We start from the raw sequence: 55915 nt of genomic DNA, 5'->3' as shown, positions 1-55915 counted from the left end.
GTGGTCAGTGGTGGTGAGGTGACATTGGACAATGTGCGCTTTGGTTATGATGCGGACCGCGAGATCCTCAAAGGTGTGTCGCTGACGGTACCTGCTGGCCAGACTGTTGCAATTGTCGGTGCCACAGGTTCGGGTAAGTCGACAATCGGCCGTTTGCTGTTCCGGTTCTATGATGTCACCGGAGGCGCATTGAAGATCGACGGGCAGGATGTGCGCGACGTAACACAAGGAAGCCTGCACGCAGCCATCGGCGTGGTACCGCAGGACACTGTGCTGTTCAATGATACCATCCGGTACAACATTGCCTATGGCCGGGACGGGGCCACGCAGGAAGAAGTCGAAGCAGCTGCTAAAGCTGCGCAGATCCATGATTTTATCGTGACGTTGCCAGAAGGCTATGACACCAAGGTAGGCGAACGGGGGCTGAAACTGTCGGGTGGTGAGAAACAACGGGTGGGCATTGCGCGTACCCTTCTGAAGAATCCGCCGATCCTGCTGTTGGATGAGGCGACCTCGGCGCTGGACACAGATACCGAACAGGACATCAAGGATGCCTTGGCGCGGGCGGGCGAGGGACGGACCGTTTTGACGATCGCGCACCGCCTTAGCACGATTGCCGAAGCGGACCGCATTGTCGTTCTGGAACGCGGTGAAATCCTTGAACAAGGCACCCATGACCAGCTTTTGAAGCGCGAGGGCCGTTACGCGCAGCTCTGGAGTCGACAACAAGCGGACGCGGCCTGATCCGGTCAAAGGGGTATTTTAAGAGTCCAGGCAGAACAGCACAGCACAGCACAGCAAAAATACGTTCATTCCTCCAAGTTTAATTTGACGTTCATTTTCCTTGGTGACAATTCACCTAAAGTCACGGTGCCAGGTTCTTTGGCCGGACCTTAATCATAGGAATATCTAATGAAAATGCGTGCAGCAGCAGCCTTGGCCGCGACTGTTTTTACGGCGACTTCGGCATTTGCCGAGGATCTTGAATTTCTGGTTGTGAATGAACTCAGCGCGGATCTGGTTGAGTTCAATGTCTCGCCTGCGTCTTCCGGCAGCTGGGAGGGGAACCTGCTAAGCGGTGGCTATGTCGCGCCCGATTACGAAATCGATGTTGTCATCTCGGATGGCCTGACCACATGTGTCTACGATATTCGGGGGGCGTTCGACGATGGGTCGTCGGCTGAAGACTTCGGTCTGAACCTGTGTGATTTGGGTGAATATGTATTCACCGACTAGGTCTTAGAGACTAAGTCCTGGAGAAGAAAAATGGCGAACCTTGCTGTTCGCCATTTGCATTACTCGGCCGCCTTTAGGGGTGACGTTGGCGGGTGATTGGGACGCTCATCCTTGTCTGCATCCGGTGCGGGCGCAGTCGGCGTCTCATCCCCCCAGACAACCTCGGTGGCCTGTACCTGTCGGGCAGCGTAACCAACCGCCATATCCTGGGCGATTTGGCTGGAACGACCTGCGGTGGCCCGTGCCACCGCCTTGGCCAGCCATACCGCATAGGTGGTGACCCACACCCGCAGGGCCAGGAACGATGGCGTCACGATCAGGGTCAGCACCGTTGCAATACCCAGGCCAAACACAACCGCCGTCGCCAGCTGTTTCCACCACAGCGCAGTTGGGCTGTCGATGGAATAGCCGCCATTGATGAAATCCAGCGACAATCCGAACATCATCGGCGTCAGACCGGCCATCGTGGTCAGGGTGGTCAGCAGAACCGGGCGGATACGCGCCTCAGCCGTGCGGATGATCGCCTCGATCCGGGGCATATATCTGCTATATTCCTGATATGTATCGATCAGAACAATGTTGTTGTTCACCACAATCCCTGCCAAGGCCACAATCCCTGTACCGGTCATGATGATCGAGAACGGTTGCTGCATGACCATCATCCCGATCAGAACACCGGTGGTCGAAAGCACAACGGCCAGCAGAACAAGCACCGAGTTGTAGAACGAGTTGAACTGCGCCAGCAGGATCACAAACATCAGGCCTAATGCAGCCAAGAAAGCGCTGGACAGGAAAGCCTGGCTTTCTGCCTGATCTTCCTGATCGCCGGTCCATTCCCAACTGACGGTGCTGCCGAAGGGATTAGTTTCAAGCCACTCGGTCAGCACTGCAATGCGTTCGTTGGGATTGATCAGGCTAATCCGGGCGTTTCCAGATTCCAGATCGGCCCGCACCGCATCGACATCTTCCGCACCTGTCAACATGACAAGCTCGAAATTGCTGCCGGTCGGTCCAGTGAAGATCGCACCTGTGGGTTCTGTACCTTCCACGACGCCGCGCACGACCGCCAGCCGCTGTTCCGTGCCGTCTGCGTTATCTATCACAACTTTGCTCAGACCCGGCTCAACGTCGGCCTTCACGTCATAGTAACGCTGCTGGTTGATCCGGTTGATCTCGGCCAGTTTGGTCACTGGCTTGCGCGTGACAAAGTTCGACAAAGGCACCAGCCCATCCGGCGTACGCACCTTGAGCGTATCCAGTGTCGACAAAACCCGATCTTCGTCGGGAAGGCGAACGCGGATTTCGATTTCCTCGTCCACGCTGTCGGGGCGCATTTCGCCCAGCAGCAGCCCGCGCGTGACCAGTTGCACCATCGCGCCGACGGTTGCCACATCCGCGCCGAAACGACCCGCTTTGGCAACATCCACGTCGATCTGCCAGTCGATGCCGGGCAAGGGCAGGGTGTCTTCGATCTTGATCAGGCCGGGTGTTTCATCGAACATTTTACGGGCCGCAACAGTGGCTGAGGTCAGTTCTTCCCAGCCATCCGCCTTGATGCGCAAATGAACGGGCTTGGCCGAGGCCGGGCCTTGTTCCAGCGGTAGGATTTCCACGATGAAGCCCGGAATTTTCGCAAGTTCGGCGTTCAACTGATCGAGCACGAAGTCACCGTCATATTCCGGGGCAACCGTTTCACGGTCGATCAACCCGCCGAAGATCGGTTCGGACACGTTGGGTCGATCTTCCCACGGGATGATTTCGAACTGGACGCGACCGACAGTGTCTGCCGGTGCTTGCGCACCTCCATTGTTTTGGTTCAGCCCGCCTTCTCCGGCAAAGGAAAACACGTTCACGACTGCGGGATGTGCGCTGATAATTTCTTCGGCCGCCAGTACCATCTGGTCCTTTTCGACCAGTGATATGTTGCCACGTGCACGAACATAGGCCGTGGCTTGCTCGGGTTCGCTTTCGACGAAGAACTCTACGCCCCGATTGTTGTTCCCAAATGCGGTCATGACTGACATCACAGCGAAGCCAATGACGACAATCGAAACAATCGGCATGATCGGGTTGCCGACCAGGAACTTGATGACATAGCCAAAGGGGGTGTGTTCGCGCGCTGTATGTACATGCTGATCTGGTGCGCGTTCTATTTTGGCGGCACTCAACGTAACAGAACCAGCAAATGCTCCAAAAATGAACAGGAAGGCACCAAGCAGAACTGCTCCGAATGCGCCTTCGGGCAACAGATAGGTCGGATTCAGCAGTTGCATCGCACCAAGGAAGATCAGGTACAGCGATGGCGGCACCATAACCGCACGAACCCACCACCGGGTGCGCGCGCGCAGCCAGTCGGAGGTGCGGTCAAAGACGCGGCTCAGGCGGCCCGAAACACCGCCCATGACAGGCAGATAGATCAGTGCAACGATCAACGAAGCGGACAGAACGAAGATCAGCGTGACAGGCAGCATGCCCATGAATTCACCCGGGACACCCGGCCAAAACAGCATGGGCAGGAAGGCACATAGGGTTGTGGCCGTGGATGACACGATAGGCCAGAACATACGCTGCGCAGCCTCGACATAGGCGTGCATCGGGCCGACGCCCTCTTTAATGCGCCGGTCAGCGTATTCCACGACAACAATGGCCCCGTCGACGAGCATACCCACCGCAAGGATCAGACCGAACATCACGATGTTCGAGATGCTGATGCCCATGACTGCGAGGAACGCAAAACACAGCAGGAATGAGGTCGGGATCGCAAAACCCACCAGCAATGCCGCGCGTGTGCCCAAAGAGGCCAGAACAACGATCATTACCAGTGCGATGGCCGTCAGAACCGAGCCTTCCAACTGGCTGACCATCGAACCGACGATGCGGCTTTGGTCGTTCGAGGTGCCCAGCTGGATTGCGGCCTGCATCTCGGGTGGCCATTTGGCCTGCGCAGCGGCGATGGTTTGTTTCACACCCTCGACTGTGTCGATCAGGTTGTAGCCCTTGCGCTTGACCACCTGCAGCGCGACGGTTTGTTCGCCGTTGAAACGGGCGGTGCCTTCGCGGTCCTCAAAGGTATAGTTGATCTGCGCCAATTCCCCCAGGGTGACGACCCGGTCGCCATTCACTTTGACCGGCAGGCCATAAACATCCTGCGCAGTTTTGAAGGAAGAGGGGATCTTGACCGAGAATGTGCCCTGTGCGGTTTCGACCTCACCGGCAGCGATCAGCTGATTGTTGTTGCGCACTACATCGATAAGCTCGGCGGCGGTGACGTTGTATGCCTCAAGCCGAAGAGGGTCGATGATGACCTCAAGCAATTCGTCGCGGTTGCCCGCGATACCGGCTTCGAGCACAGAATCCATCGCCTCAAGGTCGTCCTGTAAAGCCTTGGCAACCCGCGCCATAGTGCGCTCGGGGACTGCACCCGTCAGGTTGACGATAACGATGGGGAATTCTGAGAAATTGATCTCGGTCAGCGAGTATTGCTCAGCTCCGTCGGGGAATTCGGCTTGCGCACTGTTCATCGCGTCGCGCACATCGGCCATGATCGCGGTCTTGTCCCAGCCGAAATCGAACTCCAGCGCGACGCCCGCATACCCTTCGGCGGCGGTCGAGGTCATCTCTTTCAGCCCATCAAGGTCCGCAAGTTCGGTCTCCATTGGTTTGACCAACAGGTTTTCGGAATCCTCGGCTGAGATGCCCGGAAACTGAACCGAGACAAACAGGGCAGGGATTTCAATGTCGGGCTCGCCTTCTTTCGGCAGGCTGACATAGGCAAAGCCGCCAATCACCAATGAGATGGCGATAAAGGCCAGAACCATTCTGGCCCGGCCAGCGGCCCAACTGACGATTCCGGTCATTTCGAAGCTTCCCGATATGTAGGTTCAACTGTGACGCCGCGGGTTACGAACTCTTGCCCGATGACGATGATGTCCACAGTTTCCGGCAGGCCACCGACCCAAACGCCTTCGGCAGTATCACGCAGAAGAACGACGGGCTGGAAATCGACCACGTTGCTCTGGCCAATGGTGCGGACACCGAGTTGACCGTTATTGCTCAGGGTCAGTGCCGATTGCGGCAGGAAATGCGCCTTGGCCCCGGCGGCCGAAATGCGGATGTCGGCGGTTTGGCCGTCCCGAATGGCCAGTTCCGGGTTCGGAACAGTAATTTCGACTTCGAACGTGCGGGTTGTTTCATCGGCCGAGCGGCTCAGGAATGTCACACGACCAGAAACCTGCAGGCCAGTGACCAACTGCGCTGTGGCTTCGGTTCCGACAATGATGCGGTTAACCTCGGTTTCCGGCACAAAACCCACCAGCTTGATCGGGTCCAGTTGGATAACGGTCGCGCATAGCGCACCGGGCTGCATCAGGCTGCCCAATTCTGCGGTATCGCTTTCCAACAATCCCTTGAAGGGTGCTGTGATCGTCTGGCGATCGATTTCGCGTTCCGCGGCTTTGACCTCGGCGGTTGCGGCTTCGATCCCGGCGCGGGTGGCCTCAAGACCGGCTTCGGCGGTCTTGATACCGGCCTCGGCGGTTCTCATCGCCGCCTCGCTTGAGATTCTGCGCGTCTCAGATCCAAACCCGGAGTCAGACAGTTTATTCGCAGCCGTCAGGTTGATCTCGGCCTCGGCGACACGCGCATGTGCTTCTTCCAGGCGGGCTTCGGCTTCCGGAATGCGGCTTTGGGCTTCTAGCTTGGCAGCCTTCGCTTCGGCCAAACTGGCGGGGCGGGTGCCCGGGTCAAGCTCGCAAAGAAGATCGCCGGCTTCGACGAACGTGCCTTTGCGCTTAGGCTCTGAGATGACCGTCGATGTGGTTTCGGCCAGAACTTCGACCTGACGATTGGCCTTGGTCTGGCCCCGCAACAACACGGCGCTGTCAATTTCACGTGCAGTTGACCTAACGGCAACGACGCCAATCGTCGCCTGATCCACGTCCACGACTTCGCCAGATTCGCTGGCAACCTCAGGGCTGGCCTCGGCTTCCGCGCGCCCGGCGAAAGAGAACAGGCTATCCCGTTCGAAAACCAAAAAAAACAAAACAACAATAACCAAAGCGGCGTTTACTAATGAAATCAATCGCATGCAGGACAACTCCCAGAATTCTGCGCCACATTTTTTTTGCGGTCATGCTAGAAAGTGGGGACGATTATGTATCGTTTCCACACTAAACTGAATAGTTCGGTTTATTTTTTTCTACAAGAGGGCAGGCCACCGGCGAGATTGTAAAAAATCGGGCTCTTGGCTTGGCGATTGCGCCGGGGTATGACATGGCGCCATACACCAAGGATGCAGCCCCGGAGGGCAGGGATGAGCGACGTCGACAGTTTTATTGATGAGGTGACCGAAGAGGTACGCCGGGACCGCCTGTTCTTGCTATTGCGCAGATGGGGTTGGGTCGGTGTACTTGTGGTTGTCCTGATCGTGGGCGGTGCTGCGTTCAATGAAGTCCGCAAGTCGCGCGCAACCAGTCAGGCGCAGGATTTAGGTGATTCAATCCTGGCAGCGCTGGCACAGAATCAGTCGGAAGACCGTGCAGCCAGTCTTGCCGCCGTCGAAACACAATCACCGGGTGGGGATGCGGTTCTTAACATGCTGTTGTCGGCCTCTCAGTTTGAGGCCGGATCGGAACAGGATGCGGTCGTCAGCCTGAACGCCATTGCGTCCCAAGGGGATCTGCCGGAAATCTACCGCGCGATCGCGGCTTTCAAGGCGCTGCTGCTGCAGAGCGACACTCTGCCTGCAGCCGATCGCCGTCTTCAGTTCGAGGCGCTGGCCGCACCGGGTGCTCCGCTGCGGTTGCTGGCCGAAGAACAGTTGGCCCTGATTGATGTGTCCGAGGGCAATGTTGACGCGGCCATCACGCGGCTTCAGGCCTTACGTCAGGACGCAGAAGTTGGCGTGGATCTGCAACAGCGTGCGGCTCAGTTGATTGTAGCGCTGGGTGGCGAACCAGAGCCGCTGATCGCCCAACAGGGCTGATCCGGTGGCGGCAGGAAAACTTACAGGCGAGTTCGGAACATCATGGTAGCAAGTCTATTCTCCCGTATTGGATTGCCGATGGCAGCCCTTTCATTGACCCTGGTCGCCGCCTGCCGGGAACCCGAGGTTATCTTGCCGGGGCCGCGAGAAGATATCCGGCCCACTGCCGATACCGAAACGGTGGAAACTCGGGGCTCAAAATCGATCAGCCTTCCGGCGCAAAGAGCCAACGCAAGTTGGCCGCAAAGCCCGGGTACGGCTGCTTTCCGGACGACCAATGCACAGTTGCGGACAACGCCGCAGCGCATCTGGTCCGCTTCAATCGGTCAGGGTGACTCGCGCAAGCAGCGGATCACGGCTGATCCCGTTGTTGCGGGTGGGTTGATCTATACGCTTGATGCCGGCGCAACGGTGTCTGCAGTGTCGCCGCAAGGGCAGGTTGTTTGGAACACCGATCTTATTCCGCCAAGTGATGGCGACTCGGATGCCACGGGTGGTGGCATGGCCTATGACAACGGTGTGCTTTATGTGTCTTCCGGTTATGGCCGCCTGACAGCATTGAATGCCAAGACCGGTGCAGTTCGTTGGCAAAAAAGGTTGAACGCGACCGGCAGCGGCGCGCCTTTGGTCAGTAACGGTCTGCTGTATCTGGTGGCGGGTGACGAAACCGGTTGGGCGGTCAACACCAAGGACGGCCGCATTGCCTGGCAAATTCAGGGCACCCCAAGCGTTGGAAACGTTCTGGGTGCACCGGCGCCAGTCATTGCATCCGATTTTTCCGTGTTCGCCTTTGGCTCGGGTGATGTCGCAGCGACGTTCCGTCGGGGGGGTATTCGCCGCTGGAACGCGTCAGTAGCCGGGGGACGTCGCGGACGTGCGGCGGCGCAGATCGTCGATGTAACCGGTGGACCAATGGTTGCGGGAGATAAGATCTATATCGGCAACCATTCTGGGCGCACAGTTGCGTTTGACGCCAATTCCGGCGAACGGATATGGACCGCAGACGAAGGGGCCGTCGATACGGTCTGGGCCGCTGGCAACAGTATTTTCCTGATCAGTGACCGCAGCCAACTGGTGCGGCTGGACGCTGCGACCGGAGCGATTGTTTGGGCGCAGGACCTGCCGGGTTTTGTCAAGGATAAGCCGGGACGCCGGGGGGCGGTCTACGCGCATTATGGTCCGATCATCGCGGGTGGGCGCATCGTCATCGCCTCGAACGATGGCTATGTTCGGTTCTTCAGCCCTGTTGACGGAGCACTGGTGAACCGTGTCGAAGTGCCAGGTGGCGCGACCACGGCACCGGTTGTGGCGGGTCAAACACTGTACGTCGTGTCGACCAAAGGTGATTTGCACGCTTTCCGTTGACCACAAGATGCGCTAAAGGGCGCGTCTGAGTCTTGAAAGTTGAGTATCATGTCGCTGACCCTCGCCATCGTGGGGCGCCCGAATGTGGGCAAATCCACCCTGTTCAATCGCCTTGTGGGCAAACGTCTGGCTTTGGTCGACGACCAGCCCGGCGTGACGCGCGACCTGCGCGAAGGCCAAGGGCGTCTGGGGGATCTGCGCTTTACCGTGATCGACACTGCTGGGCTTGAGGACGCAACCGACGACAGCCTTGAGGGCCGCATGCGCCGCCTGACTGAGCGTGCGGTGGACATGGCAGATGTCTGTCTGTTCATGATTGACGCGCGCGTCGGAGTCACGCCGACCGACGAATTGTTTGCCGAGATTCTGCGCAAACGTTCCAAACATGTGATCCTTGCGGCCAACAAGGCTGAAGGAAACGCAGCGGATGCGGGTGTGCTTGAAGCCTATAACCTTGGTCTGGGTGAGCCGGTGCGCCTGTCGGGCGAACATGGCGAAGGGATGACTGATCTTTATTCCCAGCTTATGCCATTGGCCGATGCCGCCGAGGAAAAGGCGGTCGAGGATGCACCGGAAACCGATATTGAACTGGATGAGGACGGCGAGGGCGAGACGCCCCTGATCAGCGCTGAAAAGCCGTTGCAGGTGGCAGTTGTTGGCCGCCCTAATGCCGGTAAATCCACATTGATCAACAAGATCATTGGCGAAGACCGCCTGCTGACCGGGCCAGAGGCTGGTATTACGCGCGATGCCATCAGTCTGCGGATCGATTGGGCCGACCAGGACGGAGACAGCACACCGATGCGTATCTTTGATACCGCCGGTATGCGCAAAAAAGCCAAGGTGCAGGAAAAACTTGAAAAGCTTTCAGTCTCGGATGGCCTGCGCGCCGTGAAATTTGCTGAAGTGGTGGTGGTTCTGCTGGACGCTGCCATCCCCTTCGAACAGCAGGACCTGCGTATTGCCGATCTGGCCGAGCGCGAGGGTCGCGCCGTTGTTGTCGCAATCAACAAATGGGACATCGAAGAAGATAAACAGGAAAAGCTGCGGGATTTGAAAGAGTCCTTCGAACGTTTGCTGCCGCAATTGCGTGGCGCTCCTCTGGTGACGGTGTCGGCAAAGACGGGCCGGGGGCTAGAGCGCCTGCGCGCCGCGATTCTGCGGGCCCATGACATCTGGAACCGCCGTGTGCCGACGGCCGCGCTGAACCGCTGGCTGACGGCCATGTTGGAACAGCACCCGCCGCCAGCCCCGCAAGGTCGCCGGATCAAGCTGCGTTACATGACACAGGCCAAAACCCGCCCGCCGGGCTTTGTTGTCATGTGCTCGCACCCTGACAAAATGCCAGCCAGTTACACCCGGTATCTGGTCAACGGTCTGCGCGAATCTTTTGACATGCCCGGTACTCCGATCCGCCTGACTTTGCGCGGACAGGGGGACAAGAACCCGTACAAGGGACGCCGTAAGAAAAACGCGGGCGCCTTGGCCAAACATCTCAAGGGCCGCGCGTAACTGCGCCAATTTTCAGCATTTTCGGCTGAGGGGCGTGACAGCCCCAATTCCCCACGCTAGCATTCACTGGCGTGCATCTGTTTTGTGCGCGCGTAATTTCACGCGGAGCTTCCGCACCAGTTTTTGACAACCATTGGACCTGACCAACGTGAGGAGCGGCTGGATGGATCTGAGGGAATACACTCGGCAATACGCGGTTCAGGACAACAGATTGGCCGCGCTAAGCTATTTTGGAACCTTCGCGATGTATTTCACATCGCTGGCGCTGGCGATTGCCTATGTGGATCGCTGGTATGTCATGATCCCGGCTGGGGTCGTCTTTGCCTTTTCGGCGGTGCGCCTTTACGTGCTACAGCACGATTGCGGACATCACTCGCTGTTTGAGACACGTCGCCAAAACGAGTGGGCGGGGCACGGGCTTTCGCCGTTCACCTTTGCGCCCTTCGAGGTGATGAAACAGAATCACAACCTGCACCACGCCGGTATCGGCAATCTTGAGCACCGCGAGACGGGCGAAATCCATACGATGACCGTGCGGGAATGGAACAAGGCGGATTGGAAAGCACGCCTGTTTTACAGGCTCTACCGGAATCCCTTCATCCTGGTTCCGGCCGGAGCGCTGTTCACGTATTTCATTCGCTATCGATGGCCCAAGAACACGGTTAGGTTTGGCGTGAGGGGTGTATTGCTGCACAACTTATCGATCATCGTCTTTCTTGGCCTTCTTTACCTGATAGCTGGCACCACGGGTATTCTGGTGTGGTTGGTGTTTTCGCTTTTAGGCGGGATGCTGGGTGTGTTTTTGGTCTATCTGCAGCACAATTTCGAAGACACATACTGGGACCGTCGTCCGGATCTGGACCCGCAACTAGCGGCGCTGCAGGGATCATCGGCGCTGGATTTCGGGTGGTGGTTCGACAATGCGGTTGCGTGCATCACGCTGCACGACATCCATCATTTCAATGCGCGCATTCCGTCTTATCGGCTGCGTGCATGCCACTACAACCTTCCGCCCGAATTCACGCCCCGCCGGATCAAATTCCCCGAGGCTGTTGCCGCTTTAAACCTGAAACTGTGGGACGAAGACGCCAAGCGGCTTGTTCCGTTTCCCGGAAAGGATCAATCCGGTAACCTCGCACGCAGTAGCTGACACAAATGACCTGCATCTCTGGGCACTGGCTTGTGAGAACGTGTATCTGGTATACATAAGATAACGCAGGGAAAATCGGAAAGGACAAAGAATGACCGCAGTGACCGCAATAAAAGGCGTTGGAGAGGGGCTAGGAAAGTCACTTACAGCCAACGGTTTCAAAACCGCTGAAGCCGTTGCCAAAGCAAGCCCCGCTGCACTGGTCAAAGTTCCTCGTATCGGCAAAGCCCGCGCAGCCGTCTTGATTGCCGCCGCGAAAGAGGCGATTGCAGAGAAACCGCCAGCCGCCAAACCCGCCGCGGCGAAACCAGCCGCCAAACGCCCTGCGGCGAAAACAAGTACGCGCCGCGCGCCTGCCAAAAAGCCTGCAGCGCTCCGAACAGCGCCCCGCAAAACGATCGCTGCCGCCGCTGCCGAGAAGCGGGCGGAAGAGGCTGCGCGCAAAGCGGCTGAGGAAAAGGCCGTGGCCGAACTGGCAGAAGCCAAGGCAAAAAAGAAGGCCAAGGCCAAAGCCAAGGCTGAAAAGGCCGCTAAAAAGCTTCAGGAGATGGAAGCTGTCTTCTCGAAAGCCAAGGACAAGGTGAAGGCCAAGACAAAGAAGGATAAGAAGAAAGATAAAAAGAAAAAGGCCGACAAGACGGACAAGAAGAAAGATAAGAAAAAAGACAAGAAGAAGGATAAGAAAAAGGCGAAGAAGTAAGCCTTCTCCGCCTTGCAGCTTCTTGAACCGGCGCCCTGTTGGTCGCCGGTTTTCTTATGCCAGCGTGCCGTCCAGTTGCAGCGTCAGCTTACCACCCAGATAGGGGGCCAGAACCTCGGGCAGGGTGACGGTGCCGTCTGCGTTCTGGCCGTTTTCCAGCACGGCGATCAGGCAGCGCCCAACAGCCAGACCGGATCCGTTCAGCGTGTGAACGTATTCCGGTTTGCCTCCAGCCTCGGGACGGAATCGCGCGTTCATCCGGCGGGCCTGAAAATCACCACAAGTCGAGACTGAGCTGATCTCGCGATACGTATCCTGACCCGGCAGCCAGGCTTCGATGTCAAAGGTTCGGCGCGCGCCAAAGCCCATGTCACCTGTGCACAGGATCACTGTGCGATAGGGGATGCCCAGCTTTTCCAGAATACCCTCGGCACAACGCAGCATGCGTTTTTGCTCATCATCCGACTTGTCGGGATGGGCGACCGAAACCATCTCGACCTTTTCGAACTGGTGCTGGCGCAACATGCCGCGCGTGTCCCGGCCAGCCGATCCGGCCTCGGACCGGAAGCACAAGGAATGCGCGGTGTAACGGCGGGGCAGATAGCTTTCTTCAATCATCGTGTCGTTGACGATATTGGTCAGGGACACCTCGGACGTCGGGATCAGCCACCAGCCTTCGCGGGTCTGATAGCTGTCTTCGCCGAATTTCGGCAACTGGCCTGTGCCCTGCATCATCTCGGACAGAACCAAAACCGGGCCGTTCACTTCGGTCAGTTCGTTTTCGTTGATGTGCGTGTCCAGCATGAACTGCGCCAGTGCGCGGTGAACACGGGCGACGCCGCCGGACAACAGGACAAAGCGCGAGCCGGACAGCTTTGCCGCCGTTTCAAAATCCATGCCGTTCTGAACGGCCTCGATTTCAAAATGCTCTTTCGGTGCAAAATCCAACTCACGCGGAGTGCCCCAGCGGTTGACCTCGACATTGTCGTTCTCGTCCGCACCTTCTGGCGCGTCCTCGGCTGGCAGGTTCGGGATGCGGATCAGCTGATCAGTCAGCAGCGCATCCAGATCCTTGGCCTCGGTCTGCATCCGGGCAATTTCGGCCTTTTTCTCGGCGACCAGCGCGCGCAGGCGTTGAAATTCAGCCTCGTCGCCGCGTGCCTTGGCGGCACCGACCTCTTTGCTGGCCTTGTTCTGTTCGGCTTGTGCCGTTTCTGCGGACTGAATCTTGGCCCGGCGGCTTTCGTCCAGTCTCAGCAAATCTGACGACACCGGCGCGTCCCCACGGCGCGCAAGTGCGGCGTCGAAGGCGGCGGGGTTTTCGCGAATGGCGCGGATGTCGTGCATGGTTCAGATCCTTAAATGCGTGAATCACTGAAACCGCTTATGCACCATCTGAAAGGCGGGGTGTAGCGCCGGTTACGACTTATCGGCATCCTCGTGTGTTTCATGCGCCAGATGGCCATCCCAATGTTCGGTTGGGATCTTGGGATCAGGCGGATCAGCCATGTAAGAGGGCGTCATGATCTGCACACTGTTTTCATTGAACACGGCCACGATGTTGCGATGCAGGTCCGATTTTATCTTTGGAATAATACTGCCGCGTGTCGAATACCCGTTGATCTGATAATTGATCGCGTAATCGGCCAATGCTGTCCACAAAACAAACGGTTCCGGCTTGGACTTGATCCCCTTGGTGCGGTTGGCGGCCTCGATCAGCATCGCCTCGACCTTCTCGGGCGGCTCTTCATAGCCGATGCCAACCGTGGTATGCAGAAGCAGTCCGCTGCCGTCTGTTTTCTTCGAGAAGTTCACCACATCCGAATTCATCAGTTGCGCATTAGGGATCGAGATCAGTTCGTTCTTAATGGATTTCAGATGCGTCTCCATCAGTTTGATCTGAACTACATCGCCGATGTGGTCGCCGATCTGAATTCGGTCCCCGATCGAGGTCGAGCGACGATAGATCACAAACAGGCCAGCCAGCATGTTTGAGACGACAGAATTTGCACCCAGCGACAGCATGGCACCCACCAGGATCGTCAACCCCTGGAACGCCGCCGAATCCGATCCGGGGATGTAGGGAACGGCAAAGACCAAGGCGATCATGATCACCACAACACGGGCAATGTTGAAGGTTGGGCTGACCCAGTGCTTTTCGAAATCGCCCATGTCGAAGGAACCCGCCTCGACCGCGTCGAAGAACACTCGCATCCCCTTGATGATGTACAGCGCCACCCAAGAAATCAGGCCCAGCATGATCAAATTGGGGATGTAACTAATAATGCCTTTGAAGATCAGCAGTACCGGCTCGGTCAGATAGGTCAGCAATAGCTGCGCAAAATAGCGGGTTTCGGCGAAAGCCAGCAGAACAAACGAGAGGTAGTAATAAAAGCCGAGAAAGAAGATGATAAGCAAAACGAAGTTCAGCCCATATCGTACCAGCGCGGCGATCGCTTCGGCCTGAACGCTTTTGGCTGTGGCAGTTTCCACGTCCTTGAGGTGAAGTGAGACAAACTTTAATGTCTTCCGTCGAATCCGACGGTGCACCCACAGGATTGCCACCACAAACGCCACAAAACCAATGGTCCACGCCACTGCCTCAATTGCACCGGACACGCGCGCCCGATCGGTGCGGTTGGCGCGGTAGTCTTCGATAGATTGTTTGATCGCGTTCCCGTGCAAAACGCTTAGAACGCTAAGCTCCATCTGATCCAACTCGGCATCGGCTTCGGTGACGATCGAGACTCTCTCGCCGTCGGCCAGAGTCCAAATGCCGAACTCGGTCTCTTCGTATGTCACCTCAACCGTTGGCGCATCCGAGGCTTCGGCGATTTCGATGATCTTGTCCTGAACGTCTTCCGCCCGCTCTGGCGCGGGCAGGGCACTGGATCCCCGGACCTGGAACAATACGTCCCCGTCCACAATGACCGGCGCCACGAAACTGTCCGAGTCCGCCCCGTCAGAAGCAGGGGGCTCTGTCGGTGTTTCCTGTGCCAGTACGACGTCCGAAAACCACAGGCTGGACGCCAGGGCCGTCAGAAAATAAACCAGCAAAAGGAAGGGCTTGAATTGCCTTGCCATATGTCCCCCTTAACCCGAACTATACCCGGTTTCAGCGAGGTGCCTAGGACATATCTGCAACGACTGGCTTGTTCTTTGTGCACTGTGGCCGGGTCAGGGAGGTGTACAGCGTTGCCATCGCTTGCAAAGGCGCAATTCAGAGCATAGGTTCCCGCCAAATTTGCGGAGCATTTCCGCAGCACCAAAACAAAGGAATATCCCATGGAAGGTGGCGCAATCGCCCAGTTTCTCCCGCTGATCCTGATTTTCGCGATCATGTATTTTCTGCTGATCCGTCCGCAGCAAAAAAAGATGAAGCAACATCAGGCCATGGTCGAAGCCGTGCGTCGCGGCGATCAGGTCGTCACCCAAGGTGGAATGATCGGCAAGGTGTCCAAGGTCAAGGAAGGCGACAACGAGATCGAAGTTGAAATCGCCGAGGGTGTGAAGGTTCGTGTGGTCAAGTCGACCATTGCGCAGGTTCTGAACAAGACTGAACCAGCGAAGTAACTTCGCGCGACAATTCCTTGAAAAGGCAGGGTAATGCTGCAAATTGATACCTGGAAGCGGGTTCTGATCTGGCTGGTCTGTGTGATCGGTCTGATCCTTGCCCTGCCGAATGCGTTTTATACGCGCGTCGAGCAATCCAACGATGCTAAGGCCGCAATCGAGCTTGGCATCGACACTCCCGAAATGCAGGCCGAGGCGGCGCAATGGCCGAACTGGCTGCCGTCATCGCTGGTCAATCTGGGCCTCGATCTGCGCGGTGGTGCGCATCTGCTGGCCGAAGTTCAGGTCGGCGATGTGTACGAATCCCGGATGGAGGCCATGTGGCCCGAAATTCGCGATGCGCTGCGGGATGAGCGCGCCACTGTAGGCACCATCCGCAAGCAAGAGTCGGCCCCGGACGAGATTCGGGTGCGCATCAGCCAGCCCGAAGGCACGTCCCGCGCGCTTGAAGTGGTGCGCGGCCTGGCCCGTCAGGTGCAAACCCTGACCGGTGTAGGGGCAACCGATATCGAGGCGCGGGCTGAAGGCGACACAATCGTTGTTCAACTGTCCGAGGCGGAAAAACTTGCCACAGACGACCGCACTGTGCGCCAATCGCTTGAGATTGTGCGCCGTCGTATTGACGAGGTCGGAACGCGTGAACCCACGATCCAACGTCAGGGTGCGGATCGTATCCTTATTCAGGTGCCGGGTATCGGCAGTGCTGGTGAACTGAAAGAGATCATCGGCACCACCGCTCAGCTGACATTCAATCCCGTTGTGGGGCGGGGCACCAACCCGGACGCAGTCCCGGGGATTGGCGAACAGGTCCTCCCCTCCATCGACGAAACCGGTTTGTTTTACACAGTCGAGGCGGCCCCAGTCGTCACCGGTGAAGAGCTGGTGGACGCGCAGCCAGCCTTCGACCAGAACGGTCGCCCAGCGGTCAGCTTCCGGTTCAACACATCTGGGGCGCGCAAGTTCGGCGACTATACGCTGGAAAATATCGGCCAGCCGTTCGCAATCATTCTTGATGATGAGGTCATCTCGGCCCCTGTCATTCAAAGCCACATTCCCGGCGGCTCGGGCATCATCACTGGTAACTTCACCGTTGAGGAAAGCACCAATCTGGCTGTTCTGTTGCGCGCAGGCGCGTTGCCTGCCGGGCTGGAATTCCTCGAAGAGCGTACCATCGGCCCCGAACTGGGGCAGGACAGCATCGACGCGGGCAAGGTCGCAACCATCGTGGCCTTTGTCGCGGTGTTGGCCTTTATGGCGCTCAGCTATGGTTTGTTTGGTCTCTTTGCCAACATCGCCCTGATCATCAACGTCGGCTTGCTGTTTGGTCTGTTGTCCCTGATCGGAGCCACTCTGACACTGCCTGGTATCGCCGGTATCGTGTTGACGGTCGGTATGGCGGTGGATGCCAACGTGTTGATCTTTGAGCGTATCCGCGAAGAACTGAAATCCGCCAGAGGCCCGGCGCGCGCAATCGAGCTGGGTTATGAAAAGGCGTTGTCAGCCATTCTGGACGCAAACGTGACCACATTCATCACCGCTGTTATCCTGTTTGCCATGGGCAGCGGTCCGGTGCGTGGTTTTGCCATCACGCTGGGTTTGGGCATTCTGACCTCGGTCTTCACCGCGATCTTCGTGACGCGCCTGATGATCGTGATCTGGTTTGAACGCCGCCGCCCGAAAACGATCGAGGTTTGACATGAGACTGAAACTCGTACCCCAGAATACCTCGTTCGATTTCTTCAGCCGATGGAAAATCTGGCTGGGTATCTCGGCCTTGATGATGATCGTGGCGTTCACGTCCTTCATGCTTCAGGGGCTGAACTTCGGCATCGACTTCCGCGGTGGCACAACGATCCGGACGCAAAGCACCCAAGAGATTGATGTCGGAGTCTATCGTGACGCCCTTGCCCCGTTGGAATTGGGGGATGTGACAATCACAGAGATCTTTGATCCAAACTTTGGACCGGATGAGAATGTAGCGATGATCCGTATCCAGGCTCAAGAAGACGCCGAGGCTGTTACATCCGACGTGATCACTCAGGTCGGCGAGGTGCTTGCTGCTGCTGATCCGGGCCTCAAATTGCCATTTGAAAGCGTTGAATCCGTCGGTCCTAAAGTCTCGGGTGAGCTGATCCAAACTGCGGTTATCGCGGTGGTGTTGGCGATCGGGGCGGTGCTGGTATATATCTGGCTGCGTTTCGAATGGCAGTTCGCCTTGGGCGCGGTGGCCGCATTGGTTCACGACGTAATCCTCACGATCGGCATATTCTCGGAACTGCAAATCCGGTTCGATCTGGCCATCATCGCCGCATTGCTGACCATCGTGGGGTATTCGCTGAACGACACCGTGGTCGTCTTTGACCGTGTTCGCGAGAACCTGCGGAAATACAAGAAAAAGGACCTGAAAGAGGTTCTGAACATCTCGATCAACGAAACGCTCAGCCGGACGGTGATGACCTCCGTTACCACCCTGTTAGCGCTGATCTCGCTTTACGTGCTGGGCGGGGACGTGATCCGCGGCTTTGTCTTCGCGATGATCTGGGGCGTGATCGTGGGGACGTATTCCTCGGTCTTTGTCGCCTCGACGATCCTGCTGTGGCTGGGCGTCAAGCGCGACTGGTCGAAGCCTTCCAACAACGCGGGCAACCAGTTCGCAAATGTGGATGCCTGATCTTCTCGGCCAGTCCCCAACGGGGCTGGCCGTTATCTTTTTTGCAGCGACACTAGGCGGCATCGTACGCGGGTTTTCCGGTTTTGGCACCGCGCTGATTTTTCTGCCTCTGGCCACGCCGTTCCTCGGCCCGTTTGGGGCGCTGATCGGACTGACGATCATGGATATCTTTGGGCCCCTGCCTAACCTGCGACGGGCGTGGCGCGCCGTAGACCGCGGAGACCTGGCACGGCTGCTGCTTGGCTGCGCTTTGATCCTGCCTGTTGGCTTGTGGGTCCTCACGCAGGTCGAGCCCGAGGTTTTCCGATACGCGGTCAGCTTCCTGGCCTTGTTCATGCTCGCAATCCTGATCCTTGGATTACGCTACCAAGGCCGCGTGCGGCGCGCGATGGTGACAGCCATCGGTGGCGCTGCGGGTTTTCTCGGCGGCGTCGCTGGGTTGCCTGGACCGGCGGTGATCCTGTTCTACATGTCCCGTCCGCTGCCGGTAGAAGTCATTCGGGCCACGATCCTGCTTTTCCTTTTCGGCTTCGACTTTCTTATTTTCGGCTCTCTGTCTGTCATGGGGCGTGTGACCTTCGACAGTGTTGTTCTGGGGCTGGCTCTGTCGGTCCCGAACCTTTTGGGCAATTGGCTGGGCGGCTGGCTATTCAACCCGGAAAAGGAAAAGCTCTACCGCACCGCCGCCTACGTGGTCATCGCGCTGGCCGCCTTGTCGGGCCTGCCGCTTTGGGGCATAGAAGATATCCATGCGGTTGAATGAGATCACATATAACAACGCAACACCGGTCGATGGCTACGGGCCCGGCTTTTTCCGTATTGGTGGTCAGGTCTACGAAGGTGCGGTTCTGACTGGCACCTCCGGCACCGCCGGTTGGGGCGGGTACGACGATCAATCCTCTTTGCTTGCACTGGCTGGGCATGTGGATGTCCTGTTGATCGGAACGGGTGCTGATCTGGCCCACATCCCCCCTGACCTCCGAGCGGCGCTTGAGCATGCCAGCATAGGCGTTGAGATCATGAACTCACCCGCAGCCTGCCGTACCTACAATGTTCTGCTCTCCGAAGGCCGCCGTATCGCGCTGGCTTTGCTTCCCACCTGACGGGATCCGCTTCATCTGGCCAAAAATTTCCCGGGGAGCGCGAGGGGCTGGCCCCTCGTTTCCATGCTTATCCGAAAGCGGGTCTGGTATTGCCCTGCGGCAAATCCCGCCTTTTGCCCCTATGCGCAATAAGATAAGCGGGACCGTATGACACTGACCGTAACTGATCTTGCCATCACCCGCGGGGGTATCCCCGTGCTCGAGGGGCTCAACTTCTCGCTTCAATCCGGGCAAGCACTGATCCTGCGTGGGCCAAACGGGATCGGCAAAACAACTTTGTTGCGTACACTTGCGGGGTTGCAGCCGGCGTTGAGCGGAACCATTGTCGGGGCCGAGGATCAAATTGCCTACGCCTCGCATTCCGACGGGTTGAAGCCAACGTTGACGGTTGTGGAAAACCTGACCTTCTGGGCCTCGGTCTTTGGGACAGATGACATCCAACCGGCATTGGATGCCTTTGCTTTGAACGAGCTGTCGGACCGCCATGCGGGAAACCTGTCCGCCGGGCAGAAACGTCGCCTTGGACTAGCCCGGATGCTGGTCACCGGGCGGCCGATCTGGATGCTGGACGAACCGACGGTGTCACTGGACAAAAGCGCCGTCCAGATGTTCGCCGATACCGTTCGTGCCCATCTGGGGCAGGGCGGTTCCGCCCTGATCGCAACCCATATCGACCTTGGTCTGGACGGCGCGGTTCTGGATGTGGGTCCCAACAAAGCCAAACCAAAACCCATCGACGACGTTGACGGAGGCTTCCTGTGATCGCCCTGCTGCTGCGCGACCTGAAACTGGCGTTCCGCGCGGGCGGGGGTTTTGGCCTTGGCCTTGCATTCTTTCTGATTGTGACCGTTCTGGTGCCGTTCTCAGTCGGCCCGCAATCTTCGCTGCTGTCGACCATTGCCCCGGGTGTGCTTTGGCTGGGCGCGCTTTTGGCCTGCCTGTTATCGCTTGATCGTTTGCTTGCGTTGGATTGGGAAGACGGATCGCTTGACCTGTTGGCCACGGCGCCCTTGCCGCTTGAGGCGGTTGTGTCGATCAAGGCGCTGGCCCACTGGATAACAACGGGTTTGCCACTGGTTCTGGCCGCGCCGTTTCTGGGTGTGCTACTGAACTTGCCGGTGCCAGGCTTTTTCTGGCTGGTGATCTCACTTTTGGTCGGCACCCCGGCCATGAGTGTGATCGGGACCTTCGGCGCAGCTTTGACTGTCGGCCTAAAGCGCGGGGGGCTATTGTTGTCATTGCTTGTTCTGCCGCTTTATGTTCCCACGCTGATCTTCGGGGCCGAGGTCGCGCGCCGCGGTGCCACAGGGATGGAAACGCAAACACCGCTGTTGATGTTGGCGGGGATCACCGCCGCCACAATTGCGCTGTTGCCCTTTGCCAGCGCAGCCGTATTGCGGATCAACCTTCGGTGACGCTGTCGCAGTTTGACTGATGTCAATTGAGAACAAACACGAGTCGGACTAAATAGAGCCCATGTCTATCGCTGCCAAAGCCAATACCCTCTGGGAATACGCCAACCCGCGCAAATTCCTCGCGACCAGCGAGCGGGTCCTGCCGTTCTTCTGGATGACTTCTTTTGTGTGTCTGGTCGTCGGGCTGATCTGGGGCTTTTTCTTCACGCCGGATGACTACAAACAGGGCTCGACCGTCAAGATCATCTACCTGCATGTGCCTGCGGCGCTGATGGCGATCAATTGCTGGCTGATGATGCTGGCCACATCTTTGGTCTGGCTGGTGCGCCGCCACCATGTCAGTGCACTCGCTGCGCGAGCGGCAGCTCCCATCGGTATCGTGATGACCCTAATCGCGTTGGCAACCGGCGCGATCTGGGGGCAACCGATGTGGGGCACGTGGTGGGCCTGGGATCCACGCCTGACGGCTTTCCTGATCCTGTTTCTGTTTTACCTTGGCTACGTAGCCCTGTGGGAAGCGATCGAGGATTCCGATACGGCCGCTGATCTGACCTCGGTCCTGTGTCTGGTGGGGTCGGTTTTTGCCTTGCTCAGCCGCTATGCGGTGAACTTCTGGAACCAAGGCCTGCATCAGGGGGCATCCGTGATGCGCGCCGCAGCCGTCACCGGCGCGGATACCGAAGAAAAAGTCAGCAACATTTATTTCTATCCGCTGCTGGTATGTATCATCGGATTTGTGCTGCTGTTCATTGCGTTGGTTCTGTATCGCACAGGAACGGAAATCCGGGCGCGACGGATTAAGGCGCTGCTGGCGCGAGAAAGGCTAAACGGATGATCCCTGATCTTGGAAAATATGCCGACGCGGTCCTGTGGTCCTATGCGGCCTCGCTGGGGTTGCTGATTGCACTGGTCGTTCTTAGCGTAATGCGTGGGCGCAAAGTCCGGGCGGAAATGGAAAAGCTCGAACACAGGATGTCACGCAATGGCTAAAATCTCACCCCTGATGGTTGCGCCGCCGTTGATCTTCGGCGCTTTTGCCGTTTTGGCCGGCATTGGCATGTTCCGGGATGACCCCGATGCCTTGCCATCTGCACGCGAAGGGCAGCCCGCGCCACCTGTCGTTCTGACCGAGTTTCCGGGTAAAACGTTGTTCGACGATGACACCCTGCGTGATGGTGAGGTCAAGCTGGTCAACTATTGGGCCAGCTGGTGTGCCCCTTGCCGGGCCGAGCATCCCAACCTTGAGGCGCTGTCCGAAGAGGGCATCCCGGTCTATGGCATCAACTACAAGGATCAGTTGGCCAATGCCGAAGGTTTTCTGACCGAACTGGGTGACCCATATGAGGCCATCGGGCGGGATGAACAAGGGCGCATGGCGCTGGACTGGGGTCTTTACGGTGTTCCGGAAACTTATGTGATCGACGGGGAGGGCACGATCATCCTGCGCTTTGCCGGTCCGATTACGCAGCGCGTCATCGAAAGCAGGATACGCCCGGCATTGGAAAAAGCTGGCCAGTGATCTGATCCGTTGCCATGCGGAGCGTGCCTGCTGCACGCGCTCTATTTCTTGTTTCTGCTAGTTGCGCTGGCACCCAAGAAAAAGCCCCGGCGCATTGGCCGGGGCTTTGTTGCTTTAAGCGTCCTTGGCAAGGTTCCGCAACACGTATTGCAGCACGCCGCCGTTTTCGATGTATTCGATCTCGGGCGCGGTATCGATCCGGCATTTCAGCGTGATTGTTTTCTCGGTTCCGTCGCCGAAAATGATGGTGCAGGGCACCTCTTGCAGTGGCTCGACCGAATCCAAGCCGTGGATTGATACGGTTTCATCGCCTGTCAGGCCCAATGTCTTGCGGGTGTCGCCGCCGGTGAACTCGAACGGGATTACGCCCATTCCAACCAAGTTGGACCTGTGGATACGCTCAAAGCTTTCGGCGATCACGGCTTTGACGCCCAGCAGGGCCGTGCCCTTGGCAGCCCAGTCCCGGGATGAGCCGGCGCCGTATTGCTCGCCACCAAAGACGACCAGCGGCAGGCCTAGTTCCTGGTAGGCCATTGATGCGTCGTAGATCGAAGCCTGTTCGCCGTCAGGACCTTCGGTATAGCCGCCTTCGACGCCGTCCAGCATCTCATTCTTGATGCGGATGTTGGCGAATGTGCCACGCATCATGACCTCGTGGTTGCCGCGGCGGGAACCGTAGGAGTTGAACTCGCGTGGTTGCACCTGACGTTCGATCAGGTACTGACCGGCAGGCGAGGTGCTTGCAAAAGACCCTGCGGGTGAGATGTGGTCGGTCGTGACCATGTCCCCAAGAACCGCCAAAACCTTGGCCCCTTCGATATTTGAGATCGTGCCCGGCTCGGCACCCATTCCCTGAAAATAGGGAGGGTTCTGGATATAGGTCGAAGTCGGCGGCCAGTCATAGGTTTCCTGTTGCGGAACCTCGACGCTTTGCCATTTCTCATCGCCTTTGAAGACATCCGCATATTTCGACTGGAACGCTTCGCGTGTGACAGTTTCCTGCACCAGCTCGGCGATTTCGCTTTGGGTTGGCCAGATGTCCTTCATGAAGACGTCATTGCCGTCCTTGTCCTGCCCAATCGGCTCGGATGTCAGGTCGATATCCATGGTGCCAGCTAACGCATAGACTACAACCAGCGGTGGCGAGGCCAGGTAGTTGGCCCGCACGTCCGGCGAAATCCGGCCTTCAAAGTTGCGGTTGCCGGACAGAACGGACGTGGCGACCAGATCGCCCTCGGCAATTGCTTCGCTGATTTCCCTCTGGATCGGGCCAGAGTTGCCGATGCATGTGGTGCAGCCATAACCAACCAGGTTGAACCCGATGGCATCCAGATGTTGCTGCAGGCCAGCCGCCTCAAGGTATTCAGACACAACCTGCGAGCCGGGGGCCAGCGATGTTTTGACCCAAGGTTGGCGATTTAGGCCCAGCTCATGCGCCTTTTTTGCGACCAGACCGGCACCGATCATCACGTAAGGGTTCGAGGTGTTGGTGCAGGAGGTGATAGAGGCGATCACCACCTTGCCCGATTCCATGCCGTATTCTTCACCTTTGACTTCGATCTGTTTACCCATCGGGCGCTTGAAGGTATCCGCCATTTCCTTGGTAAATGCCGCCTTGGCGTCGGTCAGCGCAACATAGTCCTGAGGGCGTTTCGGGCCCGAGATTGCAGGAACGATCGTGCCCATGTCCAACGTCAGAGTGTCGGTGTAGATGGGCGCGTAGTTCTCATCACGCCAAAGGCCGTTTTCCTTGGCATAAGCTTCGACCAGTGCCAGGCGATCCTCATCCCGACCGGTGTTACGCATATAGCGCAGGGTCTCACCATCAATCGGGAAGAAGCCGCAGGTCGCGCCATACTCGGGGGCCATGTTGGCAATCGTCGCGCGGTCAGCCAGCGGCAAACGGTCCAGACCGCTCCCGTAGAACTCGACGAATTTGCCCACCACGCCTTTCGCGCGCAGCATCTCGACGACTTTTAGAACTAGGTCAGTGCCAGTGGTGCCTTCCACCATCGCGCCGGTCAGCTCAAAACCCACGACCTCGGGGATGAGCATCGAGATCGGCTGTCCCAGCATCGCGGCCTCGGCTTCGATCCCGCCGACGCCCCAGCCCAGAACGGCCATGCCATTGACCATGGTGGTGTGGCTGTCGGTGCCAACCAGCGTGTCGGGGTAGGCGACTTCGTCGCCGTTCTGGTCGGTGTCGGTCCAGACGGTCTGGGCTAGATATTCCAAGTTCACCTGATGGCAGATGCCGGTTCCGGGGGGAACAACACGGAAGTTGTTAAAGGCCGACTGCCCCCATTTCAGGAACTGGTAACGCTCCATGTTGCGTTCATATTCGCGATCCACGTTCATCTGGAACGCGCGCGGGTTGCCGAATTCATCGATCATGACCGAGTGGTCGATGACCAGATCAACCGGGTTCAGCGGGTTGATCTTCTGCGCATCGCCGCCCAGCCCCTTGATGCCATCGCGCATCGCAGCCAGATCAACAACAGCCGGAACGCCGGTAAAGTCCTGCATCAACACGCGGGCAGGGCGATACGCAATCTCGCGCGGGTTCTTGCCGCCATTACGTGCCCACTCGCCAAAGGCTTTGATATCATCGACCGCGACGGAAAAGCCATCGTCCTCGAACCGCAGCATGTTCTCGAGCACCACTTTGAGCGCGGCGGGAAGCTTGGAAAAATCACCCAGACCGGCCTCTTGCGCGGCGGGGATAGAATAATATGAAATGGATTTGCCATTCACGCTAAGGTTGCGGCGTGTTTTGGCGGTATCTTGTCCGACTTTGATGGGCATCTGTGGCCTCCCTCTGAAATGACTTAGATCCCGGGATTCGCTAATCTTTATCTGCATCACCAACGCCTTTGGTTCAAGGACCAAGGTGGTGAGCTCGTTGAGTTATGTATACCATTGCACACAAAATTTAAGGGTAACGATGGTCGCATGTCTCAAGAAACGTTGATTGGAGGTTGAACGGGCTTGCGTTTAAACCGGGCAGTACACCCAGCCAAAGGCCCGAGACCCGTAATGTTCAGATCCATTCGCGCGACAGCGCTAGTTTCCTTGTTTCTCTCCACAGCAGCCTTGGCCGAGGGCGACCCGGTTGTGGTTGAGTTGTTCACATCTCAGGGCTGTTCGTCCTGTCCGCCTGCCGACCGGATCATGCATGATTTGGCCAAACGCGACGATGTGATCGGCCTGGCACTGCATGTGGATTACTGGGACTACATCGGCTGGAAGGACGAATATGCCGACCCGGATCACACTCTGCGCCAGCGCACTTATGCGCGAGAAGGTGGGCGGTCGATGATCTATACGCCTCAGATGGTGGTGAATGGGCAGCAGGATGTTGTCGGAGCGCAATCGCGGGAACTGGATCGCTTGATCAATGCGCATCTCAAGGCCGCCCCGCAAGCGTCCGTGACGGCCGCGCGCTCAGGTGATGATGTGACGGTGGATGTGACGCCGGTCGAACTGCCGGCCGGAGAAACCTATGACATCCGGGTCATTCAGTATTCACCGATGCGCCATGCCTCGATCCGACGCGGAGAGCTGGCTGGTCACGATCTGGACTATGCCAACGTTGTCGAGGCCTGGCATATGGCAGGTCAATGGAACGGCGTCGCGCCTCAGGCGTTTTCGGTAACCGTCGACACAGAATTTCCGGCAGTTGTGCTGGTGCAAAGGGCAGGGCACGGCCCGATTGTGGCGGCCGCGCGGGTTAAATAATCAGGGCATGTCCTCGGGCTGCACGCCCAAACCGTTCCAGGCTTTCCAGCGCCGGTGGATCCAAAACCACTGACCCATATGCTGTCTCACCATGGCCTCAAGATCGTCATTGGTGAACTGGGTCATGGTCTTCGGATCTGTATGCGGCACCGGGTCGTGTAGCACGATTTCAAAATCCACGCCGTTTGGTTGCCGCACCGCATAACACGGGACCAGGACGGCGTTGTATTTCATTGCCAGTTCTGCATTCAGGACTGAGGTCACAGCAGGCTTGCCAAAGAATGTCAGCTCTTCACCGCCATGGGCGTGCAGATCGGATACGATCGCGATGATCCCATTTTTCTTGAGCGAACGCACCATCTCGACCATTCCGCGACGGCCCTGTTCGAACATCGGCGAGCCAGTCTTATGGAACGCCTCGACATACATGTCGTTGAAATAAGGGTTCGCCATGCGGCGATAGAGGCACCCAATCGGTTGACCGCTGCGTTCCTGCAGGGCGATGCGTGCTGCCAGATAGTGACCAAAATGCGCGGTGATCATCATGATCGGTCGCCCTTCGGCGACGGCAGTGTCAAATGCGGCAACACCCGAGCCGCTTACCTTTGCCGTGCGCTGACGTTCGGTGAACCCTTCCGGCGAAAAATGCTCCATAATCGCGCGACCAGCATTGTCCGGAACGGCGCTGCAAATTCTGTTGACCTCGGCCTCTGACAGGTCAGGGCGGGTCAATTTCAAGTTGCTGCGCACGCGTTTGGTAAAGCCGATCAACGGTGAAAGCCCACGTGCGATTGCGCCCATGGTGGCCAGGCGTGTTTCATAGGGCAACAACCTCAAGGTCCCGATCACGCCCTTCATGAACAATCCAGTGATGTAGTATTTTCTAAGCTCTGTGCGGCTTAGTTCCGACTTTTCGACGGGCATGAATAGGTCTCACCGGCTGTTGCGATTTGCCGGGCAAGACATACAAGGGGGAAACCGCAACCACAAGCGTTGCAAACCAAAGCCATGCTTTGTCCTGCCGGATCAGACTTGCCCGTCACTCTTCGCTATCCTCTTCGATCAACGCTATTGCGCCTTCGTCGACCAGTGTTCGAATTGAGCCGATGACAAGTGTCATCGCTTCTTCGGCTTCTGCCAGCTTCACCTTGCCGCGTTCGGTGATTTCCTCGCGCAGGTTATCCGCCATACGCGTCGACATGTTGGATAGCAGGAAATCGACCGCGGCTTTGTCATTCTCGGCCGTGGCGCCAGCCGAGGCGGTGACGAGATCAGCCTGATCCAATCCACGCAGAATCGCAGGCACGTCCCGGGGCAAGATGCGGGCCGGGATATGGGCGAAGGTGAATATTGATTGGCGCACCAAAGCTGCAAAGTCGGTGTCTTCTTCATCCAGGGCCGTCAAGAGCCCGTCGCGCGTCGCTGCGGCTGATTGGTTCAGAATCGCACCGACCCGCGCTCCGGGGCCATCCGAAAAGGCCGTGGCCGGGCGTCGATCAAGTTGCGCCGCCAGCGACCAGCCAATCCGTTCAACCGCCTCGGGTGAGATGTTGGCCGTTTTGGACACGGCATAGGTGATGCGCCGCGCGACCGGGCCGGGCAGGTGACCCAGAAGTTGCGCGGCATTCGCAGTTTCCAGCTTGGACAACATGACCGCTGCAATTTCAGTGCTTTCGGCCAGAGCGATGGTGGCCAAATCTCCTGTCGGGATTTCGCGCAGCCGTTGCCACGGATCGCCGATCTGGCGCACCCCGGCTTCCTTCCGCAACCTGGCCGCTGTTGCCGGCGTAATCTTGTCGCTGACCGCATCCAGAGCACCGGCCAGCCCATGCGGAAAGGACAGGCCGACACTGTCCAGAGCTTCGGCAAACTCTTGTGCGACGGATGCCAGCGTGATGCGATCCACAAGGCCCATTTGACCCAGCTGGTGCGTCAGCTTTTCCTGCAAATCGTCGGGAAGCTCTTCCAGGGGGATATCTGCGCCCTCATTCAACAAAAGGCGCACAACGACGGCGGCTTTTTGTCGGCTGCTCAGCGTCTTGGGGACGACGCGGTGCGCGTCGTTCTGGGCGTCGGCTGTGGGTGTTGATGTCCCCGGTGCCAGTTGAACCAAAGAGTTTGTGTCCTGCATCTGCCTGTGGTGCCAAGTTTCTGTTCCACAGGCAGATTACGGAGAGTCGGGTAAAGAAAGGCTGAAGTTTAGTAGTTGTAAGTCAGCCCGGTGCGGATCGCCTCGCGCAAGGATGCCTCGGCCCAGGTGCCTTCACCGCCGCGCGCCTTGATCTCGCGCCACTGTGCGATGGCAAGATCGGTTTTGCCTTCGGTGACAAAGCCCTGACCCATATAGCTGCGCGCCAGTATGTTGTCAGGATTCGCCTCAATAGCGTTCGAATAGAAGGCATTCGCCAGATCAAGCTCACCCATTTTGCGGTAGGTGAAACCCCAGTAGGTCAACACGCGATCATCATCCTGATCCATGATGCGCAGGATGTCCTGTGCATTTTCGAACTGTCCGTCATAGGCCAGTTCGCGCACGGCGTCATACAGCTCTTCTTCAGTAAAGTTGGTCTTGTCCGGCTTCACGCACCGTCCGGCGTCTTTGTCATAGACGCGACCGAAGAAACACTTCTTGGTCGTGTTGGTCGGTTTTGGCGGGCTGCTGTCACCGCCAGCGGCGATCGCGACCGGCGCGAATGCAAAGGCCTGAAGGGCGATGGCTGAAGCGAGTACTAGGCGCATTTTCCTACTCCGTTGTCTGGGCTACTTACAGAAAGCATAGTGCGTTTCTCTCAAAAGCTAACAACCGAAGGCTCGCGTTTATTCACGAATAAGGAATTTTTTCTCAGCTATTCACAATTTTGGCGCAGGTTTGGGCTTCTGCATCCCAATACGTGCCCGGCGCGCAGGACTGGGTTTGCTTGGAATGGCCACTACAAGCCAAGGCAACGGAGGCTGAACAACTAAGAGCCAAAGCGCAAATCAAAGTGCGGATCATCGTGTTTCTCCTGTCCGGACATACGCGGGCATCATAGCCTGTTTTGGCCTGTCTGGCAAAAGAGCAGGGCCCGGATCACGTCACGCGAACCGGGCCCTGCGAAGCATTTGATCAATCGCGGTTTATTCGCCGAACACACGGGCGAAGATCGTATCAACGTGTTTGGTATGATAGCCGAGATCGAATTTCTCTTCGATTTCTTCCGGGCTTAGTGCGGCGGTGACGTCAGCGTCTGCCAGCAGTTCTTCTTTGAAATCGGTGCGGTGTTCCCAGACTTTCAGCGCGTTGCGCTGAACCATGGCATAGGCATCTTCGCGGCTGACACCTGCTTGTGTCAGCGCCAGCAGAACCCGCTGGCTCATCACTAGACCAGGGAACTTATTCATGTTTTCGATCATGTTCTCGGGGAAGATCAACATCTTGTCGATCACACCTGTCAGTCGCGCCAGTGCAAAATCCAGCGTGATCGTGGCATCCGGCCCAATCATGCGTTCGACCGAGGAATGCGAGATATCGCGCTCGTGCCAGAGCGCCACGTTTTCCATCGCCGGGATCACTGCCGCGCGTACCATGCGAGCCAACCCGGTCAGGTTCTCGGTCAGCACCGGGTTTTTCTTGTGTGGCATGGCCGAGGAGCCTTTCTGACCCATCGAGAAGAACTCTGCCCCCTCCAGCACCTCGGTCCGCTGCATGTGGCGGATTTCGATAGCGACGTTCTCGATGCTGCTGGCGATGACGCCCAGCGTGGCGAAGAAGGCGGCGTGACGGTCGCGCGGGATGACCTGAGTGCTAATCGGCTCGGGCACCAGACCCAGCTGGTCACAGACATGCTCTTCCACACGCGGGTCAACATTGGCGAAGGTGCCGACCGCGCCGCTGATCGCGCCAGTGGCGATTTCAGCGCGGGCGTCGCGCATGCGGGACAGGTTGCGGTCCATCTCGGCGTAGAAACGCGCAAAAGTCAGGCCCATGGTGGTGGGTTCCGCATGGATACCGTGGCTGCGGCCGATGCGGATCGTGTCCTTGTGTTCGATCGCGCGGCGTTTCAGGGCAGCCAGCAGACCTTCTAGATCTGCGATCAGCAGGTCGGCGGCGCGGGTCAGTTGCACGTTGAAACAAGTATCCAGAACGTCCGAGCTTGTCATGCCCTGGTGGACAAAACGCGCCTCTTCACTGCCGACATGTTCGGACAAATGGGTCAGGAAGGCGATGACGTCGTGCTTGGTAACCGCTTCGATTTCGTCGATGCGCGCCACGTCGAATTCCACATCCTTGGCCTTCCAGACAGCCTCAGCATTCTCGCGTGGGATCACACCCAGATCCGCCATGGCGTCGCAGGCATGTGCCTCGATCTCGTACCAGATGCGAAACTTGGATTCGGGCGACCAGATGGCGACCATATCGGGGCGGGAATAGCGTGGAATCATTGGCAGCGGCACCTTATTGTGATTTGGCAGGAGGCGTTGCGGCGGGGTTTAAACCTGCGCAAGCAAAGGAACAAGGCGCGAGTGCAAAGATGAGACGGTTTGCCCTGATTTTGGCCCTTTGGCCCGGTTTTCTGGCGGCTGAGGAGTTCAGAACGCTGACGGGGGATGAAATTCTGTCGGCATTGACCGGACAGAAGCTCGATTACGGGGAAGGTATCTGGCAGACCTTCGATGATACGATGCTGACGCAGTATTTCTCGGGCGGGCCCAGCGCAGGGCGGTGGGCAGTGCGCGAGGATCGTTATTGCTCGGTCTGGCCGCCTTCGGATTTTTGGGCCTGCTATGATGTCCAGCTAAGTGGCAAAGTGATCCGGTTCGTTGATGATAACGGTGCCACGACCGACGGGACAATTGCCGAATGAGCCTGCCGCGCAGACTGTCGGATTTCGAAGGCCATTGGAGCCTGACCCGAACCATTCTGGATGCGCAGGCGGGGCAGGTGGTGCAGGCCGATGGTCACACGGTCCTGAGTCCGACCGAGGACGGCTTGATATACGACGAAGAAGTCACGCTGCGTGTGCCGGGGCAAGCCGAGATGAAAGGTACGCGCAAGTACCTGTGGCACGCGGCGGGTGCGGCGATTGCCATACATTTTGACGACGGCCGCTATTTTCACCGGCTGGCCTTGGGGCAGACACATGCGTCTGACCACCACGATTGCCCGCCCGACAGCTATGATGCCGCCTACGATTTTTCGGCCTGGCCAGTCTGGTCCGTGCGCTGGATCGTTTCGGGACCCAGAAAATCTTATGAAATGAGCACCGAATATCGGTTAAGATAGCGTAATCATGTTGCAGTCAATGCTCTAAGCGGGCATTTCTGCAGTTGAAAATAGGTGGAGACATAAGAATGAATGCGAATGTACTGGCCAATGCGATTGGCCCGCGCGAAGGCACCGCGCTGCGTGTCAAACAGATTGTGCTGGTCGCTCTGGGTATTCTTGCGCTGGCAATTGCCGCCAAGATCAAGGTTCCGATGTGGCCTGTCCCGATCACAATGGGCACCTTTGCCGTGCTGACTATCGGCACCGCCTATGGAACGCGTCTGGGGTTGGTCACCATGCTGGGTTACCTGCTGATCGGCGCGTTGGGCTTCGATGTGTTCGCAGGCTCTTCGGCCGAAAAATTCGGTCTGACTTACATGATGGGCGGCACTGGCGGCTATTTGGTCGGTTACCTGCTGGCAACCGTTCTGTTGGGCGCGCTGGCCGCGCGAGGCTGGGACCGTTCGTTCGGCAAGATGGCGTTGGCTCTGGTTCTGGCAAATGTCGTGATCTACGTGCCCGGTCTGCTGTGGCTGGGTCAGCTGTACGGATGGGACCAGCCGATCCTGCAGTGGGGTCTGACACCCTTCTTGGTGGGCGACGCGATCAAGCTGGTGCTGGCTGCACTGCTGATCCCTGGCCTGTGGAAACTGGTGGGCGACGCACGCTCGTAATTGCCAACCAATCCAAATCTGACGAAGCCGCGCCCGGAGATATCCCGGCGCGGTTTTTTTGTACCCGCAGATCGGGATGCTGGACAAAAGGGGCCACTACAGGCCAATCTGCACTCAATGAAATCATCAGGTTATTGAGATATGCGTATTCAATTAGCTTCGGCACTCGCTGTTTGCGCTTCGCTTTTGCTGAGCGTCGGGACGGCATCCGCCGACACTCCTGTCACTTATACGGACAACGGGCGCGCGCTATTCGGCTTTTCTGTACCCGATTTCTGGGCGCTGCGCACCGGCGGCCCGCGCGAAATTGAAGATACCGAGCTGGGCGATGCACGTGCCGTGGCCCGGGTCATGGGGATGCGGCCAGTCACGGACGATAATGTCTGGATGGGCTTTGTGTCGCCTGCAGGTGTAACGTCGATCGAGGGCGGTCTTCGGTATCTTGAGGATATCGACAGGTTTCTAGTCAAGGATCCAACTGTGTCCGAGACCACCACGACGCGCATTGGCGGGTTGCCCGCGCGTGTCATTCGCGGGACCGGCAGTCGCGAAGGGCGTGGTGTGAACTTCACAGTTTCCGTGATTGACTTGCCGAAGGGGCGCGTGGCCATTGCCGTGGCGATCCTACGCGATGGTGCTGATCCGGCTTATGTGGACGATCTGAACGCCGTGTTCGCGTCGTTCCGGTCCCTGCAGTGAGGAGGCGCACATGACCCGCAAATTGATCAAACGCGCAGCCCTTGCCCTTGGATTGGGTGCAGCAAGTCTGACGCTTTCGGCCTGTGACGGCGTCACAGTCGGAGTGGGATACGGGTATGACCCCTTCTACGACTCGATGCTGTGGAACGACTACTATCACGACGTAGACGTGGATATTGATATCGACCGACCGGATCGCCCCCGGCCGCCCGATGGTCGCCCCCCTGCGCGTCCCGTTCCGCCAATCGCCAAGCCACCGAACAGACCACCGGTGTCGCGACCGCCGAACAGGCCACGGCCACCGGTTGCACGACCCCCGGCGGCACGGCCGCCTATTCACCGTCCCGCAGGGCGGCGGTGAGCTGACGGGTCAGTCCAGTAATTCCGTCGTGATCTGGGCTGACCCTTCCAAGGTTCTGTGGACCGGGCATTTGTCCGCGATCTCCAGCAATCTGGTGCGCTGCTCAGCCGTCAACGGGCCTTCAAGGCGAATCTTGCGGCGGAACTGATCGACTTTTCCTTCGTTGGCCAGCCCGGCATCTTGTGCGTGGACCTTGTTGTGGCACACATCGACCGAGACGGTTTTCAGCGGCCACCGCTTGCGCCGCGCGTACATGCGGATGGTCATCGATGTGCAAGCACCCAATCCAGATGACACGAACCCGTAGGGCGACATGCCGCGGTCGGTGCCGCCGTATGAGGCGGGCTCGTCCGCGACAGCGTGGTGGCGTGGGCCGGACTGAATGTCCTGCAGGAACCCTTCCGGATCAGCTTCGGTCACTCGTACAACACCTTCGGGCGCACCAGGTGGTGGCGCAGGCGGGCAGAGCTTGACGTAGCGCGTTACCCACGCGGTGATCACGTCCGCCGCGTATTCCGCATCGGATGCGCGGGTAATCAGGTGATCGGCATCGTCGAGGGTCACAAAGCTCTTGGGATGTTTGGCGGCTAGGAAGATTGTGCTGGCATTGTCGATGCTTACGGTCTCGTCCCGAGGCGCATGCAAGATCAGCAAAGCGGCCTTCAGGTCTGCGATGGCCGGTATCAGGGCCGCTTCGGAAATATCATCCACAAAGGCTTTGCCGATGCGGAAAGGACGCCCGCCCAACATCACGTCCGCCGATCCAGCCTGCGTGATCTCAGGCAGCGCATCTTCAAAGTGATGCGCTACATGGCCCGGATCTGCAGGGGCACCCAAAGTGACCACGGCCTTGACGCTGGGAATGCCAGCACGGGCGCGCAACACAGCGGCACCACCCAGCGAATGGCCGATGAGCAATGCCGGAGCCATGTTGCGGCCAGCCAGATAATGCGAGGCTGCGATCAGGTCTTCGACATTGGAGGTGAAGGTTGTGTTGGCAAACTCCCCGCCGGAATGACCCAGCCCGGTGAAATCAAATCGCAGAACGGCGATGCCCATCGCCGCCAGTCGGGCCGCAATCCTGCGCGCGGCAGGGATGTCTTTGGAACAGGTGAAACAATGCGCAAATAGCGCCGTGGCCAAGACCGGCCCGTCCGGCAGATCCAGGCGCGCGGCCAATTGGTTGCCGTCGTGACCGGCAAAGGTAATGCGTTCGGTGGGCATGACAGTTCCTTGTTCGTCGGGATGACCAATAGTGTGTGCTTCCTACTGGCCGCTCAACCCCATTGTAAGAAGCGTCACGGGAAGGTGAGTGAAGCGAACAGATTGAGCGCAATCCTTTGTCCGCCCTGTGAACCTAAAGCATCAAATTTCGTGAAGTATATTCTAAAAAATATTCGTTTTACTAATTTCCGTCACGTCCCCATCTTACGATCATCGCAAACGTGCAGCCCAGGAGGTTCAAATGGCACATACTGCAATGGATCCAAGGGGCGTGGTTCTACGCCCGGATATACTGGCCGTGATTGCTCTGGCTGGGGTGATCGGATTTGCGCTTGGTCAAACCCTGCCGCCGGTGGCATCTACTGAGGCGCAGGTTGCTGATCCCGTGTCCGAAGACTGGCACGGAAATGTCAGGCGGTCACATTGGTCGAACTGAAACGTCAGCTCAGCCCCATAAGCTGCGGATCAAAGGGATAGGTGGTCAGGTTCTCATAGCCGTCTTCGGTGATCAGAACCTGATCCTCCAGCTTGATCGAGAAATCTCCGCCAACCTCTCCAACGGCAGCCTCGACACACAGGACCATGCCGGGTTCGAGCGCGTAGTCGTAAGAGCCCGCCACTGACTTGTCCGGGTAGGCAACCAAAGGCCACTCATCGCACAGGCCGACGCCGTGCATCAGGCAGCCGTATTTCTGCGCCAGGAACTTGTCGTCCAACTTGTGTGCATTGGCTGTCAGTTCCGGGATCATCACACCGGGCTTCAACATCTCCATGTTGGTCATGATATGCTCATGCGCGTGCTGCATGGCGTACACCATGTCCGGTCGGGGCTTTTCGTCCCCGATCCACCATGTGCGCGAGATATCAATACAGATGCCGTAGGATCCGATCAGGTCGGTGTCAAAGGCGATGATCTCATTCTGTTGGGTGATCCGGGGACCGCATTCCTGAAACCAAGGATTGGTGCGCTGACCTGAAGCCAGCAGGCGGGTTTCAATCCATTCGCCGCCGCGCCTGATGTTTTCTGCGTGCAGAACCGCCCAAATGTCGTCTTCCGAGGTTTTGCCGTCTCCCACATTGGCGCGCGCGAATTTCTCCATTTCCGCCACAGCGGTTTCACAGGCGTGATTGGCACAGCGCATGGCAAGGATTTCGTCCGGGCCTTTGATGGCGCGGGTCTTTTCCGTAGCCTCTTCGCCCTCCATAATTTCGAAGCCTTGCGCCTCAAGCGCACGCAGGCCGTGCAGCATGATCTTGTCCACGCCGAGGCGCTTGTTGCCGCCACCATGTTCGTCGATCAGAACGCGCACCTCGTTTGAAAACACGTCCGCTGCCACATCTACCTTGTCGCCCCGGTCAAAGTAGAACAGGTCGGCGCCGGATCGTTGCTCGCGCACCAGTGGGTTGAACGTGGAAAGGAAAGGAGAGTTCTTATAGTCCCAAATCACCATGTAGCCGTCGGCGCATAGCAACACCGCGCGAAACGGATTGTGCGTGTTCCACAACTGCATGTTGGTGCTGTCGGTGGCATAACGAATGTTCAGCGGGTCGAACATCAGCAGCCCGCCATAACCGCGGTCGACAATGGCTTGCGTCAGTCGTTTCCACCGGTGTTCGCGCATCCGGGCCAGATCGGGCAGGGCAAGGCCGGCCTTTTCCCATTCTGAAAACGCAAGCTGCGTCGGGCCAATTTCGATCCGGTCGTTTTCATTCGGGGTACCATCACCAAGAGTCGCACCTTTGGTCGGGTCGATCTTGCGGCTGTCGCGGTAGTGTCGGTTCATGGTGGGTCTCCCTGCCTGTTCTTTGAGCGTGAAGAATCAATCTCTCGGCGTCTTGAAGGTTTGCGACGGTGCGTTCGTCGCTTTTTGACCGACAAGCGGAAATTCTGATGATACGTCAAATTCATGACGCCCATTCTTCAGACTTCAATTCCGTATGACCCGCTGAACAAGCGCCCTTTGCCAGGCATTCAGCCAGCAAGCATGGACAACTGGTTGCACCGCGATGATGCGTTTGCCGCCCAGATGCAAAGACGCGAGGACCTGTTGGTTAGTCATCGTTCGGATGTTCTGGCGATGGATGCAGGCGCTAAACCCGCTGCGCAGGAGTTGTTGGATCTTGTCCTGAGCCAAGCCTATCCCGCGTGTACAGATCACGTCGCTCGCCCGGACGGGACAGGTGTATCGATCGATCAGGATCAGCCATTGGATACGCTGTGCCGATTGGTGCAGGAAGATTTCTGCATCCTGCAAAAGCAGGGGGATGAACATGTTCTGACCGGAGCTATCCTGTGTTTTCCTGCCAGTTGGCGTTTATCCGAGAAATTCATGCGGCCCCTGATCGACATCCATCTGCCTGTTGACAACTACAACGGCGACATCGCCCGTCGAGTTCAACGGTTGTTTGACGGGATACAACCGGGACGCCCTCTGTGGCGGTTCAATGCGCTGTGGTATGAGGACGCTGAGCTGCATCAACCCCGCAGTGCAAACGACCGGCGGGCCCCGCAGAAACCAGGACACGCGCGGTTCCTGCGAAGTGAGCGGCAGACGCTGTTGCGACTGCCTGAGACACAGGCCGTGGTTTTCTCGATCCATACATATGTTCTGGCGGCAGAGCAGGTGCCAAAAATGGAAAACCCCGCCTGACGGCGGGGCCTCCAAGGAGGGTCATTTCATACCAGGCTACATGCCCAGCGCGCTGGCAGCGCCCGCGAGTGCCCCGCTTGTGCTGAGAGCGGAGATCGCGACCGAATATACCAGCACCTGAGTGTTCAGGCGGAAGTCTTCGCCCCTTATCAGGTTCACAGCGGCCAAAGAGGCCGCAATCGGGACGGACACGCTTGCCACGGCACCCGTCAATCCCCAACTGGTCAGTCGAAGGATATCGCTGGGTTGCTCGTGGACGAGGGGGGGCGTGTCGTCCCGATCGGTAGGCTGCTCGATAGGTTCTGTCCGAAAAGCGATGCTGAGCAACTGCTCATCTGACAGCTGGATTGGCCGGGCTACTGGGGTCAGCGCCTTTTTTTCTGGCTCATCCAGGTCTTCTGCGTCAGTAACATTCAGTCCGGCAAACGGGCCTGTCACTGCCTCGAAAATCTGTTTTCTGTCACGCGGTCTGCTTGGGGCCAGCGTGTCAAATGCGCTCATGAATTGTTCGATGGTCAAAACGGCATTGGGCGACAGCCATTCGACCCGCTGCGTCGCGCAGACGTCAACCATTCTGTAAAGGATCACGACCAGCATCAGCTCGGAAACTTCGCTGTCATCCAATAGGGGGGAAACGGGGGTCACAGTGATCGTCAGCCGGTTATTCGGCGGGGTGACAATCGGTTTCTGGATTGTCTTCAAACCTGCGGCGCGGTTAAGGCGCTCGAACCGGTCTTCGGTTTCGGCGACCTTGGTATCCAGCGTCAGGCGCACCAGATACTGGCTGGACACAATGCTTGCTTCGGTGTCGTTCTGCAGAGACTTACGCTCGACCAGGTGACCATAGTCCGCAAGGGTCTTGGCAACGATGTCGCTGAAACGCTCGACCGCGTTTTCGGTCTTACCGTTGAATTGTAGACCACCGTGATAGCTGTGCTTCGGAGTCACTGCGCTGTCCTTTGTCGCATCCTGTGTTTGGAAACAATCTAGCAAGCGATCTGGGGCAGATTTGGGCAAAAATGGAAAAAAATGAGAAATCGCGCGGATTGATTACGCTATGGAAACCTAGGCATTTTAAGGGCCTTTTGACGTCTGTGGCGACAATGTGGCCAAAATCGGGTGTAACTGCCGGAATCCCAAGCCAGCTTCAACCGTCGATTCGGGCAGCCATTATTGCAATGGATTGTTGGTAAACCGAGGCGGCATTCCACTGTTGAATGACTGCAAAGTTTGGCTGACCCTGTTGATAGCCCCGACCGGGTTTCCAGCCCTTCTTACGCAGAAAATTGGCAGTTGAGGCCAATGCATCGGTCATATTGTAAAAGTCGACCTGACCGTCGCCGGTGGCATCAACCCCGTATTGCATGGCATTGCCCGGTAGGAACTGGGTGTGCCCAAGTTCGCCATGTTTTGCCCCTTTTGTCGCTGTCGTAATGCTGCCTTGATCGACCAGCTTCAGCGCCCCGATCGCGTGAGGAATGAAAAATTCGGACCTGCGGCAGTCATAGGCCAGTGTTGTGATTGCGGAAACAACCTGACTGTCCCCCATGAAGTTTCCGAACCCGGTTTCCATGCCGTGAATGGCGATCAGCACCCCGGCCGGTACGCCGTATTGACGTTCGAGTGCCGCATAGAATTGTGGGTTGCGCGCTTTGCGTTTGCGCCCTTGCGCCACGATGGTGTCTGCCCCTCGGACGCGCATGAACTTGTCTAACGAGTATTTAAAGCTCTTTTGATTGCGGTCCGCGGCTATGGTTCGCGTGGCGTATTGGGATTGGGCCAGTGCCTGCAATCCTTTCTTTCTGACGCCCGCGCGTTTCGCCTGTTTGGCAAAGTCCCTCTTCCATGTCTCAAAGCCGCTACTGGTGTTGCCGCAAGGTGCCGCGGAAGCATGGGCGGGAAGGGATAGGGCGAACAAGAGAGCGAAGCGAAGCATCAGGGAAACCCGGAAAATTGCATTGTCAGGAAAAGAGTACGCTGCATTTCTCTGTCCGAAAAGACGTTAGTACAGGTCCAGCTCTCCGGTGCCTTTCAGACTTTCAAACCACTCATCGGGTGTTTTGTCGATTTTGGCGTGTTTGACCATCATCGCGTTCATATTGGGCAGGTCCGAGGAATCCGGCCATTCCTCCGGTTGCCACAAGTTCGCGCGGATCACACATTTGGGGCAGTGTGCGAACACTGTTTCGACGTGAATAACCAAGGCCAGTTTCGGCGAGCGGTTGTTTATTGCCATGCTATCCAGCAAGTCGCGGTCTTTGCATAAACGGGCAGTGCCACGAAGGCGCAGAGTTTCCATCTTGCCCGGCACGAAGAATATCAGGCTGACACGTGGGTCCAGCAAAATATTGTGGAACGTATCCACGCGCTTGTTGCCGGGTCGATCAGGGATTGCGATCATTGTGTCGGATAACACATTTACGAACCCTTCTGGATCACCTCGGGGCGAGATGTCCAGATGACCACCTGGGTTGGCTGATGCGATCAGGCAGAATGTGGACTTGGCAATAAAGTCGCGGCACATCTGGTCCAGCCCGGACAGCTCTTTGGCGATGATCTGGGGCAGGGGCGCTCCGGTTATGCGCTCCAGTTCATCGCTCGAAGTCACGAAGTCTGTGAATTGAGAAAAGGGGGCGTCTGATGACATGCGATCTCTCCTAACCGGGTGGGTCGAGTGTGAGAGATCGTACCAAACGAAACAAGGGCGCCCGAGTGGACGCCCTTGAATTTTAAACCGCAAATCGGATCAGCAGCTGTAGTACATGCCGTATTCAACCGGGTGCGGGGTGTGCTCGTAGGTTTCGACTTCTTCCATCTTAAGTGCGATGTAGCCGTCGATCTGGTCCTTGGTGAACACGTCGCCCTGCAGCAGGAAGTCGTGATCCGACGCCAGAGCTTCCAGAGCTTCGCGCAAGCTGCCGCAGACGGTCGGGATATCGGCCAGTTCTTCGGCAGGCAGATCGTACAGGTTCTTGTCCATGGCTTCGCCCGGATCGATCTTGTTCTTGATGCCGTCCAGACCGGCCATCAGCAGAGCGGCAAATGCCAGGTAGGGGTTCGCCGCTGGATCGGGGAAACGAGCCTCAACGCGCTTGGCTTTCGGGCTTTCGGTCCAAGGAATACGGACGCAACCCGAACGGTTACGGGCCGAATAGGCGCGCAGAACTGGGGCCTCAAAGCCAGGGATCAGACGCTTGTAGCTGTTGGTCGCCGGGTTGGTGAAGGCGTTCAGCGTTTTGGCGTGCTTCAGGATGCCGCCGATGAAGTACAGTGCCTCATCCGACAGATCGGCGTATTTGTCGCCTGCGAACAGCGGCTTGCCGTCTTTCCAGATCGACATGTTCACGTGCATGCCGGTGCCGTTGTCACCTGCGATCGGTTTCGGCATGAACGTGGCCGATTTACCGTAGGCGTGCGCAACATTGTGGATGATGTACTTGTACTTCTGCAGCTCGTCGGCCTGTTTGGTCAGGCTGTCAAAGATCAGACCCAACTCGTGCTGACACGACGCCACTTCGTGGTGGTGCTTGTCGACCTTCATGCCCAGACGCTTCATGGTCGACAGCATTTCTGAACGCAGGTCCTGCGCTTCGTCGATCGGGTTCACCGGGAAGTAGCCGCCCTTGACGCCCGGACGATGGCCCATGTTGCCCATCTCGTATTCGGTGTCAGTGTTCCACGACGCGTCGGTCGCATCAACTTCGTAAGATACCTTGTTGATGCTGTTGGAGAAACGGACGTCGTCGAACAAGAAGAATTCCGCTTCAGGGCCCATATAGGCCACATCACCGATACCCGATGCTTTCAGATAGGCTTCGGCTTTCTGAGCGGTGCCGCGCGGGTCACGCTCATAGGCTTCGCCGGTGTCGGGCTCAACAACCGAGCAGTGCACACAGATGGTTTTTTCCGCGTAGAACGGATCGACATATGCGCTGTCGGTGTCGACCATCAGTTTCATGTCGGATGCTTCGATCGACTTCCAGCCCGCGATGGACGAACCGTCGAACATGAAGCCTTCTTCCAGGAAGTCTTCGTCAACCTGATCAGCCATCAGCGTGACGTGCTGAAGCTTGCCGCGGGGATCAGTGAAGCGAACGTCGACGTACTCGGCGTCCTCGTCTTTGATCAGCTGAAGAACTGCGTCCTTGCTCATAACTTAATATTCCTCTGCTTTGAGTTTGTTCTGTTACAGCGCTTCCGGGCCGGTTTCCCCGGTCCGGATGCGAATGGCTTGTTCAACGGGCGAGACAAAGATCTTGCCGTCGCCGATCTTGTCGGTTTTCGCTGCCGAGACGATGGCATCAATGGCTGCGTCGACCTGATCGTCGTCCAGCACAACCTCGACCTTCACCTTGGGCAGGAAATCGACGACGTACTCCGCGCCGCGATACAGTTCGGTGTGGCCCTTTTGACGGCCAAAGCCCTTAACCTCGATCACGCTGAGACCCTGGACGCCGACATCCTGCAGCGCCTCTTTAACCTCATCGAGTTTGAACGGCTTGATGATCGCTTCGATCTTCTTCATTCCGGGCTCCTGTTAACTCTTGTCAGTTTGGCACTGACCACGTCTAAATTCGGGCGGCAATGTGATTGCGATATCGGCCCGAGCCGGGCGCTGAGAAAATGGGCGTCGGATCAATTTTTGATCAACTTGCACAAAAAGTAAGCGAAACTGAATCACCAGAGGATTTGAGATGACGGAATTGCTGACAGCGGCGCAGATGCGAGCAATTGAAACAGCGACGATTGAGTCCGGACAGGTGACCGGTCTGGAGCTGATGGAGCGCGCCGGTCGCGGGGTAGTCGAGGCGGTTTTTGAGGAATGGCCGGAGTTGGCGAAAACTTCGGGGCGTGCTGTGGTTTTGTGTGGCCCCGGCAACAATGGCGGTGATGGGTTCGTCGTTGCGCGGTTGTTGAAAGAGTGGGGTTGGGAGATCGATGTATACCTGTATGGCGATCCGGAAAAACTACCGCCCGATGCGCGAACGAATTTTGAGAAATGGAGAAACAAGAACCAAGTCAGTTTTCGACGGATTGATCCGGCTCCGCTGGAAGATGATACCTTTCGATTCCAACCCGGTACAAGCTTAGTAATTGATGGGTTGTTCGGAACTGGTCTGACGCGCCCTTTCGGAGGAGTCTTTTCACTTTTAGCATTTGAGCGGGCAAGGAGCTTGCTGCGAAATAATGATGTCCGGGTCGTTGCAATCGACGTTCCAAGCGGGCTGTGCGCTGACAGTGGGTGCATTCTTGGGAATGTCATCGCTGCTGATCTCACTGTTACTTTTCATGACAAGAAGATCGGCCATATGATCAACGATGGCCCCGCAAACTGCGGATTGGTCCGGACAAAACAGATCGGGCTTGTGCAAAAGGAAGCCAGCGCAATCGTTCAGTTGGTTTCTGAAGACGGTCTTTCCGCAGCAAAAAGCGAAACGGATCATAAGTATTCCCATGGACATGCGCTGATCCTGTCCGGTGGTTCTGGCAAGACCGGCGCGGCGCAATTGGCGGCGCGCGGCGCTTTGCGGATTGGGGCCGGGTTGGTAACATTGGGGGTTCCCCCGGCGGCGCAGATGGAGGTTGCGGCACAGGTTACGGCCATCATGTTGCAACGGGTTGAGGGTGGCGACGAGTTGTCCGATGTTCTCGACGATGAACGGCTGAATGCCCTTTGCTTTGGCCCTGGTCTGGGATTGGAGCGTGCGCGGGATCTGGTGCCGGTTGCTCTGGCGGCAAATCGGGCGACGGTTTTGGATGCCGACGCTTTGACCGCGTTTGCGGACGACCCTGCGGCTCTGTTTGACCAATTGCACGATAATTGCGTTCTCACACCGCATGGTGGAGAGTTCGCACGGCTGTTCCCTGACATATCTGAAAAGCTCAAGGCGGTTCCAACCAAAGGCCCGGCCTATTCCAAGGTCGACGCAACGCGTGAGGCGGCCAAGCGGGCAGGGTGCGTCGTTCTGTTCAAGGGGTCGGACACGGTGATTGCCGCGCCGGATGGGCGCTGCGCGATCAATTCGGCCCATTATGAGCGTTCGGCACCGTGGTTGGCGACGGCTGGCTCTGGTGATGTGCTTGCCGGGTTTATCACCGGGTTGCTGGCGCGTGGGTTCGCTCCGATGCAGGCTGCGGAAACGGCGGCCTGGCTGCATGTGGAATGTGCGCGCCATTTCGGCCCCGGGTTGATTGCCGAGGACTTACCCGAGCAATTACCTGCGGTTTTTCGGAGTTTGGCTAAATGACGCATGGGCGGAAACTAGCCGCTTTTTTCAGCGTTCGGCAAGAAATAGCCGCACGTATACGCATCAGTGCATGTCATTCCTTTTGAAAGACATCAGACAGAGTGGCAGACTTGTACCCAGATTTTCCTGCCTACGAAGTCTTGGTAGCCAAATCTTTGATATGATTAAAATTTACTTTCTGCCGATTTGAACCGTAAGGCAGAAATCCTAAACGCGACTAACTCGGTTCCTTGCGGAGTGGTCCGTCACATCGGTTTTTCTTTTGGCGGTTCCCACAAACGAAACGTTCAAGGTGAATAAAATGACAGTGAATTTGAAACTTCCCTCGGTTGCCGCTGTTCTGGCGATGACCACGGCGATCCCTGCCGCCGCTGAATTGAAGTACGAAAATAACAGCGGCGGTTATGTGGTGCTGTACGGTCAGCTCGATCCGGTGATCGTATCGGTCGATGATGGCCAGGAGACCGAGACCCGGTTGCTGGACAATGACCTGTCCAACAGCCGCGTGGGTTTGCGCGTCATGCAACCTTATGGCAGCAATGAGTTCATGTTCCGGTTCGAAACCGGTTTGGGTCTGCCAAGTACCGGGACAGCCAACCAAGATGGTACCAACACCAACGGTTGGAGCCGTGAAGATATCCGCCACGTCGATTTCTCGCTCAAAGGTGGATACGGCAAGTTCTCTGCCGGTCAGGGCAGTATGGCCTCGGACGGGGCCGCCGAGACTGATTTGTCCTACGTCGGGACGGCTTTGTATTCTTTTACGAACGATGAAAACGGCGCGTTTTTCTACCGGGGAGCAGACGGTGTCTTGAGTGGCATCACCGTTGGCGACTCGGCCAGCAACTTTGATGGCGCGCGTCGGGGCAGGGTCCGGTATGACACGCCCGATTTCAACGGCTTCTCAGCGGCGATTGCTTATGGTCAGAACATCTTGTCCAGCAGCGACGACGACGATTATTACGATCTCGCAGTCAAGTACCGGAACACCTTCACCAACGGTGTAGAGTTCGCAGCGAGCATTGCCTACGCAGTAAGGGATTTCGACGGCCAACCCGGCGAACGCAAGGATACCATCGGGTCCGCGTCCGTCCTGTTGCCCAGCGGGTTCAGCTTTACTGCAGCCCTCGGCACGCGGGACGATACCTCTACCGGCGCCAGCGATCCGGATTACTGGTACACCAAGCTTGCTTATGAAGGGGATTGGGTGTCCTGGGGTAAAACCGGCGTTGGTATCGACTATTTCGACGGTTCTGATTTCGAAAATCAGGGGTCCAGCACCAAGTCCTGGGGTATTGCCGTTGTTCAGCGGATCGACGCGATCAACACGGATGCCTACCTGAAATACCGCAACCACGATTTTGACGACACGGTCGACTTTGACAAGAACGAAGCATGGGTACTGGGTGCGCTCTGGAAGTTCTGACGACGTTTCCCCGTAAACTAACGGCGCCCCAGTTTGGCTGGGGCGTTTTTTTGTTCAAATCGGCGGCAAAACAAGGCTGATCTGGCCATTGCCTCTTGCACGTAAGCGGCTGGGCAAATAGAAGGCGTCAAATTTGCCCGGCGCGCCGTTTTGCGCGCCCCGAATCCTATGGGGACTACCATAATGCAGGTTACCGAGACGCTGAACGAAGGTCTGAAACGCGGCTACAATATCATCGTATCCGCAGCCGAGCTGGACGACAAAGTTAACGAGAAACTGGTCGAAGCGCAGCCGGAAGTCGAAATGAAGGGTTTCCGCAAAGGCAAAGTGCCGATGGCATTGCTGAAAAAGCAGTTCGGTCAGCGCCTGTTGGGCGAAGCGATGCAGGAAAGCATCGATGGTGCGATGAACCAGCATTTTGAAGACAGCGGCGAGCGCCCTGCGCTTCAGCCCGAGGTCAAAATGACCAACGAAGACTGGAAAGAAGGCGACGACGTCGAGGTCGCAATGTCCTATGAGGCACTGCCTGCGATCCCCGAAGTTGACCTGAAATCGGTCGAGCTGGAAAAGCTGGTTGTCAAAGCGGACGATGCAGCCATCGAAGAAGCGCTGAACAGCCTGGCCGAAACCGCGCAGGACTTCAAAACGCGCCGCAAGGGTTCTAAAGCCAAGGACGGCGATCAGGTTGTGATCGACTTTGTTGGCAAGGTTGACGGCGAAGAGTTCGAAGGCGGTTCGGCTGAAGACTATCCGCTGGTTCTGGGTTCCAACAGCTTCATCCCCGGCTTTGAAGAGCAGCTGGTTGGTGTGAAGGCCGAAGAAGTCAAAGACGTCAACGTTACCTTCCCCGAGGAATACGGTGCAGAGCATCTGGCCGGCAAAGACGCCGTATTCACCTGCACTATCAAAGAGGTGAAGGAACCCGTTGCTGCAGAGGTAAACGACGAGTTGGCGACCAAGTTCGGTGCAGAAGATCTGGCCGCGCTGAAAGGTCAAATCGCCGAGCGCTTAGAAGCGGAATATTCCGGTGCATCGCGCGCGGTCATGAAGCGTGGCCTGCTGGACGCGCTGGACGAGAAGGTCTCGTTCGACCTGCCTCCGTCGCTGGTTGAAGCCGAAGCCAAGCAGATCGCCCATCAGCTGTGGCACGAGGAAAACCCGGAAGTGGAAGGTCACGACCACGCCGAAATCGAGCCGACAGACGAGCACAACAAACTGGCCGAACGCCGCGTGCGTCTGGGCCTGTTGTTGGCTGAACTGGGCCAGAAGGCCGAGGTTGAGGTCACCGATTCCGAGATGACCCAGGCGATCATGAACCAGGCACGTCAGTACCCGGGTCAGGAACGTCAGTTCTTTGAGTTTGTGCAGCAGAACGCTCAGATGCAGCAACAGCTGCGCGCGCCGATCTTCGAAGACAAAGTCATCGACTATGTCTTTGAACTGGCTCAGGTCGCGGACAAAGAAGTCAGCAAAGATGATCTGCAGAAAGCCGTTGAGGCACTGGACGAGGAGTAATCCTCGTCCGCCCATCCCTATGGGCGCAAAAAAATACGGAGCCGTCTGGAAAAAGACGGCTCCGCTTGGGTGGCTTTAACCTATGAGGTGAGGGGGTCAGGCCTCATGAGCAAAAGCACGGGGGGGTCTTAGCAGAGCGGTCTTCTGCTCTGGCGTAAAGCGGTCTGAAAGCGCCTCGATCAGCTTCAGTACAGACTCGACTTCGGTTTTCGATGTTGCCGAACTCATCTGTTCGACAAAGTACTTTTCCAACTGAGTCAGCGGCTGGTGGTCGTAGTTTGCGGCACTTGGCTTGGTCTTTGCACCCTCAAACAACTCCAGCGCCTGTTCTTCAGTCAGGAAGACATCGTGTTCAATGTCGGCGTAATCCCGAATTCCAGCGATCCGTTCATCCGAACAGTCCATAAGGGCGGCCATGGCCACAACCTTGCCCATTGGCTTGGCAGTTCCAAGATAGTCGTAAGGCGCGTTACCGGACCGTTGCAGGACGCGGTTCATCACCGGATCGATCACGGCGATAGAGTCCAGAACACCGGCCATCTTGGCATATTCGAACGAGCCAATCATGATCTCGCTGGTGACATAGGATACCGAGTTTTCCCCACGTCCTCGCCCAAGCTTTTTGGTGTCGACGCAAAACCGGGTTGCTTCCCAGACCTGCGCGCTGCGGATCGGCGGTTCGCCGTCCAGGATTGAATGAAAAACGTCGGACAGCATGTGTGGCCCGGTCGTTTGCAGTAGTCTCATGCACCCGACAACGTCCCCCTCGTCGTCGATGCTAACTACATGTGCTGGATGAAGGTCGTCGAAATGGTCGCGTTCGCGCCCGTCTACGATATTTACATCCCAACCAAGGCGGTCGCCAAAAACGCGCGCGCGCAGTTTGTACATCTCGTCCAAGACATGCTTAAACTTATTCTGGTTGATACCATCAATTACGATGATCATTTCCATCCCCCTACAGTCTGGTTACCGTAAGGATGACGTTAACTAAGATTTGAGCTAAGACTATTGGGGGTTTCCCGTATTTTTTGATCTTTTTTGATTATCCTGGGGCAATTAGGCCCAATCCAATAGCTCTTCCAATGGCTTGCGGTGTTGTCAACGCGCCCATTTTTTCACGCCCGGATCGCATATGAACTTCGACGGTTCGGTGGGAAATCGACAGGATATCACCGATGTCTTGCTGTGATTTTCCGTCCGCAACCCACTGCAGGATCTCTTTCTCTCGCGTCGAAAGGGCTGGTAAATACAGTGCTTTGGCCAGCAGGCCAGACTGCATCACGGTATCATGCGCTGTAACTGCGGCCATCTGCAGATCCCCCATCACATGTTTCTTCAGCTTTGCCCACTCGGAATCCGAACAATTTCGGGTCACATTCAGCAGGCCACATTCCCCGTACGGGCCACGTACCGGAACGGTTAAGCCACGGGAAGTAATGCCAAAATCATGCGCATCCCGAAAAACCGAATGGAACTTTTCGTCGTGATTAAATCTGCCCCAGTCTACCGGAGCGATGCTGAGCGCAGATTGATACAAGGTCGGATCGAAATGGTGGAAGCCTTGGCTGCCATAGTGAATCTTCCATTCGTCCGGGTAGTTGGCATACCCCTGCACGTCACCCTTTACAGGGTTAAAAGTGGCATAAGACGCGTAATCGAAACCCAATTCATCGCAGACAGCATTAATTATGTCGGCTGCCGACTTTTCCTCGTGGTCGATCGCGGCCAAGTCTATAAGTTTCACCTGTCCAACCTTTGCGGCGGCAAATCTTTCCCCAAAGACATGCCAAATCTGTCCATTTCACCGAATACGTTGCGTCAACTGTGGTGCCTGACGCAAGCTAATTATGCATATCGCTTAGGCATAATGCGTGGTTATGGCAACAGAATACCTTAGCGATTACATAAGTCATTATTGCAACCTTTACGCTAATGACAAGCTATATCCTTACCCAACGTCACTCTGACCTTAGGCCAGTTTCAACCAGCATCCCGGCGGCCTTCGCCTCGGGATAGTAACCTTTGGCATAAAGGAAAATAGCCCGCTTCTGGTCGCCGTCTGACAAGAGCCACGCCCCACGCAGGTATTTTCCGGCAAACTCCAGATTGGTGTCTGCATCCAACAAACCCTGAGCGTTGCCTCTGTACCCCATGGTTCGCGCTGTCGCGGGCAGGATCTGCAGCAACCCGTAATATGGCCTGTTGACGGCCCATGGCCGGTGCGTGCTTTCCCTTATGGCGAGCTTGTGCAACAGCTCGCGCGGCAGTTCATAATGGTCAGCCCACTTGTTGATTGATGCACGCAATTCTGGGGTCTCATTGGGGTATAGCGGAGGATCAAAAGGGGCATTGCGAGAGCTCTGCTTGCCATCCAAGCCGCCGCAGGCAGCCAGGGCAGGTGCGCCGAGTAATGCAACAAGTAAAGCGCGGCGCGTGTAGTGGGGCATGTGTAGTCTCCGGATGGGGTTTGGCCGCATGATAGTCCCGTCGAATGCAACCGCAAGCAGACACACAGTCCGCGCGCTGATTTATGCCGGGTCCCGTTGCGTCATAACCCGGTGCCAGAGTGTTCCGTAATTGTCAGGTCGGGTAGGCGGGTCGTTAAATTTCGACCTGGAACCACAGAATGATATCGGCAAACCAGATCTTGTTCTCTGTCGCGCGAAACTGAACGGTGTTGTTGATCCCCGGGTTCAGGACGGTTCCGGGAAAGGCCTCCCATAATCCGCGAATGTCGCCGCCGGATATGGACGGGCCATAAACGAAGGTGTCGTTAATTTCGATCTGAAAAGCCCCTCCGGACGGCGTTGCCCAAGCTTTGAAGGCAAGGATAGGCTTCGCGCGGTTGGTTCCGATGATCAGGTTGGAAGGGATCGGGTCGCTGAAGGTCTGGCTTTCACCGGGGTTTAAAGAAAAAGAGCCATCATTCACGACGATGTAGTTGCACAAGGATGCCATAGTGGTTTCTCCTGTCGGATCGCGATCCGCCCAGATGTGCGATCACGCAAATTGCTGATAAAATGAACTTCAGAAAAATGCGGCTGGGGCGGCAGGGGCCGCGTGACCGTAGGATAGCATAATTTCAATCCAAATTCCTGGTCGTGCTTGACGTCACTCTTTGTCACGGTCTGGGGTTCGAACACAAAAAAAGGCCGCGCCCTTCGGCGCGGCCAATCAATCTTTCAAAGGCAGCCGGATCAGGCTTTGGCTTCGTCTTCCTCAGCCGGGGCCTCTTCGGCAACCAAATCGTCATCGTCGGAAGCTGCGGAACCGATATCGTCGAACAGTTCGGCGATTTCGAATTCTGCGGCGGCCTCTTCTTCGGCAGCCAGTTCCTGGATCGACTTGCCCGAAGCCTGCAGTTCGGCTTCTTCTTGCGAACGGGCAACGTTCATTTGGATCTTGACTTCGACCTCGGGGTGCAGCTTGACCGCCAGCGAGTGCAGGCCAAGCTCTTTGATCGGAGCGATCAGAGCAATCTGCTTTTTGTCGACGGTGAAACCAGCTTCGGTTGCGGCATCTGCGGCGTCACGCGGGGTGACCGAACCGTACAGAGCACCAGCATCCGATGCCGAGCGGATCACGATGAACTGCTGACCGTCCAGCTTTTCAGCCAGAGATTCAGCTTCTTTCTTGGTTTCCAGGTTGCGCGCCTCAAGCTGCGCTTTTTGGGATTCGAACGACGCAATGTTGGCGTTCGAAGCGCTCAGCGCTTTGCCTTGGGGCAGCAGAAAGTTGCGGGCGTAGCCAGGCTTGACGTCAACGACGTCGCCCATCTGACCCAGTTTCGCAACGCGTTCCAGCAGGATAACTTGCATATCAGTCTCTCCTTACTTCACAGCGTAGGGCAGCAGGGCGAGGAAGCGGGCGCGCTTGATAGCACGGGCCAGTTCACGCTGCTTTTTCGCCGAAACGGCGGTGATGCGCGAGGGAACGATCTTGCCACGCTCAGAGATGTAGCGTTGCAGCAGACGGGTGTCTTTGTAATCGATCTTCGGCGCGTTATCGCCCGAGAACGGGCAGACCTTGCGGCGGCGGAAAAATGGTTTTGCGGCCATGGTATATGTCCTTTCGTCAGGCGTTGATCAGCGGCGCTCGCGGCGGCCTTCGCGCTCGTCGCGCTTCTGCATCTGGACCGAAGGGCCCTCGTTGTGCTCGTCGACCTTGATGGTCAGAACGCGCATAACATCGTCATGCAGGCGCATCAGGCGCTCCATTTCCTGAACGGCGCCAGCGGGGGCGTCGGTCTTCAGGAAGGAATAGTGACCCTTGCGGTTCTTGTTGATCTTGTAGGCCATCGTCTTGACGCCCCAGTACTCGCTTTCGACGACGTTGCCGCCGTTGTCAGCCAGAACGGTGCCGAAATGTTCGACGAGGCTTTCTGCCTGCGCGTTGGACAGGTCCTGACGCGCGATCATTACATGCTCATACAGTGGCATGTGCACTCCTGTTTCTATCAAGGCGCATTTCAAAGGCGGGGCCGGTTCGTCCTTCGCGACCCTGCCACGAGAGGCTGCGCGATTCATAACTCTTGCGAAGGATGGCCCCATATACACCATTCGCGTCGGGGGGCAAGGGCCGTCACACATGCCTTGGTGAAGTCGCGCTATTTCCTTTGCGCTGCCCAATTCCTGACGCTTTTCGGCTCAAAGTTGTTTTGCATACCGGGAACTAACCGGACAGACCGAACCAAAGACGGCAACGTGAACTAGGGTACAGAGAAATGACCGCGATGAACACGAATACCTTCGAGAAGTCTGCGACCAGCACGACTTATGATCAATCGGTTCCAGTTCTTATCGCATTTGCGCCGAATTGGAGGGCACGCACCGTTCTGGCACGCATCGCGGGGGCGTTGTTGATCGTTGTCGCGTTTTCCATGTGGCTGATGTCTGGCGCGGTGATGGCAACCGAAGTTTGGCCGATCAAACTGGCTGCGTCGCTGACATTCTTACTGATCGGCGTCAGCCTGCTGACCATTCAGGTGCTTGATGCGCGCCCCGATGCCTATTTTGATCCGATCCGCCGCGAAGTACGCGTGCTGCAAAAGAATGAAAACGGGCGTCCCCAGACAGTACTGCGCCGCAGCTATGATACCTTGGGTGGTGCACGGTTCGATGATGATCAGGTCGAACTCTATGATGTGGACGGCAGCCTGCTGATGAAGTTGCCGCTACAATCGGCGGATGTTGGCCGAGCGCTGAAGGGCCAATTGAGCGGAAGTGTAACGATCTTCGCCTGACTTTCACTTCTGTTCATTTAGGAACAGAAATTGTTAGAGAATAAGTCTTGTGTGCCGCCCAAGGGCGGCACATTTTTGTTGTTGAGCATTCCAACTGGTTTGCACTCACAACATTTTTGGAGATAGTCATGAAATCCACCCTTCTTGCTGCTGCACTGGCCGTATCGGCGACCTCGGCGTTTGCAAGCGCCGAGAAATACGTTTTGGACCCCAGCCACAGCCAGGTTGTCTTCAACTATAACCACCTTGGTTTTTCCACCACGACTGGCATGTTCTCGGGCTTTGAGGGCGAGATCATGTTCGATCAGGAAAACCCGGCAGATTCCAGCGTGAGCGTGTCGATGCCAGTGGTCGAAATGATCACCGGCTGGAAGCCGCGCGAAGATCACTTCATGACCGAAGACTTTTTTGGCGTCGCCGAGGGTGACCTGATTTCGTTCACCTCGACCGGTATCGAAGTCACCGGTGAAAACACCGCGAACATCACCGGCGATCTGACCATGAACGGCGTGACCAAGTCGGTTGTTCTGGACGCCAAGCTGAACCAGGTTGGCGAGCATCCGATGGCGGGCAAGCCCTGGGCCGGATTTGATGCCACCACCACACTGGTCCGCAGCGAGTTCGATCTGGGCCAGTTCGCACCGTTTGTAAGCGACGAGGTTGAGGTTCGTATTTCGGTAGAGGCGCAAAAGGCCGAGTAAGCCCGCCTTATATGCAAAAAGAAACCGCCGGGACCCTTCAGGTCTCGGCGGTTTTTTCTTTATTCGGCTTGGGTGGCTGTCAGTTCAACAGCTACTTTGACTGCAAAGGCCAGCGAATCTTCGGTTGGCTGCGACGTGCCAACGTCATAGTCCAAACGGTTCAATTCCAATTCACCCTGCATTTTTGCCGTACCGTCCTGCAGGTCCAGCTCGAACGGCAAGACGACGTCCATGGTTTTATCCCGGATGGTTAAGGTGCCGCGTGCCTCATAGGCCAGATCGGTCTTAAACAGTTCGGCGTTGAAATTTGCGGTCGGGAACTGAGCGCTGTCAAAGAAGTCCGATCCCATAGCCTGCTGTGTCACGGTGCCAATGGTCAATGAGCCGATGGCGATTGTCACATCAACAGCCCCGGCCGGTCCGGGTTCCGCAGGGTCGTCGAATGTGATTGCCGCAGTCCAATCAGAGAACGCTCCGCTGACGGGGCTGCCCAACTGGGTGATCGTGATCGACAAAGTGCCTTCCTGCACCTGCCAGTCGGATTGCACCGCCTCCAGTTCGGCAGATGCATGATCACCGGTCGGATGTGCCGAGTAGGCTCCGTCGAACCACCCGATGCTAAGAGCAACGGCCCAGATCACGACTGCTGCGACGACGGGGGCAGGTGAGTGCCATTGCGTTGGCGGTTCCGGCAAATCCACCCGTCCTGGCATCATACGGCGCAATGTGCTGTCTTTGTCGATCACGTGATGCTTGAGCGCGCCAACGATATGCAAAACCAGAGCACCGACCAGCACCAGCATCAGGACGAAGTGTAACCCGGCGCTTGTTTCGGCCAACGCGGGGGATTTGGGCACAAAGGGCAAGTTCTGACCGAACGGCCAGAGGATCGGCGCAAACCCCTCGGTGGCCGCATGGTGAATCCAGCCTGTCAGGGGAACCAGAACCAGCGAGCCATACAACAGCCAGTGGACGGTTTCAGCCGCAAATGCCTCGGGCTTGTTTTCAGCATTGAGCAATCCCGGCTTGGGTTGGCTGATCGCCCACAAGATACGGGCAAGCGCCACGAAAAAGACCGTTACACCGATAGTTTTGTGCAGCGAAAACAGCTGCGCCGCCTGTTGCAGGTCTTCCGGTGTCGTTGGAATGGTCGGGTCTTCGATTGCGTGTGCCAGTTGGTTTGCAAACCACCCAATCGGCAGCGCCGTCAGAATGAGCAAGGCTGTCAGCCAGTGGAAGGTTTTCGAAACGCCTCCATAGCTTTGGGTGGTGTTGGCAAGGGGCATTGGTTTGCGACTCCGATCTGTTTGCTGTGGCCACCCTAAATGCAGCCGGGGCCGACACAATAGGCTTTGACGCACAGTTTACGTGTCAGGATGCAGAGCTTGTGCCGCTCGTTCACTCGGTTTACACCCCATCGCAACCTAACGTCATCCAAGAGGTTGTAATGACACGCGCGTTCGTTTTTCCGGGGCAGGGCGCCCAGACCATCGGTATGGGCAAGGCACTGGCCGAGGCCTACCCGGCTGCACAGGCTGTTTTCGACGAGGTCGATGAAGCGCTTGGTGAAAAGCTGAGCACCCTAATTTGGGAAGGTGATATTGCAGACCTGACCCTGACGCAGAACGCACAGCCGGCGCTGATGGCAACCTCGATGGCCGCGATGCGTGCGTTGGAAGCCGAAGGTGTAGCCGTCACGGATGCTGCGTTCGTAGCGGGGCACTCGTTGGGGGAATACTCGGCGTTGGCCGCTGCTGGCGCGCTATCGATTGCTGATACGGCGCGTCTGCTGCGCACCCGTGGTCAAGCGATGCAAAGCGCTGTGCCAGTTGGCGAAGGCGCGATGGCCGCCATTCTGGGGCTGGACCTTGAGGCCGTGCGCGCAGTCGCAGAAGAGGCCGCGCAAGGTGAGGTCTGTCAGGCCGCGAACGACAACGATCCTACTCAGGTCGTTGTTTCAGGCGCAAAGGCAGCCGTGGAACGTGCAGCCGAGAATGCCAAGGAAAAAGGCGCAAAGCGCGCAGTAATGCTGCCCGTCAGTGCTCCGTTCCATTGTGCGCTGATGCAGCCTGCAGCGGATGTGATGGCCGAAGCGCTGGCGGCAGTAGAAATCAAAGCCCCTGCGGTTCCGTTGATTGCAAACGTTCGCGCAGAAGCCGTCAGCGACCCGGACCTGATCCGTCAGTTGCTGGTCGAGCAGGTCACCGGGTCAGTACGCTGGCGCGAGAGCGTGCAGTATATGGCCGCGCAGGGCGTTACCGAGACTTGGGAGATCGGCGCAGGCAAGGCGCTTTCGGGGATGATCCGCAAGATTGACCGCGCGATTGCTGGCAAGGCTGTCGGCACGCCGGATGACGTGCAGAATGTGGTTAAGAGCGAATCATAAGAACAATGTGCGACGCAAGTTGCGCTGTAAAAGGAAGATCGAATGTTTGATTTGACAGGTAAGAATGCGCTGATCACCGGTGCGTCCGGCGGGATTGGTGGCGAGATTGCACGCGTGCTGCACGGTGCGGGGGCCACCGTTGCGTTGTCGGGCACTCGTGTCGAACCGCTCGAGGCATTGGCCGCCGAACTGGGCGAGCGGGCGCATGTTCTGCCATGCAACCTGAGCGACGGCGAGGCTGTTTCCGCACTGCCAAAGCAAGCGGCTGAGGCGATGGGGTCGGTTGATATCTTGGTCAACAATGCTGGGATTACCCGGGACAACCTGTTCATGCGTATGTCGGATGACGAATGGCAAAGTGTGATCGACGTAAACATGACCTCGACCGCCAAGCTGTGCAAAGGCGTCCTGCGGGGTATGATGAAAGCGCGCTGGGGTCGGATCATCAACATTTCATCCGTCGTCGGTGCCACTGGGAACCCCGGTCAGGCAAACTATGCAGCGTCCAAGGCAGGTATGGTCGGCATGACCAAATCCCTGGCCTATGAGGTTGCCAGCCGCGGGATCACGGCTAACGCGGTTGCGCCCGGCTTCATCACCACAGCCATGACCGACAAGCTGACCGACGATCAGAAATCGGGCATTTTGGGGCAGGTTCCCGCCGGTCGCATGGGCGATGCGTCGGAAATTGCGGCGGCTGTACTGTATCTTGCCAGCCCCGAAGCCGGATATGTTACCGGAACCACCTTGCATGTTAACGGCGGTATGGCCATGTTGTGAGCGCGGACAGGGGCAGGTGCGAAAGCGTTTGCCTCGCGCGTTGTCTATGCTATAGGCGGCGCATAAATGCTGGGGTCGACCAAATGGTCGGCCTTCTACTTTCCCGGTCATCCGGGACCCAACCGCCCGCACCGGGCAAATCAAAGCCAGCCTGAGCGGGCAAGGGCAGAACCGGGCACTAGGCCCTGAAAACGGAATGAGGAATAGACATGAGCGACGTCGCAGATCGCGTTAAAAAGATCGTTGTTGAGCACCTGGGTGTTGAAGAAGACAAAGTGACCGAAAACGCGTCCTTCATCGACGATCTGGGCGCAGACAGCCTGGACACTGTTGAGCTGGTTATGGCCTTCGAAGAAGAGTTCGGCATCGAAATCCCCGATGACGCAGCCGAGACCATCCAGACATTTGGCGACGCCGTCAAATTCATCTCGGAAGCTTCCTAAAGCTTCAAAATAATTAAAAAGCGGCGCTTCCGGGCAACGGAGGCGCCGTTTTTTTGTGCCTTGCCCAATTCCGCCTTGCAAGGTGCCGTATTCGTTCGCAACCTTTTACCCGAGGCACATAATTCAGAGCGGGAAGGGCATGATAAGATCCACCCCGATGATCAATACGGCCCGTTTGACGCTGAGCGGCATGCGGCCAGAGGATTTCAACCGGTTCGCCGAGATTTGGCGCAACCCATGCATCGTGCGACATATCGGCGGCAAGCCGCGGTCGCGCGGAGAGGCGTGGGATTCATTCCTTCGAAATGCCGGGCACTGGCAAATGGCCGGTTTCGGGCAATGGGCCGTGGTC

58 protein-coding genes (2 of these 58 only partly in view) are annotated in these 55915 nt (G+C 57.3%); 34 read left to right on the top strand and 24 right to left on the bottom strand.

The annotated features are described in order from the left end of the window. Positions 1-744 carry the final stretch of an ABCB family ABC transporter ATP-binding protein/permease gene (locus tag AC2FIB_RS14970; RefSeq protein WP_496735939.1) on the top strand. 1056 nt of this gene lie to the left of the window's left edge, so only the last 744 of its 1800 coding nucleotides appear in the window; its start codon lies off the left edge, out of view; it ends in the stop codon at positions 742-744. Positions 745-912: 168 nt separating this feature from the next. After that, a complete protein-coding gene (locus AC2FIB_RS14965; RefSeq protein ID WP_496735937.1) occupies positions 913-1236 on the top strand; it encodes a hypothetical protein in 324 nt (107 codons plus the stop codon). A 59-nt stretch (positions 1237-1295) separates the two neighbouring features. Here AC2FIB_RS14965 and AC2FIB_RS14960 read toward each other — a convergent pair whose 3' ends face one another. Next, positions 1296-5093 (bottom strand): efflux RND transporter permease subunit, encoded by a 3798-nt coding sequence (locus AC2FIB_RS14960; RefSeq protein WP_496842320.1) that lies wholly within the window; start codon positions 5091-5093, stop codon positions 1296-1298. Next, entirely contained in the window at positions 5090-6322 is a 1233-nt protein-coding gene (locus AC2FIB_RS14955; RefSeq protein WP_282169307.1) for an efflux RND transporter periplasmic adaptor subunit, read from the bottom strand. The genes AC2FIB_RS14960 and AC2FIB_RS14955 overlap by 4 nt, the downstream gene beginning before the upstream one ends. A gap of 225 nt (positions 6323-6547) precedes the next feature. On the opposite strand from AC2FIB_RS14955, the gene AC2FIB_RS14950 reads away from it, so the two are divergent. From AC2FIB_RS14950 to AC2FIB_RS14930, 5 genes are all read left to right on the top strand, one after another. After that, entirely contained in the window at positions 6548-7219 is a 672-nt protein-coding gene (locus AC2FIB_RS14950) for a hypothetical protein (protein ID WP_496735933.1), read from the top strand. 42 nt (positions 7220-7261) lie between these two features. Continuing rightward, positions 7262-8584, top strand: coding sequence for an outer membrane protein assembly factor BamB family protein (locus AC2FIB_RS14945; RefSeq protein WP_496735931.1), 1323 nt, complete (start codon positions 7262-7264; stop codon positions 8582-8584). Positions 8585-8632: 48 nt separating this feature from the next. After that, positions 8633-10096 carry a ribosome biogenesis GTPase Der gene (der, locus tag AC2FIB_RS14940; RefSeq protein ID WP_496735929.1) on the top strand — a complete coding sequence of 488 codons (1464 nt, stop codon included), beginning with the start codon at positions 8633-8635 and terminating at the stop codon, positions 10094-10096. Between the two features lie 163 nt (positions 10097-10259). Beyond that, positions 10260-11246, top strand: coding sequence for a fatty acid desaturase (locus tag AC2FIB_RS14935; RefSeq protein ID WP_496735927.1), 987 nt, complete (start codon positions 10260-10262; stop codon positions 11244-11246). Between the two features lie 91 nt (positions 11247-11337). Continuing rightward, positions 11338-11946: a helix-hairpin-helix domain-containing protein gene (locus AC2FIB_RS14930; RefSeq protein WP_496735925.1), complete on the top strand. Its 609-nt coding sequence runs from the start codon at positions 11338-11340 to the stop codon at positions 11944-11946. Between the two features lie 54 nt (positions 11947-12000). Here AC2FIB_RS14930 and serS read toward each other — a convergent pair whose 3' ends face one another. Further along, the gene (serS, locus tag AC2FIB_RS14925) at positions 12001-13293 is read right to left on the bottom strand and encodes a serine--tRNA ligase (RefSeq protein WP_496842318.1); all 1293 of its coding nucleotides are present in this window, start codon (positions 13291-13293) and stop codon (positions 12001-12003) included. Between the two features lie 72 nt (positions 13294-13365). Then, complete coding sequence (locus tag AC2FIB_RS14920; protein WP_496735921.1) at positions 13366-15030, bottom strand: mechanosensitive ion channel family protein; 1665 nt, start codon at positions 15028-15030, stop codon at positions 13366-13368. A 201-nt stretch (positions 15031-15231) separates the two neighbouring features. Here AC2FIB_RS14920 and yajC point away from each other — a divergent pair, with 201 nt between their 5' ends. The 10 genes from yajC (at position 15232) to AC2FIB_RS14870 (ending at position 22227) form a co-directional block, all read left to right on the top strand. After that, positions 15232-15519, top strand: a complete 288-nt coding sequence (gene yajC, locus AC2FIB_RS14915) for a preprotein translocase subunit YajC (protein WP_058274044.1) — start codon at positions 15232-15234, stop codon at positions 15517-15519. 33 nt (positions 15520-15552) lie between these two features. Continuing rightward, positions 15553-17214: a protein translocase subunit SecD gene (secD, locus tag AC2FIB_RS14910; RefSeq protein ID WP_496735919.1), complete on the top strand. Its 1662-nt coding sequence runs from the start codon at positions 15553-15555 to the stop codon at positions 17212-17214. Position 17215: 1 nt separating this feature from the next. Further along, positions 17216-18190, top strand: coding sequence for a protein translocase subunit SecF (gene secF, locus AC2FIB_RS14905; RefSeq protein WP_058277475.1), 975 nt, complete (start codon positions 17216-17218; stop codon positions 18188-18190). Then, entirely contained in the window at positions 18183-18953 is a 771-nt protein-coding gene (locus tag AC2FIB_RS14900) for a sulfite exporter TauE/SafE family protein (RefSeq protein ID WP_496735917.1), read from the top strand. The genes secF and AC2FIB_RS14900 overlap by 8 nt, the downstream gene beginning before the upstream one ends. Beyond that, complete coding sequence (locus AC2FIB_RS14895) at positions 18940-19293, top strand: Mth938-like domain-containing protein (RefSeq protein ID WP_496735915.1); 354 nt, start codon at positions 18940-18942, stop codon at positions 19291-19293. Before AC2FIB_RS14900 ends, AC2FIB_RS14895 begins: the two co-directional genes overlap by 14 nt. 147 nt (positions 19294-19440) lie before the next feature. Then, positions 19441-20055 (top strand): heme ABC exporter ATP-binding protein CcmA, encoded by a 615-nt coding sequence (gene ccmA / locus AC2FIB_RS14890; protein WP_496735913.1) that lies wholly within the window; start codon positions 19441-19443, stop codon positions 20053-20055. Beyond that, on the top strand, positions 20052-20708 hold the full coding sequence (gene ccmB, locus AC2FIB_RS14885) for a heme exporter protein CcmB (protein ID WP_058274038.1): 657 nt from the start codon (positions 20052-20054) through the stop codon (positions 20706-20708). Before ccmA ends, ccmB begins: the two co-directional genes overlap by 4 nt. 61 nt (positions 20709-20769) lie before the next feature. After that, complete coding sequence (locus AC2FIB_RS14880) at positions 20770-21543, top strand: heme ABC transporter permease (RefSeq protein ID WP_058274037.1); 774 nt, start codon at positions 20770-20772, stop codon at positions 21541-21543. Beyond that, positions 21540-21698: a heme exporter protein CcmD gene (ccmD, locus tag AC2FIB_RS14875; RefSeq protein ID WP_186437450.1), complete on the top strand. Its 159-nt coding sequence runs from the start codon at positions 21540-21542 to the stop codon at positions 21696-21698. The genes AC2FIB_RS14880 and ccmD overlap by 4 nt, the downstream gene beginning before the upstream one ends. Next, positions 21691-22227, top strand: coding sequence for a DsbE family thiol:disulfide interchange protein (locus AC2FIB_RS14870; protein WP_108860316.1), 537 nt, complete (start codon positions 21691-21693; stop codon positions 22225-22227). Before ccmD ends, AC2FIB_RS14870 begins: the two co-directional genes overlap by 8 nt. A gap of 114 nt (positions 22228-22341) precedes the next feature. Here the strand turns inward: AC2FIB_RS14870 and acnA are convergent, their stop codons facing one another. Next, positions 22342-25032, bottom strand: a complete 2691-nt coding sequence (gene acnA / locus AC2FIB_RS14865) for an aconitate hydratase AcnA (protein WP_496842316.1) — start codon at positions 25030-25032, stop codon at positions 22342-22344. 231 nt (positions 25033-25263) lie between these two features. On the opposite strand from acnA, the gene AC2FIB_RS14860 reads away from it, so the two are divergent. Then, complete coding sequence (locus tag AC2FIB_RS14860; RefSeq protein WP_496735907.1) at positions 25264-25965, top strand: DUF1223 domain-containing protein; 702 nt, start codon at positions 25264-25266, stop codon at positions 25963-25965. Here the strand turns inward: AC2FIB_RS14860 and AC2FIB_RS14855 are convergent, their stop codons facing one another. The 4 genes from AC2FIB_RS14855 to purB all read right to left on the bottom strand — a co-directional run bounded on the left by AC2FIB_RS14855 (position 25966) and on the right by purB (position 30387). Beyond that, positions 25966-26889, bottom strand: coding sequence for a lysophospholipid acyltransferase family protein (locus AC2FIB_RS14855; RefSeq protein WP_496735905.1), 924 nt, complete (start codon positions 26887-26889; stop codon positions 25966-25968). Positions 26890-27004: 115 nt separating this feature from the next. Then, positions 27005-28096: a flagellar motor switch protein FliG gene (locus tag AC2FIB_RS14850; RefSeq protein ID WP_496735903.1), complete on the bottom strand. Its 1092-nt coding sequence runs from the start codon at positions 28094-28096 to the stop codon at positions 27005-27007. A gap of 68 nt (positions 28097-28164) precedes the next feature. Next, positions 28165-28704 (bottom strand): tetratricopeptide repeat protein, encoded by a 540-nt coding sequence (locus AC2FIB_RS14845; protein WP_058274031.1) that lies wholly within the window; start codon positions 28702-28704, stop codon positions 28165-28167. Between the two features lie 378 nt (positions 28705-29082). Further along, a complete protein-coding gene (purB, locus tag AC2FIB_RS14840) occupies positions 29083-30387 on the bottom strand; it encodes an adenylosuccinate lyase (RefSeq protein WP_496842314.1) in 1305 nt (434 codons plus the stop codon). Between the two features lie 89 nt (positions 30388-30476). Between purB and AC2FIB_RS14835 the strand changes: the two genes are divergently transcribed. From AC2FIB_RS14835 to AC2FIB_RS14815, 5 genes are all read left to right on the top strand, one after another. Beyond that, positions 30477-30809: a hypothetical protein gene (locus tag AC2FIB_RS14835; protein ID WP_496735901.1), complete on the top strand. Its 333-nt coding sequence runs from the start codon at positions 30477-30479 to the stop codon at positions 30807-30809. Continuing rightward, positions 30806-31228, top strand: a complete 423-nt coding sequence (locus tag AC2FIB_RS14830; RefSeq protein ID WP_496735899.1) for a DUF6314 family protein — start codon at positions 30806-30808, stop codon at positions 31226-31228. Before AC2FIB_RS14835 ends, AC2FIB_RS14830 begins: the two co-directional genes overlap by 4 nt. A gap of 68 nt (positions 31229-31296) precedes the next feature. Next, on the top strand, positions 31297-31884 hold the full coding sequence (locus AC2FIB_RS14825; RefSeq protein WP_496735898.1) for a biotin transporter BioY: 588 nt from the start codon (positions 31297-31299) through the stop codon (positions 31882-31884). A 141-nt stretch (positions 31885-32025) separates the two neighbouring features. Further along, positions 32026-32583 (top strand): hypothetical protein, encoded by a 558-nt coding sequence (locus AC2FIB_RS14820; protein ID WP_496735896.1) that lies wholly within the window; start codon positions 32026-32028, stop codon positions 32581-32583. A gap of 10 nt (positions 32584-32593) precedes the next feature. After that, positions 32594-32944, top strand: a complete 351-nt coding sequence (locus AC2FIB_RS14815) for a hypothetical protein (protein WP_108860327.1) — start codon at positions 32594-32596, stop codon at positions 32942-32944. Between the two features lie 9 nt (positions 32945-32953). Here the strand turns inward: AC2FIB_RS14815 and AC2FIB_RS14810 are convergent, their stop codons facing one another. Further along, complete coding sequence (locus AC2FIB_RS14810) at positions 32954-34168, bottom strand: bifunctional alpha/beta hydrolase/OsmC family protein (protein WP_496735894.1); 1215 nt, start codon at positions 34166-34168, stop codon at positions 32954-32956. Between the two features lie 241 nt (positions 34169-34409). On the opposite strand from AC2FIB_RS14810, the gene AC2FIB_RS14805 reads away from it, so the two are divergent. Then, positions 34410-34604 carry a hypothetical protein gene (locus AC2FIB_RS14805; RefSeq protein ID WP_496735892.1) on the top strand — a complete coding sequence of 65 codons (195 nt, stop codon included), beginning with the start codon at positions 34410-34412 and terminating at the stop codon, positions 34602-34604. 4 nt (positions 34605-34608) lie between these two features. Here AC2FIB_RS14805 and dddP read toward each other — a convergent pair whose 3' ends face one another. Next, a complete protein-coding gene (gene dddP, locus AC2FIB_RS14800) occupies positions 34609-35952 on the bottom strand; it encodes a dimethylsulfonioproprionate lyase DddP (RefSeq protein ID WP_496842313.1) in 1344 nt (447 codons plus the stop codon). Between the two features lie 123 nt (positions 35953-36075). Here dddP and AC2FIB_RS14795 point away from each other — a divergent pair, with 123 nt between their 5' ends. Continuing rightward, a complete protein-coding gene (locus AC2FIB_RS14795; RefSeq protein WP_496735888.1) occupies positions 36076-36819 on the top strand; it encodes a heme-dependent oxidative N-demethylase family protein in 744 nt (247 codons plus the stop codon). A gap of 36 nt (positions 36820-36855) precedes the next feature. On the opposite strand, the gene AC2FIB_RS14790 is transcribed toward AC2FIB_RS14795, so the two are convergent. The 5 genes from AC2FIB_RS14790 to AC2FIB_RS14770 form a co-directional block, all read right to left on the bottom strand. Next, positions 36856-37767: a hypothetical protein gene (locus tag AC2FIB_RS14790; protein WP_496735886.1), complete on the bottom strand. Its 912-nt coding sequence runs from the start codon at positions 37765-37767 to the stop codon at positions 36856-36858. Between the two features lie 199 nt (positions 37768-37966). Then, complete coding sequence (locus AC2FIB_RS14785; protein ID WP_496735884.1) at positions 37967-38755, bottom strand: lytic murein transglycosylase; 789 nt, start codon at positions 38753-38755, stop codon at positions 37967-37969. A gap of 66 nt (positions 38756-38821) precedes the next feature. Beyond that, the gene (locus tag AC2FIB_RS14780; protein WP_496735882.1) at positions 38822-39466 is read right to left on the bottom strand and encodes an MSMEG_1061 family FMN-dependent PPOX-type flavoprotein; all 645 of its coding nucleotides are present in this window, start codon (positions 39464-39466) and stop codon (positions 38822-38824) included. A 99-nt stretch (positions 39467-39565) separates the two neighbouring features. Then, positions 39566-40972: a type I glutamate--ammonia ligase gene (gene glnA, locus AC2FIB_RS14775; protein ID WP_496723459.1), complete on the bottom strand. Its 1407-nt coding sequence runs from the start codon at positions 40970-40972 to the stop codon at positions 39566-39568. Between the two features lie 33 nt (positions 40973-41005). Next, positions 41006-41344 carry a P-II family nitrogen regulator gene (locus AC2FIB_RS14770; protein WP_282151514.1) on the bottom strand — a complete coding sequence of 113 codons (339 nt, stop codon included), beginning with the start codon at positions 41342-41344 and terminating at the stop codon, positions 41006-41008. A 169-nt stretch (positions 41345-41513) separates the two neighbouring features. On the opposite strand from AC2FIB_RS14770, the gene AC2FIB_RS14765 reads away from it, so the two are divergent. From AC2FIB_RS14765 to tig, 3 genes are all read left to right on the top strand, one after another. After that, positions 41514-43067 carry an NAD(P)H-hydrate dehydratase gene (locus AC2FIB_RS14765; protein WP_496842312.1) on the top strand — a complete coding sequence of 518 codons (1554 nt, stop codon included), beginning with the start codon at positions 41514-41516 and terminating at the stop codon, positions 43065-43067. Positions 43068-43368: 301 nt separating this feature from the next. Further along, the gene (locus tag AC2FIB_RS14760; RefSeq protein WP_496696825.1) at positions 43369-44493 is read left to right on the top strand and encodes a porin; all 1125 of its coding nucleotides are present in this window, start codon (positions 43369-43371) and stop codon (positions 44491-44493) included. Positions 44494-44676: 183 nt separating this feature from the next. Beyond that, positions 44677-46008, top strand: coding sequence for a trigger factor (tig, locus tag AC2FIB_RS14755; RefSeq protein WP_496842311.1), 1332 nt, complete (start codon positions 44677-44679; stop codon positions 46006-46008). Positions 46009-46104: 96 nt separating this feature from the next. Here tig and AC2FIB_RS14750 read toward each other — a convergent pair whose 3' ends face one another. The 7 genes from AC2FIB_RS14750 to rpsF all read right to left on the bottom strand — a co-directional run bounded on the left by AC2FIB_RS14750 (position 46105) and on the right by rpsF (position 50450). Next, entirely contained in the window at positions 46105-46956 is an 852-nt protein-coding gene (locus tag AC2FIB_RS14750) for an acyl-homoserine-lactone synthase (protein ID WP_496735877.1), read from the bottom strand. 97 nt (positions 46957-47053) lie between these two features. Continuing rightward, complete coding sequence (locus AC2FIB_RS14745) at positions 47054-47755, bottom strand: LuxR family transcriptional regulator (RefSeq protein WP_058274014.1); 702 nt, start codon at positions 47753-47755, stop codon at positions 47054-47056. A gap of 214 nt (positions 47756-47969) precedes the next feature. Further along, the gene (locus AC2FIB_RS14740; RefSeq protein ID WP_496735875.1) at positions 47970-48458 is read right to left on the bottom strand and encodes a transglycosylase SLT domain-containing protein; all 489 of its coding nucleotides are present in this window, start codon (positions 48456-48458) and stop codon (positions 47970-47972) included. Positions 48459-48612: 154 nt separating this feature from the next. After that, a complete protein-coding gene (locus tag AC2FIB_RS14735; RefSeq protein ID WP_472724008.1) occupies positions 48613-48969 on the bottom strand; it encodes a hypothetical protein in 357 nt (118 codons plus the stop codon). Positions 48970-49208: 239 nt separating this feature from the next. Beyond that, positions 49209-49829, bottom strand: coding sequence for a 50S ribosomal protein L9 (rplI, locus tag AC2FIB_RS14730; RefSeq protein ID WP_058277502.1), 621 nt, complete (start codon positions 49827-49829; stop codon positions 49209-49211). A gap of 12 nt (positions 49830-49841) precedes the next feature. Continuing rightward, positions 49842-50069, bottom strand: coding sequence for a 30S ribosomal protein S18 (gene rpsR, locus AC2FIB_RS14725; RefSeq protein ID WP_005982441.1), 228 nt, complete (start codon positions 50067-50069; stop codon positions 49842-49844). Positions 50070-50096: 27 nt separating this feature from the next. Continuing rightward, positions 50097-50450 carry a 30S ribosomal protein S6 gene (gene rpsF / locus AC2FIB_RS14720; protein WP_082637099.1) on the bottom strand — a complete coding sequence of 118 codons (354 nt, stop codon included), beginning with the start codon at positions 50448-50450 and terminating at the stop codon, positions 50097-50099. A gap of 284 nt (positions 50451-50734) precedes the next feature. Here rpsF and AC2FIB_RS14715 point away from each other — a divergent pair, with 284 nt between their 5' ends. After that, complete coding sequence (locus AC2FIB_RS14715) at positions 50735-51253, top strand: hypothetical protein (RefSeq protein WP_108860342.1); 519 nt, start codon at positions 50735-50737, stop codon at positions 51251-51253. 128 nt (positions 51254-51381) lie between these two features. Beyond that, the gene (locus tag AC2FIB_RS14710; protein WP_109311412.1) at positions 51382-51954 is read left to right on the top strand and encodes a YceI family protein; all 573 of its coding nucleotides are present in this window, start codon (positions 51382-51384) and stop codon (positions 51952-51954) included. A 59-nt stretch (positions 51955-52013) separates the two neighbouring features. Here AC2FIB_RS14710 and AC2FIB_RS14705 read toward each other — a convergent pair whose 3' ends face one another. Next, on the bottom strand, positions 52014-53240 hold the full coding sequence (locus AC2FIB_RS14705) for a cytochrome b/b6 domain-containing protein (RefSeq protein WP_496735872.1): 1227 nt from the start codon (positions 53238-53240) through the stop codon (positions 52014-52016). A 161-nt stretch (positions 53241-53401) separates the two neighbouring features. On the opposite strand from AC2FIB_RS14705, the gene fabD reads away from it, so the two are divergent. The 4 genes from fabD to AC2FIB_RS14685 form a co-directional block, all read left to right on the top strand. Further along, positions 53402-54340 carry an ACP S-malonyltransferase gene (gene fabD, locus AC2FIB_RS14700; protein ID WP_496735871.1) on the top strand — a complete coding sequence of 313 codons (939 nt, stop codon included), beginning with the start codon at positions 53402-53404 and terminating at the stop codon, positions 54338-54340. A 42-nt stretch (positions 54341-54382) separates the two neighbouring features. Next, positions 54383-55120, top strand: coding sequence for a 3-oxoacyl-[acyl-carrier-protein] reductase (gene fabG / locus AC2FIB_RS14695; RefSeq protein WP_058274008.1), 738 nt, complete (start codon positions 54383-54385; stop codon positions 55118-55120). Between the two features lie 209 nt (positions 55121-55329). Beyond that, entirely contained in the window at positions 55330-55563 is a 234-nt protein-coding gene (locus AC2FIB_RS14690; protein WP_005982462.1) for an acyl carrier protein, read from the top strand. A gap of 139 nt (positions 55564-55702) precedes the next feature. Continuing rightward, positions 55703-55915: the start of a GNAT family N-acetyltransferase gene (locus AC2FIB_RS14685; RefSeq protein ID WP_496735870.1), read on the top strand. It continues 327 nt past the right edge of the window; the window shows 213 of its 540 coding nt (coding positions 1-213); it begins with the start codon at positions 55703-55705; the stop codon falls past the right edge of the window.

Source organism: Ruegeria sp. YTSA072, assembly GCF_059610285.1.
Note: the sequence above shows the minus strand (reverse complement) of the source record. Positions and strands in the feature narration are given on the sequence as shown.

Coding starts and splice junctions, on each gene's coding strand:
- AC2FIB_RS14825 (WP_496735898.1), top strand. CDS start 31,297: ATGAATGCGAATGTACTGGCCAATGCGATTGGCCCGCGCGAAGGCACC.
- AC2FIB_RS14735 (WP_472724008.1), bottom strand. CDS start 48,969: ATGGCATCCTTGTGCAACTACATCGTCGTGAATGATGGCTCTTTTTCT.
- AC2FIB_RS14835 (WP_496735901.1), top strand. CDS start 30,477: ATGAGACGGTTTGCCCTGATTTTGGCCCTTTGGCCCGGTTTTCTGGCG.
- fabG (WP_058274008.1), top strand. CDS start 54,383: ATGTTTGATTTGACAGGTAAGAATGCGCTGATCACCGGTGCGTCCGGC.
- AC2FIB_RS14710 (WP_109311412.1), top strand. CDS start 51,382: ATGAAATCCACCCTTCTTGCTGCTGCACTGGCCGTATCGGCGACCTCG.
- AC2FIB_RS14950 (WP_496735933.1), top strand. CDS start 6,548: ATGAGCGACGTCGACAGTTTTATTGATGAGGTGACCGAAGAGGTACGC.
- AC2FIB_RS14860 (WP_496735907.1), top strand. CDS start 25,264: ATGTTCAGATCCATTCGCGCGACAGCGCTAGTTTCCTTGTTTCTCTCC.
- AC2FIB_RS14900 (WP_496735917.1), top strand. CDS start 18,183: ATGCCTGATCTTCTCGGCCAGTCCCCAACGGGGCTGGCCGTTATCTTT.
- AC2FIB_RS14780 (WP_496735882.1), bottom strand. CDS start 39,466: ATGTCATCAGACGCCCCCTTTTCTCAATTCACAGACTTCGTGACTTCG.
- AC2FIB_RS14740 (WP_496735875.1), bottom strand. CDS start 48,458: ATGCCCCACTACACGCGCCGCGCTTTACTTGTTGCATTACTCGGCGCA.
- AC2FIB_RS14815 (WP_108860327.1), top strand. CDS start 32,594: ATGACCCGCAAATTGATCAAACGCGCAGCCCTTGCCCTTGGATTGGGT.
- AC2FIB_RS14845 (WP_058274031.1), bottom strand. CDS start 28,704: ATGCGCCTAGTACTCGCTTCAGCCATCGCCCTTCAGGCCTTTGCATTC.
- AC2FIB_RS14960 (WP_496842320.1), bottom strand. CDS start 5,093: ATGACCGGAATCGTCAGTTGGGCCGCTGGCCGGGCCAGAATGGTTCTG.
- serS (WP_496842318.1), bottom strand. CDS start 13,293: ATGCACGACATCCGCGCCATTCGCGAAAACCCCGCCGCCTTCGACGCC.
- AC2FIB_RS14690 (WP_005982462.1), top strand. CDS start 55,330: ATGAGCGACGTCGCAGATCGCGTTAAAAAGATCGTTGTTGAGCACCTG.
- AC2FIB_RS14810 (WP_496735894.1), bottom strand. CDS start 34,168: ATGCCCACCGAACGCATTACCTTTGCCGGTCACGACGGCAACCAATTG.
- AC2FIB_RS14715 (WP_108860342.1), top strand. CDS start 50,735: ATGACCGCGATGAACACGAATACCTTCGAGAAGTCTGCGACCAGCACG.
- tig (WP_496842311.1), top strand. CDS start 44,677: ATGCAGGTTACCGAGACGCTGAACGAAGGTCTGAAACGCGGCTACAAT.
- acnA (WP_496842316.1), bottom strand. CDS start 25,032: ATGCCCATCAAAGTCGGACAAGATACCGCCAAAACACGCCGCAACCTT.
- AC2FIB_RS14965 (WP_496735937.1), top strand. CDS start 913: ATGAAAATGCGTGCAGCAGCAGCCTTGGCCGCGACTGTTTTTACGGCG.
- AC2FIB_RS14750 (WP_496735877.1), bottom strand. CDS start 46,956: ATGATCATCGTAATTGATGGTATCAACCAGAATAAGTTTAAGCATGTC.
- AC2FIB_RS14770 (WP_282151514.1), bottom strand. CDS start 41,344: ATGAAGAAGATCGAAGCGATCATCAAGCCGTTCAAACTCGATGAGGTT.
- AC2FIB_RS14785 (WP_496735884.1), bottom strand. CDS start 38,755: ATGCTTCGCTTCGCTCTCTTGTTCGCCCTATCCCTTCCCGCCCATGCT.
- AC2FIB_RS14855 (WP_496735905.1), bottom strand. CDS start 26,889: ATGCCCGTCGAAAAGTCGGAACTAAGCCGCACAGAGCTTAGAAAATAC.
- AC2FIB_RS14955 (WP_282169307.1), bottom strand. CDS start 6,322: ATGCGATTGATTTCATTAGTAAACGCCGCTTTGGTTATTGTTGTTTTG.
- ccmD (WP_186437450.1), top strand. CDS start 21,540: ATGATCCCTGATCTTGGAAAATATGCCGACGCGGTCCTGTGGTCCTAT.
- AC2FIB_RS14880 (WP_058274037.1), top strand. CDS start 20,770: ATGTCTATCGCTGCCAAAGCCAATACCCTCTGGGAATACGCCAACCCG.
- fabD (WP_496735871.1), top strand. CDS start 53,402: ATGACACGCGCGTTCGTTTTTCCGGGGCAGGGCGCCCAGACCATCGGT.
- AC2FIB_RS14830 (WP_496735899.1), top strand. CDS start 30,806: ATGAGCCTGCCGCGCAGACTGTCGGATTTCGAAGGCCATTGGAGCCTG.
- AC2FIB_RS14820 (WP_496735896.1), top strand. CDS start 32,026: ATGCGTATTCAATTAGCTTCGGCACTCGCTGTTTGCGCTTCGCTTTTG.
- AC2FIB_RS14935 (WP_496735927.1), top strand. CDS start 10,260: ATGGATCTGAGGGAATACACTCGGCAATACGCGGTTCAGGACAACAGA.
- AC2FIB_RS14945 (WP_496735931.1), top strand. CDS start 7,262: ATGGTAGCAAGTCTATTCTCCCGTATTGGATTGCCGATGGCAGCCCTT.
- AC2FIB_RS14895 (WP_496735915.1), top strand. CDS start 18,940: ATGCGGTTGAATGAGATCACATATAACAACGCAACACCGGTCGATGGC.
- rpsF (WP_082637099.1), bottom strand. CDS start 50,450: ATGCCACTGTATGAGCATGTAATGATCGCGCGTCAGGACCTGTCCAAC.
- AC2FIB_RS14930 (WP_496735925.1), top strand. CDS start 11,338: ATGACCGCAGTGACCGCAATAAAAGGCGTTGGAGAGGGGCTAGGAAAG.
- AC2FIB_RS14805 (WP_496735892.1), top strand. CDS start 34,410: ATGGCACATACTGCAATGGATCCAAGGGGCGTGGTTCTACGCCCGGAT.
- AC2FIB_RS14765 (WP_496842312.1), top strand. CDS start 41,514: ATGACGGAATTGCTGACAGCGGCGCAGATGCGAGCAATTGAAACAGCG.
- secF (WP_058277475.1), top strand. CDS start 17,216: ATGAGACTGAAACTCGTACCCCAGAATACCTCGTTCGATTTCTTCAGC.
- AC2FIB_RS14760 (WP_496696825.1), top strand. CDS start 43,369: ATGACAGTGAATTTGAAACTTCCCTCGGTTGCCGCTGTTCTGGCGATG.
- rplI (WP_058277502.1), bottom strand. CDS start 49,829: ATGCAAGTTATCCTGCTGGAACGCGTTGCGAAACTGGGTCAGATGGGC.
- der (WP_496735929.1), top strand. CDS start 8,633: ATGTCGCTGACCCTCGCCATCGTGGGGCGCCCGAATGTGGGCAAATCC.
- AC2FIB_RS14795 (WP_496735888.1), top strand. CDS start 36,076: ATGACGCCCATTCTTCAGACTTCAATTCCGTATGACCCGCTGAACAAG.
- AC2FIB_RS14705 (WP_496735872.1), bottom strand. CDS start 53,240: ATGCCCCTTGCCAACACCACCCAAAGCTATGGAGGCGTTTCGAAAACC.
- rpsR (WP_005982441.1), bottom strand. CDS start 50,069: ATGGCCGCAAAACCATTTTTCCGCCGCCGCAAGGTCTGCCCGTTCTCG.
- ccmA (WP_496735913.1), top strand. CDS start 19,441: ATGACACTGACCGTAACTGATCTTGCCATCACCCGCGGGGGTATCCCC.
- AC2FIB_RS14920 (WP_496735921.1), bottom strand. CDS start 15,030: ATGGCAAGGCAATTCAAGCCCTTCCTTTTGCTGGTTTATTTTCTGACG.
- AC2FIB_RS14870 (WP_108860316.1), top strand. CDS start 21,691: ATGGCTAAAATCTCACCCCTGATGGTTGCGCCGCCGTTGATCTTCGGC.
- purB (WP_496842314.1), bottom strand. CDS start 30,387: ATGATTCCACGCTATTCCCGCCCCGATATGGTCGCCATCTGGTCGCCC.
- yajC (WP_058274044.1), top strand. CDS start 15,232: ATGGAAGGTGGCGCAATCGCCCAGTTTCTCCCGCTGATCCTGATTTTC.
- AC2FIB_RS14850 (WP_496735903.1), bottom strand. CDS start 28,096: ATGCAGGACACAAACTCTTTGGTTCAACTGGCACCGGGGACATCAACA.
- secD (WP_496735919.1), top strand. CDS start 15,553: ATGCTGCAAATTGATACCTGGAAGCGGGTTCTGATCTGGCTGGTCTGT.
- glnA (WP_496723459.1), bottom strand. CDS start 40,972: ATGAGCAAGGACGCAGTTCTTCAGCTGATCAAAGACGAGGACGCCGAG.
- dddP (WP_496842313.1), bottom strand. CDS start 35,952: ATGAACCGACACTACCGCGACAGCCGCAAGATCGACCCGACCAAAGGT.